43 protein-coding genes and 1 pseudogene (1 of these 44 running past the window's edge) are annotated in these 57,671 nt (G+C 60.6%); 26 read left to right on the plus strand and 18 right to left on the minus strand.

Annotated elements, in window-relative coordinates; translation table 11 throughout:
• Nucleotides 1-326: pseudogene (locus J5286_RS00005) on the plus strand (hypothetical protein); the annotation flags it as partial.
• 174 nt (nt 327-500) lie between these two features.
• Here the strand turns inward: J5286_RS00005 and J5286_RS00010 are convergent.
• Entirely contained in the window at nt 501-1,283 is a 783-nt protein-coding gene (locus J5286_RS00010; protein WP_209188578.1) for a class I SAM-dependent methyltransferase, read from the minus strand.
• Between the two features lie 343 nt (nt 1,284-1,626).
• Here J5286_RS00010 and galE point away from each other — a divergent pair, with 343 nt between their 5' ends.
• Together galE and J5286_RS00020 are read left to right on the plus strand one after the other, a co-directional pair.
• Nucleotides 1,627-2,610, plus strand: coding sequence for a UDP-glucose 4-epimerase GalE (gene galE, locus J5286_RS00015; protein ID WP_018901079.1), 984 nt, complete (start codon nt 1,627-1,629; stop codon nt 2,608-2,610).
• Between the two features lie 12 nt (nt 2,611-2,622).
• On the plus strand, nt 2,623-4,143 hold the full coding sequence (locus J5286_RS00020; RefSeq protein WP_209188579.1) for an alkaline phosphatase family protein: 1,521 nt from the start codon (nt 2,623-2,625) through the stop codon (nt 4,141-4,143).
• Between the two features lie 7 nt (nt 4,144-4,150).
• On the opposite strand, the gene J5286_RS00025 is transcribed toward J5286_RS00020, so the two are convergent.
• On the minus strand, nt 4,151-4,660 hold the full coding sequence (locus J5286_RS00025) for a DUF1993 domain-containing protein (protein ID WP_209188580.1): 510 nt from the start codon (nt 4,658-4,660) through the stop codon (nt 4,151-4,153).
• Between the two features lie 259 nt (nt 4,661-4,919).
• Here J5286_RS00025 and J5286_RS00030 point away from each other — a divergent pair, with 259 nt between their 5' ends.
• The 14 genes from J5286_RS00030 to J5286_RS00090 all read left to right on the plus strand — a co-directional run bounded on the left by J5286_RS00030 (nt 4,920) and on the right by J5286_RS00090 (nt 24,733).
• Complete coding sequence (locus J5286_RS00030; protein WP_209188581.1) at nt 4,920-5,978, plus strand: dipeptidase; 1,059 nt, start codon at nt 4,920-4,922, stop codon at nt 5,976-5,978.
• A 51-nt stretch (nt 5,979-6,029) separates the two neighbouring features.
• Nucleotides 6,030-7,673 (plus strand): ABC transporter substrate-binding protein, encoded by a 1,644-nt coding sequence (locus tag J5286_RS00035; RefSeq protein WP_047509073.1) that lies wholly within the window; start codon nt 6,030-6,032, stop codon nt 7,671-7,673.
• An 18-nt stretch (nt 7,674-7,691) separates the two neighbouring features.
• Nucleotides 7,692-8,759, plus strand: a complete 1,068-nt coding sequence (locus J5286_RS00040; RefSeq protein ID WP_018901084.1) for an ABC transporter permease — start codon at nt 7,692-7,694, stop codon at nt 8,757-8,759.
• Nucleotides 8,756-9,703: an ABC transporter permease gene (locus J5286_RS00045; protein ID WP_209188582.1), complete on the plus strand. Its 948-nt coding sequence runs from the start codon at nt 8,756-8,758 to the stop codon at nt 9,701-9,703. Before J5286_RS00040 ends, J5286_RS00045 begins: the two co-directional genes overlap by 4 nt.
• Entirely contained in the window at nt 9,700-10,533 is an 834-nt protein-coding gene (locus tag J5286_RS00050) for an ABC transporter ATP-binding protein (protein WP_209188583.1), read from the plus strand. Before J5286_RS00045 ends, J5286_RS00050 begins: the two co-directional genes overlap by 4 nt.
• Complete coding sequence (locus J5286_RS00055; RefSeq protein ID WP_209188584.1) at nt 10,530-11,279, plus strand: ABC transporter ATP-binding protein; 750 nt, start codon at nt 10,530-10,532, stop codon at nt 11,277-11,279. The genes J5286_RS00050 and J5286_RS00055 overlap by 4 nt, the downstream gene beginning before the upstream one ends.
• Nucleotides 11,280-11,439: 160 nt before the next feature.
• Complete coding sequence (locus tag J5286_RS00060) at nt 11,440-11,622, plus strand: hypothetical protein (RefSeq protein ID WP_209188585.1); 183 nt, start codon at nt 11,440-11,442, stop codon at nt 11,620-11,622.
• A gap of 138 nt (nt 11,623-11,760) precedes the next feature.
• A complete protein-coding gene (locus J5286_RS00065) occupies nt 11,761-11,925 on the plus strand; it encodes a hypothetical protein (RefSeq protein ID WP_181459267.1) in 165 nt (54 codons plus the stop codon).
• A 90-nt stretch (nt 11,926-12,015) separates the two neighbouring features.
• A complete protein-coding gene (locus J5286_RS00070) occupies nt 12,016-12,180 on the plus strand; it encodes a DUF1328 domain-containing protein (RefSeq protein WP_018901089.1) in 165 nt (54 codons plus the stop codon).
• 331 nt (nt 12,181-12,511) lie between these two features.
• Nucleotides 12,512-21,031 carry a glycoside hydrolase family 94 protein gene (locus J5286_RS00075; RefSeq protein WP_209188586.1) on the plus strand — a complete coding sequence of 2,840 codons (8,520 nt, stop codon included), beginning with the start codon at nt 12,512-12,514 and terminating at the stop codon, nt 21,029-21,031.
• A 98-nt stretch (nt 21,032-21,129) separates the two neighbouring features.
• Complete coding sequence (locus J5286_RS00080) at nt 21,130-22,365, plus strand: OpgC family protein (protein ID WP_348529230.1); 1,236 nt, start codon at nt 21,130-21,132, stop codon at nt 22,363-22,365.
• A gap of 24 nt (nt 22,366-22,389) precedes the next feature.
• Nucleotides 22,390-22,590 carry a hypothetical protein gene (locus J5286_RS31080; protein WP_348529231.1) on the plus strand — a complete coding sequence of 67 codons (201 nt, stop codon included), beginning with the start codon at nt 22,390-22,392 and terminating at the stop codon, nt 22,588-22,590.
• Nucleotides 22,591-22,701: 111 nt separating this feature from the next.
• The gene (locus tag J5286_RS00085; protein WP_026283462.1) at nt 22,702-23,736 is read left to right on the plus strand and encodes an aspartate-semialdehyde dehydrogenase; all 1,035 of its coding nucleotides are present in this window, start codon (nt 22,702-22,704) and stop codon (nt 23,734-23,736) included.
• A gap of 172 nt (nt 23,737-23,908) precedes the next feature.
• Complete coding sequence (locus J5286_RS00090) at nt 23,909-24,733, plus strand: lytic murein transglycosylase (RefSeq protein WP_209188587.1); 825 nt, start codon at nt 23,909-23,911, stop codon at nt 24,731-24,733.
• A gap of 75 nt (nt 24,734-24,808) precedes the next feature.
• On the opposite strand, the gene J5286_RS00095 is transcribed toward J5286_RS00090, so the two are convergent.
• Nucleotides 24,809-25,450: a carbonic anhydrase gene (locus J5286_RS00095; RefSeq protein WP_209188588.1), complete on the minus strand. Its 642-nt coding sequence runs from the start codon at nt 25,448-25,450 to the stop codon at nt 24,809-24,811.
• 68 nt (nt 25,451-25,518) lie between these two features.
• Entirely contained in the window at nt 25,519-26,394 is an 876-nt protein-coding gene (pdxY, locus tag J5286_RS00100) for a pyridoxal kinase PdxY (RefSeq protein WP_111562716.1), read from the minus strand.
• A 245-nt stretch (nt 26,395-26,639) separates the two neighbouring features.
• Here pdxY and J5286_RS00105 point away from each other — a divergent pair, with 245 nt between their 5' ends.
• Together J5286_RS00105 and J5286_RS00110 are read left to right on the plus strand one after the other, a co-directional pair.
• Nucleotides 26,640-31,415 carry an NAD-glutamate dehydrogenase gene (locus J5286_RS00105; RefSeq protein ID WP_209188589.1) on the plus strand — a complete coding sequence of 1,592 codons (4,776 nt, stop codon included), beginning with the start codon at nt 26,640-26,642 and terminating at the stop codon, nt 31,413-31,415.
• Nucleotides 31,416-31,446: 31 nt separating this feature from the next.
• A complete protein-coding gene (locus tag J5286_RS00110; RefSeq protein WP_209188590.1) occupies nt 31,447-32,832 on the plus strand; it encodes an MFS transporter in 1,386 nt (461 codons plus the stop codon).
• 15 nt (nt 32,833-32,847) lie between these two features.
• On the opposite strand, the gene purH is transcribed toward J5286_RS00110, so the two are convergent.
• The 4 genes from purH to htpX form a co-directional block, all read right to left on the minus strand.
• Nucleotides 32,848-34,467, minus strand: a complete 1,620-nt coding sequence (gene purH, locus J5286_RS00115; protein ID WP_209188591.1) for a bifunctional phosphoribosylaminoimidazolecarboxamide formyltransferase/IMP cyclohydrolase — start codon at nt 34,465-34,467, stop codon at nt 32,848-32,850.
• 93 nt (nt 34,468-34,560) lie between these two features.
• Nucleotides 34,561-36,231 (minus strand): heparinase II/III family protein, encoded by a 1,671-nt coding sequence (locus J5286_RS00120; RefSeq protein ID WP_209188592.1) that lies wholly within the window; start codon nt 36,229-36,231, stop codon nt 34,561-34,563.
• 109 nt (nt 36,232-36,340) lie between these two features.
• Nucleotides 36,341-37,735: an RsmB/NOP family class I SAM-dependent RNA methyltransferase gene (locus J5286_RS00125; protein ID WP_209188636.1), complete on the minus strand. Its 1,395-nt coding sequence runs from the start codon at nt 37,733-37,735 to the stop codon at nt 36,341-36,343.
• A complete protein-coding gene (htpX, locus tag J5286_RS00130; RefSeq protein ID WP_209188593.1) occupies nt 37,726-38,688 on the minus strand; it encodes a zinc metalloprotease HtpX in 963 nt (320 codons plus the stop codon). The genes J5286_RS00125 and htpX overlap by 10 nt, the downstream gene beginning before the upstream one ends.
• A gap of 118 nt (nt 38,689-38,806) precedes the next feature.
• Between htpX and J5286_RS00135 the strand changes: the two genes are divergently transcribed.
• Together J5286_RS00135 and J5286_RS00140 are read left to right on the plus strand one after the other, a co-directional pair.
• Nucleotides 38,807-39,031, plus strand: coding sequence for a DUF1674 domain-containing protein (locus tag J5286_RS00135; RefSeq protein WP_209188594.1), 225 nt, complete (start codon nt 38,807-38,809; stop codon nt 39,029-39,031).
• 48 nt (nt 39,032-39,079) lie between these two features.
• The gene (locus J5286_RS00140) at nt 39,080-39,529 is read left to right on the plus strand and encodes a thermonuclease family protein (RefSeq protein WP_209188595.1); all 450 of its coding nucleotides are present in this window, start codon (nt 39,080-39,082) and stop codon (nt 39,527-39,529) included.
• A 47-nt stretch (nt 39,530-39,576) separates the two neighbouring features.
• On the opposite strand, the gene acs is transcribed toward J5286_RS00140, so the two are convergent.
• Nucleotides 39,577-41,532, minus strand: coding sequence for an acetate--CoA ligase (acs, locus tag J5286_RS00145; protein WP_112980303.1), 1,956 nt, complete (start codon nt 41,530-41,532; stop codon nt 39,577-39,579).
• A 222-nt stretch (nt 41,533-41,754) separates the two neighbouring features.
• On the opposite strand from acs, the gene J5286_RS00150 reads away from it, so the two are divergent.
• Nucleotides 41,755-42,456 (plus strand): DUF1013 domain-containing protein, encoded by a 702-nt coding sequence (locus J5286_RS00150; protein ID WP_026283466.1) that lies wholly within the window; start codon nt 41,755-41,757, stop codon nt 42,454-42,456.
• Nucleotides 42,457-42,589: 133 nt separating this feature from the next.
• Here the strand turns inward: J5286_RS00150 and J5286_RS00155 are convergent, their stop codons facing one another.
• Nucleotides 42,590-43,249 carry a YggS family pyridoxal phosphate-dependent enzyme gene (locus J5286_RS00155; protein ID WP_209188596.1) on the minus strand — a complete coding sequence of 220 codons (660 nt, stop codon included), beginning with the start codon at nt 43,247-43,249 and terminating at the stop codon, nt 42,590-42,592.
• 198 nt (nt 43,250-43,447) lie between these two features.
• On the opposite strand from J5286_RS00155, the gene leuS reads away from it, so the two are divergent.
• Genes leuS through holA form a run of 3 tightly spaced genes read left to right on the plus strand, consistent with a single transcriptional unit; the run spans nt 43,448 to nt 47,635 of the window.
• The gene (gene leuS / locus J5286_RS00160) at nt 43,448-46,078 is read left to right on the plus strand and encodes a leucine--tRNA ligase (RefSeq protein ID WP_209188597.1); all 2,631 of its coding nucleotides are present in this window, start codon (nt 43,448-43,450) and stop codon (nt 46,076-46,078) included.
• Nucleotides 46,068-46,589: an LPS assembly lipoprotein LptE gene (gene lptE, locus J5286_RS00165; RefSeq protein ID WP_209188598.1), complete on the plus strand. Its 522-nt coding sequence runs from the start codon at nt 46,068-46,070 to the stop codon at nt 46,587-46,589. Before leuS ends, lptE begins: the two co-directional genes overlap by 11 nt.
• Before the next feature lie 11 nt (nt 46,590-46,600).
• Nucleotides 46,601-47,635, plus strand: a complete 1,035-nt coding sequence (gene holA / locus J5286_RS00170) for a DNA polymerase III subunit delta (RefSeq protein WP_209188599.1) — start codon at nt 46,601-46,603, stop codon at nt 47,633-47,635.
• Between the two features lie 7 nt (nt 47,636-47,642).
• On the opposite strand, the gene J5286_RS00175 is transcribed toward holA, so the two are convergent.
• The 8 genes from J5286_RS00175 to hemE all read right to left on the minus strand — a co-directional run bounded on the left by J5286_RS00175 (nt 47,643) and on the right by hemE (nt 56,483).
• Nucleotides 47,643-48,527: a ParB/RepB/Spo0J family partition protein gene (locus tag J5286_RS00175; protein WP_209188600.1), complete on the minus strand. Its 885-nt coding sequence runs from the start codon at nt 48,525-48,527 to the stop codon at nt 47,643-47,645.
• A 31-nt stretch (nt 48,528-48,558) separates the two neighbouring features.
• Nucleotides 48,559-49,353 carry a ParA family protein gene (locus J5286_RS00180; RefSeq protein ID WP_209188601.1) on the minus strand — a complete coding sequence of 265 codons (795 nt, stop codon included), beginning with the start codon at nt 49,351-49,353 and terminating at the stop codon, nt 48,559-48,561.
• 19 nt (nt 49,354-49,372) lie between these two features.
• The gene (rsmG, locus tag J5286_RS00185; protein ID WP_209188602.1) at nt 49,373-49,990 is read right to left on the minus strand and encodes a 16S rRNA (guanine(527)-N(7))-methyltransferase RsmG; all 618 of its coding nucleotides are present in this window, start codon (nt 49,988-49,990) and stop codon (nt 49,373-49,375) included.
• A gap of 31 nt (nt 49,991-50,021) precedes the next feature.
• Nucleotides 50,022-51,884 carry a tRNA uridine-5-carboxymethylaminomethyl(34) synthesis enzyme MnmG gene (gene mnmG, locus J5286_RS00190; protein ID WP_209188603.1) on the minus strand — a complete coding sequence of 621 codons (1,863 nt, stop codon included), beginning with the start codon at nt 51,882-51,884 and terminating at the stop codon, nt 50,022-50,024.
• Between the two features lie 105 nt (nt 51,885-51,989).
• Nucleotides 51,990-53,303, minus strand: coding sequence for a tRNA uridine-5-carboxymethylaminomethyl(34) synthesis GTPase MnmE (gene mnmE, locus J5286_RS00195; protein ID WP_209188604.1), 1,314 nt, complete (start codon nt 53,301-53,303; stop codon nt 51,990-51,992).
• Between the two features lie 146 nt (nt 53,304-53,449).
• Nucleotides 53,450-54,715 (minus strand): transcription termination factor Rho, encoded by a 1,266-nt coding sequence (gene rho, locus J5286_RS00200; protein WP_018901115.1) that lies wholly within the window; start codon nt 54,713-54,715, stop codon nt 53,450-53,452.
• A 194-nt stretch (nt 54,716-54,909) separates the two neighbouring features.
• Nucleotides 54,910-55,446 carry a protoporphyrinogen oxidase HemJ gene (gene hemJ, locus J5286_RS00205; protein WP_018901116.1) on the minus strand — a complete coding sequence of 179 codons (537 nt, stop codon included), beginning with the start codon at nt 55,444-55,446 and terminating at the stop codon, nt 54,910-54,912.
• Between the two features lie 2 nt (nt 55,447-55,448).
• On the minus strand, nt 55,449-56,483 hold the full coding sequence (gene hemE / locus J5286_RS00210; protein ID WP_209188605.1) for a uroporphyrinogen decarboxylase: 1,035 nt from the start codon (nt 56,481-56,483) through the stop codon (nt 55,449-55,451).
• Nucleotides 56,484-56,885: 402 nt separating this feature from the next.
• On the opposite strand from hemE, the gene J5286_RS00215 reads away from it, so the two are divergent.
• A protein-coding gene (locus J5286_RS00215; RefSeq protein ID WP_047509125.1) for a pyruvate, water dikinase regulatory protein crosses the window boundary here: on the plus strand, nt 56,886-57,671 show its 5' portion. The gene runs 36 nt beyond the window's last position; only the first 786 of its 822 coding nucleotides appear in the window; its start codon is at nt 56,886-56,888; its stop codon lies beyond the right edge, outside the window.

Below are 57,671 nucleotides of genomic sequence, written 5' to 3' on the forward strand. Positions count from 1 at the left end.
TTGCCATGCGGTGCTGTTTGGCCATGGGGCCGGAGAAATCGCTCGGCTGGGCGGCGGCGGCTTTTGCGGTGCTCACCGCCTATGTCCGCGAACTCGGCCGCGCCACCGGCCAGCCGAGCGATTTCTCCGGCCCCATGGCCAAACAGCACCGCATGGCAACGATAACAGGCGCCGCAATCCTCTCGGTGTTTCAGCCGCTCTGGGGCGGCACGAACGAAGTGCTGATTGCCGCGCTATGGCTGATCGCGGTCGGCGCCGCATTCACCGCTCTGCGTCGCGGCCGCCGGCTTGTCGCAAGCTTAAAAAGTGGCGGTAGCCAGTCCTGACATTCATTCCGCGCCATTTCGCCGCGCGTACCAAAATCCGCCAAACTGCGCTTGTGGAAAGCTAGGGCAACAATAAAACGGCTCCGTCGCTTCTGTTTTCCCCGAAGCGGCCTTGAACTAGCCTCGCTTCGGCGAGGCATTTTTCTTTCTATCGCCCGCTCACAGCAAAGCCGGCTATCGATAAGCTCGCTCCGAAAACACGCTCATGCCGCTGCGCACCAGAAGCTGGTGCACGAGCCGCCTACGCATCGGGTTTTCGAGCCGCGCCGCCTTGGAGCCGAGAAACTCGGTTTCGACATGTTCGAAAGCGGCAAGATCGGGAGAGGCGGCAATCGCTCTCGAATATTCGGCGTGAAATGCCCGGCGGCAGACATAGGTCTTGTATTTGGTAATACAGAAAACGGCGAACTCGCCCTGCTGCTCACGCAGGAAATCGGCGACGCCAACCGTCACCTCCGGCCATGTCGGGTTGAACGTATCATCGAAGGCGATGATGCCATGATCGGTCAGCGTATCCGCCGCCAGATGCGTGTCAGACATCACGTGATGCAGCATGTGCCCGCCATCGATGCTGAAGAAGCGGACCGGCCCCACCTTCGCGAAGATATCGGCCGGCTTCAGAAGCGTGCTGTCGCCCTTGATCACCAGGTCCTCCATCACAGGAAGCCCGAGACGGCGGCCGTTTTCGACAAATTGCAGATATTGCGCGCTGCCCTTCTTCGCACTGTCGAGATCGAAAAGATCGATGGCAACGATTCGCTCCTGATCCCCGCAAATGCGCCGAAAGAGGAAATACGATCGCCCGTAATAGACGCCGATCTCGGCGATCGCCCCTTCAAAACCGGCCAGAGCCTGATGTTGGAGGATCGCCAGGAACACCAGCGCATCCGGGGGATCGATGTAACCCTCGATCGTTTGAAGATCGTGAAAGATAAACTTGCGAATAGCTGCATCCATGCGCGATGTTTTCCAGATATCTTTGAAGTCTATTGCAAAAGAAATGACATGACTCAAAGCATAGACCATGCATGAAAGCTAAAATAAGGCAGTATCACAGGTAGAAAGATTTCCGGCTACCACCGATGGCGCCAACGATATTGTCAGTCGGGAAAATCTTGATCACACATCGCAGGCAAATGATCCTTATTCGACCGGTCTTCGATCTCGGCTAACGAAATTCGCTAATCGCGTTGGCCATAAGATGCGGCGAAAGCGACACACAGCGCACTTCGTTCTTTTTATCGCCATGTCGTTGGCCTAACTCTGGTGCTGTCCGATTCCAAATCACAGAAGGTGGTGCATGGCAGGTGAAACAGTTCTGGTCGTTGGTGGTGCAGGCTATATCGGCTCCCACACATGTCTCGATCTCGCCAACAAGGGCTTCAAGCCCGTCGTTTACGACAACTTCTCGAACGGGCACCGTGAGTTCGTCAAATGGGGCCCGGCCGAAGAAGGCGATATCAGGGATCGCGCGCGCCTCGACGAGGTTCTGGCCAAGCACAAGCCCGCAGCCATCCTGCATTTCGCCGCCCTGATCGAGGTCGGTGAATCCGTCAAGGACCCGGTCGCCTTCTACGAAAACAACGTCATCGGCACGCTGACCTTGCTGGCAGCGGCCCAGGCAGCCGGCATCAAGGCTTTCGTCTTCTCCTCCACCTGCGCGACCTATGGCCTGCCGCAGAGCGTGCCGCTGGATGAAACCCACCGCCAGGTGCCGATCAACCCCTACGGCCAGACGAAGTACATCGTCGAGCAGGCGCTTGCCGACTACGACAAGTACACCGGCTTCCGCTCGGTCGTGCTACGCTATTTCAATGCCGCCGGCGCCGATTTCGAAGGTCGTATCGGCGAGTGGCATCAACCGGAAACCCACGCGATCCCGCTCGCGATCGATGCCGCACTCGGAAGGCGCGACGGTTTCAAGGTGTTCGGCAGCGATTACGAGACCCGCGACGGAACCTGCGTGCGCGACTATATCCACGTGCTCGATCTTGCCGATGCGCATGTCCGTGCCGTCGAACATCTGCTGCGTGGCGGTGAATCGGTCGCTCTCAATCTCGGCACCGGCACCGGCACGACGGTCAAGGAACTGCTCGGCGCGATCGAAGACGTCTCCGCCAAACCATTCCCCGTCGAATATGTCGGCCGCCGCGAAGGCGATTCGCATACGCTGGTCGCCAACAACGACAAGGCGCGCGAAGTGCTCGGCTGGGTGCCGCAGCATGATCTCTCCCAGATCATTCGCTCGGCCTGGAACTGGCATTCGAAATCCAACCATCACTGATTGGCCAGATCGATGACGGGCAAACCGAGCATTCTGCTGATCACCGCGGACCAGTGGCGCGGTGATTGCCTCTCGGCACGCAATCACGCCTGCGTCAGGACACCGAATGTCGATGCGCTGGCGGCCGAAGGCACGCTGTTTGCCCGTCATTTCGCTGGTGCCGCGCCGTGTTCGCCGGCGCGCGCCACGCTCTATACCGGCCTCTACCAGATGAACCACCGGGTTTGCCGCAATGGCTCGCCCCTCGATGGCAGGTTCGACAATCTGGCGCTGGCAGCACGCCGCGCCGGCTACGAGCCGACCCTGTTCGGATACACGGATACGGCACCCGACCCGCGCGGCGTCGATGCCAACGACCCGCATCTGACGACGTATGAAGGCCTGCTACCCGGCTTTACCGCGCGGCAACTGCTGCCGGAACATGAGAGACAATGGCTGTCCTGGCTTCGCTCGCACGGCCATGAGAATGCGACGAGCCGCGATATTCACATCCCCTTGGGCGCCCGTCCCGGCGAAATCTCCAACGCGCCCACCGCCTATTCGAAAGACGAGACGCAGACGGCGTTTCTGGCCGGCGAGTTCATTCGCTGGCTGGGCGAACAGGATAATCCGTGGTTCGCGCACATATCCTTCCTTCGCCCGCATCCGCCCTTTTCCGCGCCGGCGCCCTACAACGACATGTTTTCGCCCGAGGACGGGCCTGCCTTTTCACGCGCGGCCGATCGAAAGAGCGAGCAGTCGTCCCATCCCTATCTCGCCTACGCGATGCCGCGAAACGACAAAGGCAGCTTCATCCACGGCGCGACCGGCCCGGTCGATGACTGGACCGCCGGGGACATCGCAGCCATCCGCGCCATCTACTATGGCATGATCGCCGAAGTGGACGCGCAACTCGGCCGTATCTGGGCCGCGCTCAAGGATGCCGGCGTCTGGGAAAACACGGTCATCGTCTTCACCTCGGATCATGCGGAGATGGCCGGCGATCACTGGACCTTCGGCAAGGGCGGCTTCTTCGATGGAAGCTATCACATCCCCTTGGTCATTCGCGATCCGCGATCGGGCACCCGCGGCGGAACGGTCGAGCACTTCACCAGCGCCGCCGATATCTTTCCGACGCTTTGCGAGCGCCTGAACGTCGAGCCTGAAAACGGCTTGGACGGGCAGTCCCTGCTATCATTCACCGAAGGGAAGGGTGTCACAAGCTGGCGGGATGCGGCCTTCTGGGAGTTCGATTTCCGCGACATCGCCCATCAGCACGCGGAGCGGCACTTCGGCCTGCGATCGAACGAATGCAATCTCGCCGTCGTCAGGGACGAGAGCTTCAAATACGTGCATTTCGCCGGCTTGGCGCCGTTGCTCTTCGATCTCAGGGACGACCCGATGGAGCTGCGAAATATCGCGGCCGACCCCGCTTACGCTTCGACACGGCTCGCCTACGCGGAAAAACTGCTGTCGCTGCGCGCCCGTCATCTCGACCAAACCCTGGCCTATACCGAACTGACGGAGAAAGGGCCGGTTCGACACCGGCCCTGATTGATCGTCAGGAGAACCGCCCAAGATAATCGAGCTTGCCGACCGGCGCACCCTTGTTGCGCAGGATCGCGTGCGCCATCGAGATGTGGAAATAGAAATTCGGCAGCGCGAAGCTCAAGACGTAGTCGTCGCCACGAAAGACCGTTCTGTTGCCGCCGGGAGAAATGACGACCTCGCGGGTTTCAGCGCCATCGAGCGTATCCGGCGAAACGGTCGCGAGATAGGCTTCCGTTTTGGCGACACGCGCCCTGAGCTCGGCGATCGTCGTTTCGTTATCCTCGAATTTCGGCGCGTCCGTACCCGTTAGCCGTGCAATGGCAAGCTTGGCGCTATCGGTGGCCCGCTGGTACTGGCCGGAAAACGGCAGCATATCTGGCGCCAGCCGCGTCGCAACGAGCTCCACGGGATCGATGCCCTTCTCGCTGGCGAAGGCCTCCGCCTTGTCGAGATAGTTGGCCAACGTTGTCAGGCCGCGCTGAAATACAGGCACTGTCAGGCGATAGATTGAAATAGACATTGCGCTCTCCACCGGGGCCGACGACCGGCCACCGTTTCCGCGATATCATATAGTCGGGCCACATATCATTTTCATCGGCTCGCGCTGCATTCTCGATGTTTTTAAGGTGTCGCGGCCAGGCCGTCGTAGCGCGCCTAACCGTGGGTTGTTGCGCCAAAATAATCCCAAAAAAGAGGTGGCTTATTTTACCAGCTTTTCTATTCTGCGCGCTTCGCATCGCTCGCCCTGGTTCACGGGATGAGGGCTTACAGGAACTGACATGCAATTCGTATTCGACGGCCACAACGACGTTCTTCTCCGCCTCTGGACGCATGAGCGGGAGGGCGGCGATCCCATTGCCGAGTTTGCGAACGGAACGGACACCGGCCACATTGACGCGCCGCGCGCCAAGGCAGGCGGACTGGCCGGCGGTCTTTGCGCCATCTACATTCCCTCGGGCGATCTGGTCTTCGCCGATCCCGACAAGGACGGCCACTACGTCACCCCGCTCGCAGCGCCTCTCGATCCGTTGCCATCGCTGCGGATCGCCAATGAAATGGCCGCTATCGCCCTGCGCCTCGATCGCGCCGGCGCTTGGCGTCTGTGCCGCACCGTCAAGGACATCCGCAAATCCATCGAAGACGGCGTCTTCGCCGCTGTCATGCATATGGAAGGCTGCGAAGCGATCGGTTCGGATCTGGCCGCGCTGGAAGTCTTCTACGCCGCGGGCCTGCGCTCGCTCGGCCCGGTCTGGAGCCGGCACAACATCTTCGGTCACGGCGTTCCGTTTGCCTTCCCGATGTCGCCGGATACCGGCCTTGGTCTGACCGATGCCGGATTCGAATTGGTTCGCGAGTGCAACCGCATGGGCATCATGATCGATCTCGCCCACATCACCGAAAAGGGCTTCTGGGATGTCGCCAAGACGACGGATCAGCCGCTCGTCGCCAGCCACTCGAACGTCCATGCTCTGACGCCCGTCGCCCGCAACCTGACCGACAGGCAGCTTGACGCGATCAAGGAAAGCCGCGGCCTCGTCGGCCTCAACTATGCAACCGCCATGCTGCGCGACGACGCCCGCTCCGACGGCGACACGCCGCTCAGCGACATGGTTCGCCATATCGACTACCTCGTCGAGCGCATCGGCATCGATTGCGTGGCGCTCGGATCGGACTTCGACGGCGCAACCATACCGGATGAAATCGGCGATGCATCGGGCAACCAGAAGCTGATTGATGCGCTTCGGCGTGCTGGATATGGTGGCGAGGATTTGAAGAAAATGGCCAGCGAAAACTGGCTTCGGATTCTGTCTTCGGCATGGGGAGAAGAGGCTGCCTGAGACTGCTGACGTGCTTTGATTGAATTCAAGAATGAACAGGGGACGAAAATTATGATGATGACCAGATTGAACCGCAGCTTCCGTGCGCTTTCCGCCGGCGCCGCCCTTTCCATCCTGATGATGGCCGCGCCCGCGGCCTTTGCCGAGACCCCGAAGGATACCCTCGTCGAGGGCTTCGCGATCGACGACATCATCACCATGGATCCGGGCGAAGCTTTCGAGCTTTCGACCGCCGAAATGACCAGCAACACCTACAGCCTGCTCGTACGCCTCGACATGGCCGACACGTCCAAGGTCAAGGGCGACCTCGCCGAGAGCTGGACCGTTTCGGATGACGGCCTGACTTATACGTTCAAGCTGAAGCCCGGCATGAAGTTCGCCTCCGGCAACCCGATCACCGCCGAGGACGTTGCCTGGTCCTTCGAGCGCGCAGTCAAGCTCGACAAGAGCCCAGCCTTCATCATCACCCAGTTCGGCATCACGGGTGACAACGTCACCGAAAAAGCCAAGGCGACCGACGAGAACACCTTCACCTTCACCGTCGACAAGCCCTACGCACCAAGCTTCGTCCTGAACTGCCTCACGGCAACGGTTGCTTCCGTCGTCGACAAGAAGCTCGTTCTCGACCACGTCAAGCCGGTCACCCCGTCGGCCGACTACAAGTACGACAACGACTTCGGCAATGAGTGGCTGAAGACCGGCTATGCCGGCTCCGGCGCCTTCAAGCTGCGCGAATGGCGCGCCAACGAAGTGGTCGTGCTCGAGCGCAACGACAACTACTACGGCGAAAAGGCCAAGCTCGCCCGCGTCATCTATCGCTTCATGAAGGAAAGCTCGGCGCAGCGCCTGGCGCTTGAGGCCGGTGACATCGACATCGCGCGCAACCTGGAGCCCGGCGACCTCGATGCCGTTGCAAAGAACGCCGATCTCGCCAGCGAAAGCGCGCCGAAGGGCACCGTCTACTTCATCAGCCTCAACTCCAAGAACGAGAACCTGAAGAAGCCGGAAGTCCAGGAAGCCTTCAAGTACCTGGTCGATTACGATGCGATTGGCGCCACCCTGATCAAGGGCATCGGCGAAATCCACCAGACCTTCCTGCCGAAGGGCCAGCTCGGCGCGCTCGACGAGAACCCATACAAGTTCGACGTCGCCAAGGCCAAGGAACTTCTCGCCAAGGCAGGCCTGAAGGACGGCTTCTCGGTCACCATCGACGTGCGCAACACGCAGCCGGTAACCGGTATCGCCGAATCCATCCAGCAGTCGGTCGCCCAGGCCGGTATCAAGATGGAAATCATCCCAGGTGACGGCAAGCAGACGCTGACCAAGTTCCGCGCCCGCACGCACGACATCTACATCGGCCAGTGGGGCTCGGACTACTTCGACCCGAACTCCAACGCCGACACCTTCACCAGCAACCCGGATAACTCCGACGCCGGTACCGTGAAGACGCTCGCCTGGCGCAACACGTTTGAAGCACCTGAGCTGGACAAGGAAGCCAAGGCTGCCCTGCTCGAACGCGACAACGACAAGCGCGCGGCGATGTATCAGGACATTCAGAAGAAGTATCTGGCCAACAGCCCGTTCGTTTTCATCTTCCAGCAGACCGAAGTCGCGGGCTACCGCAAGGGTGTGACGAACTTCAAGCTCGGCCCGAGCTTCGACACCAACTATGTCGGCATGATCGGCAAGGAATGATCCGGCAGGATTGATAGATTGAGCATCGTCGAAACAAAGACGGAAGCACGGCCGAAACCCGGCCGTGCTCTTCCTTTTGCGAAGGCTGTGGGCCGTTTTCTGGTCGCCGCCGTCACCACCTATCTCGGCCTTCTGGCCGTGACCTTCTTCATCGGCCGCGTCGTGCCCATCGATCCGGTGCTCGCCATTCTCGGCGACCGCGCACCCGCCCACGTGGTTGAGCGCGTGCGGCGCGAAATGGGCTTCGACCTGCCGCTCTACCAGCAGTTCTATATCTACCTCAAAGGAATCCTGGCCGGCGATTTCGGCACCTCGGTGCTGACGACCAATCCGGTCATGGTCGACATCAAGCGCGTCTTCCCGGCAACGATCGAACTCGCCACGCTCGGCACCATCATCGGCTCGGTGATCGGCGTGCCGCTCGGCGTACTTGCCGCCGTCAAGCGCGGCAGCTTCGCCGACCAGATCGTTCGCGTCATCGGCCTCATCGGCTATTCCGTGCCGATCTTCTGGCTGTCGCTGATCTCGCTGGTGATCTTCTACGCCAAGCTGCGCTGGGTCGCCTTCCCCGGCCGCATCGATATCGTTTTCGAATACAGCTTCACGCCGGTCACCGGCTTCTATTTGCTCGACAGCGCCATGCAGGGGCAGTGGGATGTATTCTATGACGTCTTCCGCCACATCATCCTGCCAGCCTCGCTGCTCGGCTATTTCTCGCTCGCCTATATCAGCCGCATGACCCGCAGCTTCATGCTGAACGAGCTTAGCCAGGAATATGTGGTTGCCGCGCGCGCCAAGGGCCTGTCGGAAACCCGGGTGATCTGGGGCCACGCGCTGCGCAACGCCGCGGTGCCGCTCGTCACCGTCATCGCGCTCTCCTATGCCGGACTGCTCGAAGGTTCGGTCTTGACCGAAACAGTCTTCTCCTGGCCCGGTATCGGCCTCTATATCACCAATTCGCTGCAGAATGCCGATATGAACGCCGTGCTTGGCGGCACGATCGTCATCGGCACCGTCTTCATCGGCATCAACCTCTTGTCTGATCTTCTTTATCGGACCCTCGATCCCAGGACCCGAACCCGATGAGCATGCAAGCAAACGACACTGCAACCAATGTCAGACCGATGACCCGCCGCGAGTGGCTGCTCTCCGACCGTCCGCAGTCGCGCACGCAAGCCCGTCTCGGCCGCGCCTACGTCACGTGGCGGCAGTTTACCGCCAACCGCTTGGCCGTCGTTGGTCTCTTCATCATCATAGCGCTGCTCCTGATGGCGGCCTTTGCCGATGTTCTAGCCACGCACTCGCCGGTCGTCGGCGATCTCCGCAATGCCCGCCTTCTGCCGCCAGGCGCTGAGGGCTATCTTCTCGGCACCGACGACCAGGGCCGTGATATCTATTCGCGCCTGATCTACGGTTCCCGCCTGACGCTGATGGTGGTCGTCCTCGTCGCCATCATCTCCGCGCCGATCGGCCTCCTGGTTGGCACCGTTTCCGGCTATGCCGGCGGCTGGGTCGATGCCATCCTGATGCGCATCACCGACATCTTCCTCGCCTTCCCGAAGCTCGTCCTGGCGCTCGCCTTCGTGGCAGCACTCGGCCCGGGCATCCAGAACGCCATCATCGCCATCGCCATCACCTCATGGCCGCCATACGCCCGTATCGCGCGCGCCGAGACCCTGACGGTGAGGCGCTCCGATTACATCTCGGCCGTCCGCCTGATGGGCGCGTCGCCGCTGCGCATCGTCGTGCGCCATGTCATGCCGCTCTGCATCTCCTCGCTGATCGTGCGCGTCACGCTCGACATGGCGGGCATCATCCTGACGGCAGCCGGCCTCGGCTTCCTCGGCCTCGGCGCCCAGCCGCCGCTGCCGGAATGGGGTGCGATGATCGCCTCGGGCCGCCGCTTCATCCTCGACCAATGGTGGGTTGCCGCCATGCCGGGTATCGCCATCCTCGTTGTCAGCCTCGGCTTCAACCTGCTTGGCGACGGCCTGCGCGACGCGCTGGACCCGAAGGAGAGCGGCCAATGAGCACGCTTCTCACCGTCAAAAACCTCAAGGTCAGCTACCCCACGCGCACCGGCGTCATCGAGGCCGTGCGCGGCGTCTCCTTCACGCTCGGCAAGGAGCGCCTGGGCATCGTCGGCGAATCCGGCTCCGGTAAGTCGCAGACCGGCCGCGCCATCATGGGCCTGACGCCGCCGCATGGTATCGTCACGGCCGACACGCTCGACTTCAACGGCATCGACCTTCTCTCGGCCTCGGCCAAGGAGCGCCGGCAACTGCGCGGCAAGCGCATCGCCATGGTGCTGCAGGATCCGAAATATTCGCTGGATCCGGTCATGACGATAGGCAAACAGATCTGCGAGACGCTGAGAACCCACGAGAAGATCGGCAAGGGCGAAGCACGTGATCGCGCGATCGCCATGCTCGAAGCCGTGCAGATCCGCGAGCCGCAGCGCGTCTTCAATCTCTATCCGCATGAAGTTTCGGGCGGCATGGGACAGCGCGCCATGATCGCCATGATGCTGATCGCCGACCCCGAACTGCTGATCGCCGACGAGCCAACCTCGGCGCTCGACGTGACCGTGCAGCTCGACGTGCTCAGGATCATGGACCGCCTGGTGTCCGAGCGCGGCATGGGCCTGATCTTCGTGTCCCACGACCTGCGCCTGGTCTCCTCCTTCTGCGACCGTGTCATCGTTATGTATGCCGGCAAGGTAGTTGAGGAGCTGAAGGCCTCCGATCTCAAGAACGCCCAGCATCCCTATACGCAAGGACTTTTGAACTGCATGCCCCAGATCGGCGAAAACAGGCATCCGCTGCCGGTGCTGGACCGCAAGCCGGAGTGGGCGGCATGAAAGCAGCCCTTTCCGTCGACAATGTTACCGTCATCTACGACCATTTCCACGCGCTGAAGGATGTCAGCGTCGAGATTGCCGAGGGCCAGTCCTTCGGTCTCGTCGGTGAATCCGGCTCTGGAAAATCCACCCTGCTGCGCGCTGTCGCCGGGCTCGCACCCGTCAAGAACGGAACCATCAAGATCCACGGCGAGCAGCTCTCGGGCTCCAAGCGCAGCAAGGCCTTCTACCGCAAGGTCCAGATGGTGTTCCAAGACCCCTACGGCTCGCTGCATCCACGTCAGACCATCGACAGACTGCTGCTCGAGCCGCTGGCGATCCATGGCATCTCGGACAGCGACACACGCATCGCTCGCGCGCTGGATGAAGTCGGCCTCGGCAACGGCTTCCGGTTCCGCTATCCGCATCAGCTCTCCGGCGGCCAACGGCAGCGCGTCGCCATCGCCCGCGCCCTGATCGTCGAACCGTCGATCCTGCTGCTCGACGAGCCTACTTCGGCGCTTGACGCATCCGTACAGGCTGAAGTGCTGAACCTTCTGGAGCAGGTCAGGCGCGATCGGAAATTGACCTTCGTCATGGTCAGCCACGATCTCGGCGTCATCACCCACATGTGCGAAAACCTCGCCGTGATGCGCGGCGGCACCGTGGTCGAACGTCTGACGGCCGAGCAGCTCGCCAAGGCCGAGGTTCACGAGGACTACACGAAAAGTTTGATGGTCGCGAGCAAGGGCTTCGTGAAAGTCTGAAGTCCAATCTTTTCAAGTAATTGAAATTTTTAGCAATCGGCGGACCGTTAAGAATAACGGTCCGTTAAAACACGACCAATCGACTAGACTATTGACAGCTGCCTTGCTTCTGTCATGATTACGTTAACGGCTGTTAGCTTTCGTGATCATGGAGATAAAGATGTTCTTTCTCGGCGGCATGACCATGGGTTACTTCGCACCTCCAGCCAAGGCTGCCAAGCGGGCAGCTCCGCTGTTCAAGACGGCAAAGCGGGATCGAAAGATCGTTGCGAAGAAGAAGAGCTCCTACAAGGACAACGCGGTCGAGCGCTCCCTGATCTGGGCCTGGCACACCATCTGTTAGACCGTCCCTGTTAGGCGTCCAAGCCAAGACGGATTTTCTCAGCAAGCGGCATCTGGTGGAATTTTATCTCTACCATTCAGATAGACTATATAAGAAACTGAGCTCTCAATAAGAGCTGAAAACAGGCGGAGGCAACACATGGCAAACTTGGGTATGTCGCATACTCACGCGGACCACTATCGTTCCGCACGCTCCAAGAAGCCGGCAACGACGCGTGGTCGTTTGCATCTGGCAGCCAATGCGGCGCTGGTCGTGGCAGCATTCACCTTTCTCGCAGCGGTGGTCTGCGGCGTTATCGGTTAGAGCACCGAAAACAAACCCTTTTTCACCGAGCACGGAACCAAAAAGGCACACCATCGTTATCTGGTCAGCAACGACTAAATGGAGATGGCAATGCTTTACTACGCACTCGTATTTCTTGTTGTGGCCCTGATCGCCGGCGTTCTGGGGTTCGGCGGCATCGCAGGCGCGTCAGCATCGATTGCCCAGGTACTGTTTTTCATATTCCTGGTGCTGTTTGTTGTATCGCTTGTCGCGCGGCTCATGCGCCGCGTCTAAATCCAGCATAATCAACGAAATCCGGCGTCCGAAAGGCGCCGGATTTTTCGTGCGTTTGCCACTTGCCGAAACCTCTTGACTTGAATTGTCGCAATAGTGTCCAACTTTCCCGATTGGCTTGGCGGGGAGGCGTCGTTCAATCTCACCCACCTCTTTGCCCGGCTGGTCGCAAGATCAAATCTAAATCGATTCGCATTGCCGTTCGATTGCCACTGCCAATGTTTTCAGTGTGGCCGCAAAAGACCGGTATCGTTCATGCGGCAGTCATATTTGGCAGTGCACAAGGCAAACCCTACCGACCATAACTTTGTTTGGATCCAGAACCGAACCCATGTCTATTTCCCCCACGTCTCCGAGCCCGTCCCGCGAGTCCGAAACCAAGCAGATCGATCACAACGACTCGATCCGCGCGACCTATATGTCGATCGAAGACATCAGGGCGATGGGTGCATCCGCAGCCACCTCAGGTGTCAATTCGCTGGTCGCTTTCGCACCCTTCGACTTCTTCGCCCGGCATAAGGAGAACGAGAAGGAAATCCTGCGTGTCTACCGCACCACGGCAGCGGATGTGGAGGCCGGTGAGACGATTACCCCGGCCGCCGAGTGGCTTCTGGACAACCACTACATCGTCGAGGAAGCAATCCAGGAAGTCCGTCGCGACTTCCCCAAGCGCTTCTATCGCGAACTGCCGACGATCGATGTGAACGGCACCAAGATCCCGCGCACACTGGCGCTGGCCTGGCTCTATGTCGCACACACGCACAGCACCATCTCGCAGGAAAGCCTTACCGCACTGGTCGATGGCTTCCAGGAACATGAAACCTTGCGGATCGGCGAGCTCTGGGCGCTGCCTTCGCTGGTGCGCTACGTTCTGGTCGAAAACCTGCGCCGCATCTCGATCCGCGTCGAGCGCAGCCGCCGCATGCGCCGCCGCGCCAACGAGGCAGCCGACGAACTGGTGCGCCTGACCGATCCGGCAAAGGCAGCCGAGTATCTGAAGACGCTTGAGCCGCTTGCCGAGGACAATACCTTCTCGACGCAGTTCCTCTACCGCATGCGCGATGGCTCGCAGACCTCGAGCCTCGCCATCACATGGCTGGATGAGCGCCTCGAGGCGCTTGGCCGTGACACCGAAGCGACGACGATGGCCGAGCACAGCCGTCTCTCCTCCGGCAACGTCACCATGGGCAACATCATTCGCAGCCTGCGCGAGATCGACGACACCGAATGGTCCGTCTGGGTCGAGCAGGTCAGCCACGTCGACAAGCTGCTCTGGGACAACTCCGACTACGGTCTTCTCGATTCCGGCTCGCGCAACAAGTACCGCAAGCAGATCGAAAAGCTCGCCAAGCGCTCCACCATGACCGAGATGGAGATCGCGCAGCTCGCGCTCGACATGACGGATGAAGCCAAGGCATCTGCCGACGAGCACCCCCATGAGCCGAACGTCGGCGCATTTCTGGCCGGCGCGCAGCGCCCGAGGCTGGAAGCGAGAGCAACCTACAGCCCGACGCTGGTGCAGCATTTCGTTCGCGCTGTCCGCCGCTTCAACTGGCTGTCGATCGCGGTACCGGTACTGCTCCTGACCATTCTCGCGATGGTTATCGTCGGCCACTTCATGGCAAGCGCCGGCATGGCGCCGATCGCCATCATCCTGCTCCTGATCATGTTCTCGCTGCCGGCATCGGAAGGCGCGACGGGCCTCTTCAACACCGTGCTCTCTTTCTTCGTCACGCCGGCGCGCCTCGTCGGCTACGAGTTCAAGGAAGGCATTCCTGAGGACGCCCGCACGCTTCTGGCCGTCCCCTGCCTGATCTCGAACCGCGACAGCGTTGACGAACTCGTCCGCAACATCGAGGTTCACTATCTCGCCAACCCGCGCGGCGAGATCTACTTCGCGCTTCTCAGCGACTGGCCGGACAGCCAGGTCGAAGAGACCGCCGCCGATCTCGAGGTTCTCGACTATGCGCGCCGCGAAGTCGCAAACCTCTCGGCGCGTTATGCCTATGACGGCAAAACCCGCTTCTATCTCCTGCACCGCCGCCGCCTCTACAATCCGTCGGAAGGCGCATGGATGGGCTGGGAGCGCAAGCGCGGCAAGCTGCACGAGCTGAACCTGCTCCTGCGCGGCGACCGCGACACGACCTATCTGCCGGGCGCCAATGTCGTCCCTGAAAACGTGCAGTACGTGATGACACTCGACGCCGATACGCGTCTCATGCGCGACGCCGTCACCAAGCTCGTCGGCAAACTCTATCACCCGACCAACCGCCCCGTGATCAACCCGGAAACCGGCCGCGTCGAAAGCGGCTACGGCGTCCTGCAGCCGCGCGTGACGCCGTCTCTGACAACGGGCAAGGACGCATCGGTCTTCCAGCGCGTCTTCTCGATCAACCGCGGTCTGGACCCCTATGTCTTCACCGTCTCCGACGTCTATCAGGACCTCGCGGGCGAGGGCACTTTCACCGGCAAGGGCCTCTACCACGTCGACGCCTTCGAAGCGGCCCTGAAGGGACGCATCGAGGAAAATTCGGTTCTCAGCCACGACCTTCTCGAAGGATCCATGGCGCGTTGCGCGCTTGTGACCGACCTCGAACTCGTCGAGGACTTCCCGACCCGCTACGAAGTCGAAACCTCGCGCCAGCATCGCTGGGCGCGTGGCGACTGGCAGCTGCTGCCTTACATGTTCAGCACCAAGCACGGCGTCACCGCGCTCGGCCGCTGGAAGATGTTCGACAACCTGCGCCGCTCGCTGACCCCGATCGCCTGGTTCTTCGCTTCCGTGCTCGGTTGGTACTTCATGGACCCGCTCGGCGCCCTGATCTGGCAGATCGTCCTGATCTTCTGCCTGTTCGTCGCTCCGACGCTGTCGCTGATCAACGGCATCATTCCGCGCACCAGCGATATCGTCGCGCGCGCCCACCTCTATACAGTCTGGTCCGATATCCGCGCGGCGAACGCGCAGGTGGCGCTCCGCATCGTCTTCATTGCCGACGGCGCCTGCATGATGGCGGATGCCATCGGCCGCTCGCTCTACCGCCTCTTCGTCAGCCACAAGCTGATGCTGCAGTGGAAAACCGCGGCCAGCGTCCAGGCCGGCAAGCAGGGCACCATCTGGTCCTACTACAAGGCCATGTGGCATGCACCGGTGCTGGCCTTGCTCGGCCTCGCCTTCGCCGTCGTCTCCGGCGACAAGGCCTACTTGGTCGGCATCCCCTTCGTTGCGCTCTGGATTCTCTCCCCGCTGGTCGCCTATTACGTCAGCCAGTCGGCCGAGACCGAGGATCGCCTTGAGGTCGCAGAATCTGTCTCCAACGATCTGCGCAAGATTGCGCGCCGCACCTGGCGCTATTTCGACACCTTCACCACGGCAGAACAGAACTACCTGCCGCCTGACAACGTCCAGGAAACGCCGCACGTCATCGTCGCGACACGCACGTCTCCGACCAACATCGGCGTTTATCTCCTCTCCGTGGTCTCGGGCCGCCAGTTCGGCTGGTTCTCCTTCGAGGAGACGATCGAGCGCCTCGAACAGACGATCGCCACCATCGACAAGATGGAGAAATTCCGTGGCCACCTGTTCAACTGGTATCACACCGATACGCTGGAAACGCTTGGACCGCGTTATGTCTCGGCCGTCGATAGCGGCAACCTCGCCGGTCACCTGATCGCAATCTCGTCCGCCTGCCGCAACTGGGCCGAAGCCCCGTCCGCGCACATGCAGGGCAGCCTCGATGGCGTCGGCGACACGGCGGGCATCCTGGCCGAAGTGCTGGCCGACCTGCCGGACGATCGCAAGACCGTGCGTCCGCTGCGCCGCCGCCTGGAAGAACGCATCATCGGCTTCCAGAACGCGCTCGCTGCCGTCAAGCGCGAGCACGAATTCGCGTCGATCCGCATCATCAACCTCTCGGTTCTCGCACGCGACATCCAGAAGCTCGCCGCCAACCTCGATCACGAGGTGAAGTCGGCGCTCAGCGCCGAGGTGACCCAGTGGGCCGAGGCGCTGGTCAAGGTCTGCGAAGCCCATATCTCCGACAGCACCTTCGATCTCGCCAATATCGATGCGCTGCGTCCGCGCTTGATCGCACTGCGCGACAAGGCCCGCGACCTGGCTTTCTCGATGGACTTCGGCTTCCTGTTCCGTCCGGAGCGTCGTCTTCTGTCGATCGGCTACCGCGTCGAAAGCGGCGAACTCGATCAGGCCTGCTACGACCTTCTGGCATCGGAATGCCGCCTCACCAGTCTCTTCGGTATCGCCAAGGGCGATCTGCCGACCGAGCATTGGTACCGCCTCGGCCGCCAGGTCGTGCCGGTCGGCTCGCGCGGCGCGCTGGTCTCCTGGTCCGGCTCGATGTTCGAATATCTGATGCCGCCTCTCGTCATGCAGGAGCGTGGCGGCGGTATCCTCAACCAGACCAACAACCTGGTCGTGGTCGAGCAGATGAACTACGCCCGCAAGCTGGGCATTCCGTGGGGCATCTCGGAAGCGGCCTTCAACGCCCGCGATCATAACCTCAACTACCAGTACACGAACTTCGGTGTACCGACGCTGGGCCTCAAGCGTGGTCTCGGCCACAACGCCGTCATCGCTCCTTACGCCTCGATCCTCGCCAGCCAGTACAATCCGCCGGCGGCCATCGAGAACCTCGAACGCCTGCGCAAGCTCGGCGCGCTCGGCAAATACGGCTTCCACGACGCCGTGGACTTCACGCCGACCCGCGTGCCCGAGGGCAAGACCTGCGCGGTCGTCTACAACTACTATGCCCACCACCATGGCATGTCGATTGCGGCCGTCGCCAACGTCGCCTTCAACGGTCACCTGCGCGAACTCTTCCACTCCGATCCCGTCATCGAAGCGGCAGAGCTGATGCTGCAGGAAAAGGCGCCGCGCGACATTCCCGTCATGAGCGGCAAGCACGAGTCCGACACCCCGGCCAGCATTCAGGACGACCTGTTACGCCCGGAGATCCGCAAGATCTACGATCCGGCCGCGCGCGACCGCGAACTCGTCTTCCTCTCCAACGGTCACTACTCGATGATGCTGACCGCCACCGGCGCCGGCTACTCGCGCTGGAACGGCCAGTCGGTATCCCGCTGGAAGCCAGATCCGACCGAGGATCGCTGGGGCACCTTCATCTTCCTGCGCGACACCGCCACCAACGAATGGTGGTCGGCGACGGCGGAACCGAAGAGCATCGAGGGCGAACAGGTCAAGGTTCTCTTCGCCGATGAAAAGGCGGAGTTCACCAAAACCGTCGGCGAGCTCACCAGCGAAGTCGAGGTAATCGTCGCCACCGAGCACGATGCCGAAGGCCGCCGTTTGACGCTGCTCAACACCGGCACGGAAGACCGCTTCATCGAAGTGACCTCCTATCTCGAACCGGTCTTGACCAACGACGACACCGACAACGCCCATCCGGCCTTCGCCCGCATGTTCGTGAAGACGGAGATCGGCAAGCGCGGCGACGTCATCCGTGTCGAGCGCAACAAGCGCGACGGCAACGAGCCGAATATCGCGGTCGCGCATCTGATCGTCGACAATGCCGGCGCAACGCGCCACACCGAGTTCGAAACCGACCGCCGCAAGTTCCTCGGCCGCGGCCGCAGCCTTGCAAACGCTGCCGCCTTCGACCAGGGCGCGACGCTCTCCGGCACTGACGGCTTCACGCTCGATCCGGTGCTGTCGCTGCGCCGCACCGTCCGCGTTCCTGCCGGCAAGAAGGTCAGCGTCATCTTCTGGACCATCGCGGCACCATCACGCAACGAGGTGGACCAGGCAGTCGATCGCTATCGCCACGCCGACGCCTTCAACCACGAGCTCGTTCAGGCCTGGACGCGCACGCAGGTGCAGATGCGCCATGTCGGCGTGACCTCGCAGCAGGCATCCGCCTTCCAACACCTCGGCCGCCACCTCGTCTACCCCGACATGTATCTGCGTGCGGATACGGCAGCGGTTCAGGCGGGCATGCAGTCGCAGTCCTCGCTATGGCCGCTGGCGATTTCGGGCGATTTCCCGATCTTCACCCTGCGCATCAACGACGACATGGATCTGGATATCGCAAGGGAAGCGCTGCTGGCACAGGAATACCTGCGCTCGCGCGGCGTCACCGCAGATCTGGTGATCATGAACGAGCGTGCCTCCTCCTACGCACAGGACATGCAGCACGCCGTCGACCAGATGGCCGAAAACGTCCGCCGTCTCGGCCAGGCAGACGGTCTGCGCCAGCACATCTTCACGGTCCGCAAGGATCTGATGGAGGAATCGACCTACCACGCACTGATCTCGGCATCCCGCGTCACCTTCCATGCCAAGAACGGCAAGATCATCGATCAGATCAATCGTGCCGTGGCGCTGTTTGCGCCGACCAAGGAAGAACAGCAGGAACTCGAGAAGGTCAACGCCACTAAGTCGCGCGCCAAGCGCACGGCACCAGTCGCCAAGGCGCAGGTCCCGGCACTGGTTGTCGAAGAGCATGGCGATCTGAATTTCTGGAACGGTATCGGCGGCTTCTCCGGCGACGGACGCGAATATGTCGTCCGTATCCCGGGCGGCCATGCCACCCCGCAGCCGTGGATCAACGTGATCTCGAACGAGAAGTTCGGTTTCCACGTCGCGGCCGAAGGCGCCGGTTTCACGTGGAGCACCAACTCGCGTGACTACCAGCTGACCCCTTGGACCAACGACGCTGTCATCAACCGTCCGGGCGAAGCGATCTATGTGATGGATCGCGACAACGGAACCGTGATGACACCCTTCGCTGCCCTGTCTGACCGCCAGGACATCCAGTTCGAAGCCCGCCACGGCCTCGGCTACTCGGTCTTCTCCAGCGTCCAAAACGACGTTTCTCTGGAGCTGACGCAGACGGTCGATCGCGAACGGCCGGTGAAGCTGCAGCGGTTGCGCCTGCGTAACAACGGCAGCAGCCAGCGCAAGCTGCGGCTCTACGGCTATGTCGAGTGGGTGCTCGGCAACAATCCGCAGAAGACGGCGCCGTTCATTCTCTCCGAGCATGACGCCGAGACCGGTGCCCTGTTTGCGAGCAACAACTACAGCATCGACTACTCCTCGCGCGTGGCCTTCTTCGCCGCCAGCGAGACACTGTCGGGCTACACGGCAAGCCGGCGCGAGTTCATCGGCAAGGCGGGCACCATCAAGGTTCCAGCAGCATTGAATCCGGCTACCGTTCTGTCGAGCAACATCGATCTGGACGGCGATCCGGCAGCGGCTCTCGCAATCGACATCGATCTCGCCGCCGGCGAAGAGCGTGACGTCATCCTTTATCTCGGCGATACCGCGACGAAGGAAGAGGCCCGCGCGCTGATCGCTGATATCCGCACGGCGTCCTTCGACGGCGCGGTTCAGGCAAACCGGGACTTCTGGCACGCCTTCACCGGCAAGCTGCAGATCTCGACCCCCGATCAAGGTATGAACACCCTGATCAACACCTGGCTCCCCTACCAGAGCCTCGGCTGCCGCATCATGGCACGCACGGCCTTCTATCAGGCGAGCGGCGCCTTCGGCTTCCGCGACCAGCTACAGGATACGTTGGCCTTCGTGCTGCACGAACCGTCGATCGCCCGCAAGCAGATCGTCAACGCGGCCTCGCGCCAGTTCCGCGAGGGTGATGTCCAGCATTGGTGGTTGCCCGGAACGGGCGCCGGCGTTCGCACGCTGATCTCCGACGACGTGGTCTGGCTGGCCTATGCCATCCATCACTATTGCACGGTGACTGGCGACAAGAGCGTTCTCGACGATGAGCTCGCCTTCATCGAGGGCCCGGCGCTTCTGCAGGGACAGCACGATTCGTTCTACCGCCCGGAGAAATCCGAGGACAAGGTGAGCGTCTACGAGCATGCCGCCATCGCGCTCGATCTCGCCATTGCCCGCAAGGGAGCCAACGGCCTGCCGCTCTTCCTCGGCGGCGACTGGAACGACGGCATGAACCGCGTTGGTATCGGCGGCAAGGGCACGAGCGTCTGGCTCGGCTGGTTCCTCGCCGGCGCGCTGCGCTCCTTCAGCGCCTTCGCCGCCGAACGTGGCGACACCGCCCGCGTCGAGCGCTGGAGCAAGCACCTGACCGAACTCAAGGCGGCACTCGAAACCGCTGCCTGGGACGGCGCCCACTACCGCCGCGGCACTTTCGACGACGGCAGCCTGCTCGGCTCGAAGGAAAGCCTGGAATGCCAGATCGATTCGATCGCGCAGTCCTGGAGCGTGCTGTCAGGGGAGGGCGATCCGGCCCATGCCGCAAAGGCCATGGATTCGGTCCTCGCCAAGCTCGTAGACATGGACGCGCGGATCATCCGCCTGTTCACGCCGCCCTTCGCCAACTCGGCCAAGGACCCTGGCTACATCAAGGCCTATCCGCCCGGCGTTCGCGAAAACGGCGGCCAGTACACCCATGCGGCCACGTGGGTCGTCATGGCGCTGGCCGAGCTCAATCGCGGCGACGACGCGTTGCGTTGCTTCGACCTCCTGAACCCAATCAGCCACGCCAAGGATCCGGCATCGGCCGAGCACTACCGCGTGGAACCCTACGTCATCGCCGCCGACGTCTATGGCGACGGCGCATTGACGGGTCGTGGTGGCTGGACCTGGTACACCGGTTCCGCCGGTTGGCTCTACCGCGCCGCCGTCGAGGGCATCCTTGGAATCCGGCTCAAGAACGGCCGCATCCATGTGAAGCCGTCGCTGCCGACAACGTGGGAAGGCTTCTCTGCGGAAATCGAACACGCAGGAGCTAAATACCTCATTTCGGTCTCAAAATCGTCCCATCCGAGGGGCTACGATTTGACCATCAACGGACGTCAAGTCACCGATCCCGACGAGGGATATCCGGTCGGATAACAGCACTTTTCATGCAAACCATCCGGCGATTCGTTGAGGCCAAGAGGGAAACCTTTTGGCCTCAACTGCGTTTGCAAAATGGAAGCATGGAGAGGTCAATGGTAACGACGCCCGAAAACACGTTCGGTGCAGGATGCAGGATCGCGACTGCGGCGCCATCGAAACGAGACACGCGATTGGACGTTTTGCGCGGTCTCGCGCTCATCACGATCTTTATCAATCACGTGCCCGGCCAGATCTTCGAGCATCTGACCACAAAGAATTACGGCTTCTCTGATGCCGCCGAAGCCTTCGTGCTGATCTCGGGCATCGCCGTGGGCATTGCCTACGGCTCGCGCTTCAAGGTCGCCGCCTGGTTCGAAACAGCCAAGAAATCGACGAAGCGTGCCTTCACGCTGTATCTCGCCCACATGATCACGACATTCATGACGCTCGCGCTGTTCATTGCGGGCGCATGGCTGTTCCATCGCGCAGGCCTTCTTTGCGAAGTCAACATTCTCGCGGTTCTCACCAACCCGCAAGCCGGGATTCCGGCGCTCATGCTGCTCGGCCACCAGATCGGCTACAACAACATTCTGCCGATGTACGGCGCGCTGATGTTGATGGTCCCCATCATTCTGCTGCTTGAAGCCAAAAGCCCGCTGCTGGCCTTGGCCGTCTCGGGTTCAGTCTGGCTGCTGTCGGGCATATACGAGATCGCCCCTCACAACACCCTGATCGAGGGCTACTGGTTCCTCAACCCGCTCTCCTGGCAGTTCCTCTTCACGATCGGCATCGTCGGCATGATGCATGTGCGCCGCGGCGGTAAGCTGCCCCGGCACCCGCTGCTGATGGCCCTGGCCGCCGGTTATGTCGCCTTGTCCTTCGTATGGGTCGTCGGCCAGCTCTGGGGTATCGGTAATGCGCTCGCCTCGCTCGGCCTGCCGCCAGTCATCACCGGCTTCGACAAGACCTTCCTATCCCTGCCGCGCCTGCTGCATGTACTGGCGCTCACCTATCTGGTGCTCAACATCGGCGCGCTCTCCGACCTGCTGCGTCGTCCCGAGGACAACCCGCTGGTGATCTTCGGCCGCCATTCGCTGAACATCTTCGTCGCCGGCACGATCCTGGCGATGGTCGGTCAGGTGCTGCTCTACATCAACAATGGCGACAAGATCGTCGGCCCGATCTTCGTGGTTCTCGGTATCGTGATCCAGTTCGTCTACGCCTACCATCTGGAGCGCAAGAGAAAGCTGGGTCGCGCCGCTTCCGCCAAGCTGAAGGCGCACCAGGGCCGGGCACTCCAGACAGTCTCCGTGCGCGCCGATAACGGCCGTGGCATCAATCGGAAGTGACATCGCAAGAGCCGCGCCAGTGCTATCAGGACAGGCGCGGCCGTTCGCAAAAACCTTGACTCCTGTGGAAAACCTTTTAAGAGCAGCGGTGGAAAAGGAATATCCATGGTTCGCCAAGAACACGCCATTGCTGCACGCAGTGACCGGGCACGAGTTGCCGGGATGGTTATGATTTTTCCGGTTTCTTCCAAAACCAAGGCCAAAACGACGACGAAAACCGTCTGACGTCTCTGGCCTGCCGCTCTCTCCCCGGCTCGGCTGGGGACAGAAAGCCGCAATCGTTGCGCGCTTTCCCCCTCACCGAACAAGAGGAGAGATGAGAAAGAGAGCTTGAAAATGGGTTTTAAAGTTGCAGTTGCGGGAGCCACCGGAAATGTCGGCCGGGAGATGCTCAACATCCTTTCCGAACGCGGTTTTCCCGCTGACGAAGTCGTAGCGCTGGCATCCGCGCGCTCGCAGGGTCTTGAAGTGTCCTACGGCGACAAGACGCTGAAGGTCATGAACCTCGAAAACTACGACTTCTCCGACACCGATATCTGCCTGATGTCTGCCGGCGGCGACGTCTCGAAGAAGTGGTCGCCGAAGATCGGCGCACAGGGCTGCGTCGTGATCGACAACTCCTCCGCATGGCGCTACGACCAGGACGTTCCACTGATCGTGCCGGAAGTGAACCCTGACGCCATCGAGCAGTTCACCAAGCGCAACATCATCGCCAACCCGAATTGCTCGACCGCCCAGCTCGTCGTGGCCCTGAAGCCGCTTCACGAAGCCGCCACCATCAAGCGCGTCGTCGTCTCCACCTACCAGTCTGTTTCCGGCGCCGGCAAGGACGGCATGGACGAACTCTTCAATCAGACGCGCGCGGTTTTCGTCGCCGATCCGATCGAGAACAAGAAGTTCACCAAGCGCATCGCCTTCAACGTCATTCCGCATATCGATAGCTTCATGGAAGACGGCTACACGAAGGAAGAGTGGAAGGTTCTGGCCGAAACCAAGAAGATGCTCGATCCGAAGATCAAGGTGACCTGCACGGCCGTACGCGTTCCGGTCTTCATCGGCCACTCTGAATCGGTCAACATCGAGTTCGAGAAGGAAATCACCGCCGATCAGGCCCGCGATATCCTGCGCGATGCCCCTGGTTGCCAGGTGATAGACAAGCACGAGAACGGCGGCTACATCACCCCTTACGAATCCGCCGGTGAAGACGCGACCTTCATCTCGCGCATCCGCGAGGACGCAACCGTCGAGAACGGCCTCAACATGTGGGTGGTTTCCGACAACCTGCGCAAGGGCGCGGCACTGAACGCGATCCAGATCGCCGAACTGCTCGTCAATCGCGGACTTGTGAAGCCACGCAAGCAGGCCGCTTGAATATTTTCTTAACCATGTCTTGTTAAGCCCGTTACTTAAGTTAAGGCTTATTCTCAAAGGCGCGGGGTGCCGAAAGGCTTCCCGCGCTTAATCAAAGGATGGTCGGGACAATATCGCCGATAGCGGGCTGCAGCCCGGCTGAAGGCTAGGCTGATCGGGATCGGGGTATTCGATGCGCAAGACAAGACTTTTGCTGGCAGCGGCGGCAGTGTTCGCCATGTTCCAGGCACTTCCGGCAACGGCTGAAGCGGCACCACAGTGCAGCAACACCAGCGCGGGCTTTGACCAGTGGGTGGTTGCCTTCAAGCAGGAAGCAGCGACCAACGGCGTCAGCCGTTCCGTTCTCGACAAGGCCTTTGCCAACGTCGTCTACAACAGACCCACCATCTCCGCCGACCGTGGCCAGAAGAGCTTCAAGCTCTCTTTCGACGCCTTCATGCAGAAGCGCGGCGGCCAGGCCATCATCTCGCGCGGCAAGGGCATGAAGCGCTCCAACGCAGCGCTATTCGCCAACATCGAACGCAAGTACGGCGTTCCGGCCGGCCCGCTGATCGCGATCTGGGGCATGGAAACCGGCTTTGGCAGCTATATGGGCACCCAGCACACCATGTCGGCAGTCTCCACGCTCGCCTTCGATTGCCGCCGTACCGCCTATTTCACTGACCAGCTCTACGCAGCGCTTCAGCTCGTCGGCGAAGGCTTCCTCAGCCCGCAGGCGCGCGGCGCCGCCCATGGCGAAATCGGCCAGACACAGTTTCTCCCGCGCAACGTCGTGCTCTACGGTGCGGATGGCGATGGTGACGGCCGGGTCGACATGGTCGGCTCACGCGCCGATGCGCTGGCCTCGACGGCAAACTTCCTGAAGGGCCACGGCTGGCGTCCTGGCGCCGGTTACCAGCCGGGCGAGCCGAACTTCGCAGCCATCTCCGGCTGGAACGCGGCAACAGTTTACCAGCAGGCAATCGCCTATATCGGCCAGCAGATCGACGCGAACTGATCCACACCTGATGATGAAATGAAAAAGGCGCCGCGGGAGACCGCAGCGCCTTTTTTCTTGTCTCGGATTATGGCGTCAGACGTCAGGGCGAATGAAGTCGCGCGTCTCTGCGTCCATGACCCACAATTCGCCGGTTGAAATATCGAACCAGGCGCCATGAAGCTGGATGTCACCAGCATCTTCGCGCGCCTTGATCTCCGGAAAGGTCCTGAGATTGTCGATCGAGTTGCGGATCGACACCCGCTCCAGCGCCGTCTGGCGTTCGCCAGGGGTCATCACGTCATTGCTCTGGATCTGCTCGGCCGCCGGCCGCACCAGCGACATCCAGCGCCCGATGAAATCGCCAGGCGACAACGGTTCGGCATCGGGATCGAGCGCCGCGCGGATACCGCCGCAGCGACCATGCCCCATGACGACGATATCCGTGACCTTCAGGGCCAGAACCGCGAACTCGAGCGCAGCCGAGGTCGCATGGAAATTGCTGTCAGGCTCGTAGGGCGGCACCATGTTGGCGACGTTGCGGACGACGAAGAGCTCGCCAGGCCCGGAATCGAAGATGAGCTCCGGCGCCGCGCGCGAGTCCGAACAGGCAATGACCAGCGTACTCGGGCTCTGCCCGTGCTCCGCCAACGTCCTGTATCGGTCACGAGCGTCGGCATAACGCCCGCTCATGAAGTTGCGATAGCCGTCGAGAAGTGTATCTGGAAAACGCTGCATGATCTTCGATTACAGCGTGAGCGATGCAAGATCAATATCGCAGCGCCAAATGCGTTAACGGCGGGCCGCTAGCTCTTTCGCCGCTGCGCCGGATGCATCAGATGCCGCATCTGAACCATAGCCATCGGCGTCGACAGGCTGGAGGCATCATTCGCCAGCGTCAGTTCGTCGCTGCCGCGCTTCACCGCCCGGGCCAGCACCTCGTAGACGCTGGCCGTCGCCAGCTGCAGCGCCTTCTCGTCTTCCATGCCGGACTGCAACCGCGATAGGAAAAGAGCGGCAAGAAGATCGCCCAACCCGTTTGGCGGATTGTCGATAAGCCGGTGCTCGGCAAGCAGCGCGTGGCGCCCGGAGAGATAGAGGTTGCCCGTTCCACCAGCCATCATCGGCACCGCCGAGGTCACCAGCATACGCGCCGGACCGAGCGCGAGTGCTGCCTCCATGATCTCGGTATTGCTCTCCAGCGGCGCGCCGGAAAGCCAGGCGAGTTCGTAGCGATTGGGGGTCGCCAGCGACGCCAGCGGGATCAGATGGTCCCGGATCGCCTCGGCCGTTGCCTCGGGAACATAGAGCCCGCCGAGATCGCCCATCACGGGATCGCAAACGTAAAACAGATCGGGATTTTGCTCCCTGAGCGCGGTGATCAACCGGCCAACGGAGCGGGCCTGCGCGGCATTGCCGAAATAGCCCGAAAGCACCGCCTTGACCTCGCCGATCCAGGGCGCGCGGATGAGGTCGTCGATCGCCGCATCGAAATCGGCCTCCGCGAAGGTCAGCCGCGTCGAACGACCGTGGCCCGGATGCCAGGGCAGAACGATGGTCGGGAGTGCCCATACCTGGTGGCCGAGCGTCTCGAGCGCGAACACCGCCGCCCGATTGCCGACCGATCCACGAACGACGTGGCTCGATATGACGATGACCGTGCCTGCTGCATTCTGCGACATGTTTATCCGATCCGGGTTCCGATCCTCAGTTGATCGTCTTTTTGCTGCGCGACTGTCAACAACTCTTCATTCGAGCGTGATCAAAGTTCTGGCGACAAAAATCATATTCGGATCACTTTTTACAGAATTGACGACATGCCGGCTAAATTCGCACGAAAACTGCGATCGACGTCCCTATTTTAGCAATTTTTCTGTCAAACCTTCTGCTAACCTGCGCGCAATCGAGAAAATGGGGGACACAGTCAATGGCTGCTCGAAACAATCCGAAACGGGAAAAGCAGATCGAGAGCGCGAACAAGATCGCGACGGCGATGGGCGAGCACTATCTCGCGCCGGATATCCTCTTCGGGCGCGCCAGCGGCGACGACCTCGAATCCTACACGCCTGAAATGCTGGCGATTTCCGCCGTTCACTGCGCGGCCGAGCTCGCCGCCTGGACCGGCACCGCGCCGCGCGTCACCGTCACCTCACTCGACAATGTCGAGCCGGATGGAGTGGCGGTATCGGTCCTGTCTGTGACCGATCACAACATGCCGTTCCTCTACGAATCGGTCATGGGCGAGGTAACGAGTAGCTACCGCGATCTCTTCATGGCGGTTCATCCCATTCTCGTCATGCAGCCAGGTCATCAGCCGGAACTCTATTCGCCGGATATGCCCGGCGAGCCGGCAAACCGCGTCAGCCACATCCAGCTACACCTCGCCCCGCTCACCCCGGCGCAGTCCGCCGATCTGATCGAGCGGATCGAAATCGTCCTCGAACAGGTGCGCCTGTCGGTTTCCGACTGGAAGCCGATGCTGGACAAGCTCGGCACCGCCATCGACGAACTGTCGTCACGCAATGTCGGCCGCCGCAAGGCGGATCGCGACGAAGCGGTCGCTTTCCTGACATGGCTGCGCGATGCCAATTTCACCCTTCTCGGCATGCGCGAATATGTCTATTCTGGCAAGGGCGCGGAAGCGAAGGTCGAGCGCGACAAGGGCACGGGGCTCGGTATCCTTTCTAACCCGGATGTCCTGGTGCTCCGGACCGGCCGCGATGCAGTCACCACGACGCCGGAAATCCTGGCCTTCCTCGACGGCCCCGACTTCCTGATCGTTACGAAGGCCAACGTCAAATCCGTCGTCCACCGCCGCGCCTACATGGACTATGTCGGCGTGAAACGCTTCGACGAGAATGGCAATGTCACCGGCGAACTGCGCATCGTCGGCCTCTTCACCTCGACCGCCTACACGTCGCTCGCGACAGACATCCCGCTGCTGCGCTCGAAGGTGGAGAAAGTGAAGGAGCATTTCGGCTTCGATCCGATGAGCCATTCCGGCCGCATGCTCGACAACACGCTTGAATCCTACCCGCGCGATGATCTCTTCCAGATCGACACCGCCCTGCTCGCCACCTTCGCCGAACAGATCAACGATCTGACGGACAGGCCGCGCGTACGGGTGCTGCCGCGCATCGATCACTTCGATCGTTTCGTCTCCGTTATCGTCTACGTGCCGCGCGAGGAATATGATTCGATCGTCCGCGAGAAGATCGGCACCTACCTCAAGACCATCTATGACGGCCGCGTCTCGGCCTATTACCCCGCTTTCCCAGAAGGCGGCGTCGCCCGCGTCCATTTCATCATCGGCCGCTCCGGCGGAAAGACCCCGCGCATTCCTCAGGCAAAGCTCGAAGAAGCAATCCGCAGCATAACGGCCCGCTGGGATGACCGATTCGAAATGCTTGCCGGACCGAAGGCGCCGAAGATCAAGGTGAGCAACGCCTACCAGGATCTCTTCCCGCCGGAGGAAACCTTTGCCGACTTCGCCGATATCGTCGCCTGCGCGACGGGCGAGCAGATCCGCATTGAATTCTACACGCGCATCAAGGATGGCGTGTCGCTGCTGTGCCTGAAGATCTTCCATTTCAATGGCCAGCTCGCGCTTTCCCGCCGCGTGCCGCTTCTCGAGAATCTCGGCTTCAGCGTCATCAGCGAAGGCACCTTCGACATCAACGTGACGCTGGCTGACGGCAGCGAGAAGCTGGTGGTGCTGCATGACATGGAACTCGAAGCCCAAAGCGGCGCCGAGATAGATCTGCAGCAGCATGGAGCCGCACTGGAAGAGGCCTTCCTTTTCGCCTTTGCCGGCGTGATCGACAACGACAACTTCAATCGCCTGATCATCTCGGCAGGTCTGTCGGCCCGCGAGACAAGCGTCTTGCGCGCATACTCGCGCTATCTGCGCCAGGCCGGCATCGCCTATTCGCAGGACTACATCGCAACGACGCTGGATAAATACCCGGCTATCTCCTCTCTGATCTTCCGCCTGTTCCACGATGGCCTCGACCCGAAGCTGACCGAGAAGAACAGGATTAAGAAGGCGACCGATCTTCACGCCAAGATCGAGACCGCGCTATCGGACGTTCCAAGCCTTGATGACGACCGTATCCTGCGCCGTTACGTCAACGTGGTCGACTCGACGCTGCGCACCAACTACTTCCAGCGCAATCCTGATGGTTCCGCAAAGGCGATGCTTGCCTTCAAGCTCGATCCGCATTTGATCGACGGTCTGCCGGCGCCGAAGCCGTTCCGCGAAATGTTCGTCTACGGAGTCGAGGTCGAGGGCGTTCACCTACGCTTCGGCCGGGTGGCGCGCGGCGGGCTTCGCTGGTCGGATCGCGCCGAGGACTATCGCACAGAAGTGCTGGGTCTCGTAAAGGCGCAGCAGGTCAAGAACGCCGTGATCGTGCCTGTCGGCGCCAAGGGCGGCTTCTATCCGAAGAAGCTCCCTGTCGGCGGCAATCGCGACGAGATCTTCAATGCCGGGCGTGAAGCCTACAAGACCTACATCCGCACGCTGCTGTCGATCACCGACAACATTTCCGGCACCGAAATCATCCCACCTGAAAACACCGTGCGGCTTGATGGTGACGACCCCTATTTCGTCGTCGCCGCCGACAAGGGCACGGCTACCTTCTCCGACACCGCAAATGCGCTGGCGCAGGAAGCCGGCTTCTGGCTCGACGATGCCTTCGCATCGGGCGGTTCCGCCGGTTACGATCACAAGAAAATGGGTATCACCGCGCGCGGCGCCTGGGAGACCGTGAAGCGCCATTTCCGCGAAATGGACATCGACATCCAGACGACGCCGTTCACGGTGGCCGGCGTTGGCGACATGTCGGGCGACGTCTTCGGCAACGGCATGCTCTTGTCGCCGAAGATCCGGCTTCTGGCCGCCTTCGACCATCGCGACATCTTCATCGATCCCGATCCTGACATGGCCAAGACCTTGGCGGAGCGTCAGCGGCTGTTCAATCTTCCGCGCTCGAGCTGGCAGGATTTCGACAAGAACCTGCTCTCGAAGGGCGGCATGATCATCTCGCGCTCGGCGAAATCGGTAACGCTGACCGCGCAGGCCGCCGCCGCGATCGGCATGGACAAGACGGTCGCGACGCCGTTTGAAGTCATGACCGCGATCCTGAAAAGCCCTGTCGACCTGCTCTGGTTCGGCGGCATCGGCACCTATGTGAAGGCGACAGCCGAAACCGACACCGACGTCGGCGACCGCGCCAACGATCCCATCCGCATCAGCGCCGACGAGGTGCGTGCCAAGGTGATCGGCGAGGGCGCGAACCTGGGCGTCACCCAGCGCGGCCGCATCGCCTACGGGCTGAAGGGCGGTCGCTGCAATTCCGATGCGATCGATAACTCGGCCGGTGTGAACACCTCGGACGTCGAAGTGAACATCAAGATCGCGCTCGCCGCCGCCATGCACGACGACCGGCTGACGCGGCAGAAGCGCGACCAGCTGCTGTCCTCGATGACCGATGAAGTCAGCAAGCTGGTGCTGCGCAACAACTACCTGCAGTCGCTCGCCATCTCGCTGACCGAGCGCAAGGGCACTGCGAACGGCCTCGAGCTTACCCGCTTCATGGGCGTGCTGGAGACCGCCAAGCAGCTCAACCGCAAGGTCGAGACGCTTCCCGACGACACCACGATGGCCGAGCGCTACGCCGCCAACAGACCGCTCACACGGCCGGAGATCGGGGTTCTGCTGTCCTACGCCAAGATCGTTCTCTTCGACGCGCTGGCGGCGAGTGGTCTGCCGGATGATCCCTATTTCGAGGCGACGCTCTCGCAATACTTCCCCGCCAGGATGCGAAAGTCCAACGCGTCGGATATCGCCAGTCACCGCCTGAAACGCGAGATCGTGGCGACCGTGTTGGCCAACGAGGCCATCAACCGCGGCGGCCCAAGCTTTGCCGTCAGCATGATGGACGCGACAGCCGCATCGGCGCCCGAGGTGGTGCGCGCAGCGATCATCGCCCGCGACGGCTTCGATCTGAGCCGGCTTTGGAGCGAGACGGATGCACTCGACGGCCGGATTTCCGGCCAGATGCAGAACCGCATCTATGAGGAGATCAGCCATATCTTCACCGTGCTGACGCGTCTCCTATTGAAGATGCAGATGGCGAAAGGCGATATCGCTGAGACCATCGAAAGGCTTCGCGCGGCCTTCAAGAAGCTGCAGCCGGTCTTCGCCAACCAGGTCGTTCCCGAACTCGAGGCGCGCCAGACCGAGTATCAGGCCGCCGGCGTGCCGGACAAGCTTTCGGCCGAGATCGCGCATCTGATCGGCTTCGCGCTCGTGCCTGAGATCATGCAGATCGCGGAACGCACGGGCGAGCCGCTGATCCGTGCCGCCGAGAGCTATTTCGCGGTGAGCCAGACCTTCCGTATCGGCCGGCTGTTGGCAGCCGGTAGCCGCATCACCACCTCGGATCACTACGAAAACCTGGCGCTGGCGCGAAGCCTCGACCAGATCGCGACGGCGCGCCGCGATATCGTGAGCTCCGCGCTATCAAACAACGGCAAGGAAAAGCTGCCGGTGCAGGCATGGCATGCGAGCGACCGGATCAGGATAAACCGCATCGCCGAGGAACTGGCGGGTCTCAGCGAGGGTGGCGATCCGAATCTCGCCCGCATCACCGTCGCCGCCGGCCTGCTGACCGATCTTGCCAGAGACGGAACGAGGTGAGACAGTCCGCTCCCAAATCAGGAGCAGGCCGGTGAATCGCATTGACTGGACGGGAACACAGCCCCAGCGCGCCACGCGCAGGGGCATCTGGGGCTGGATGTTCTTCGACTGGGCGGCGCAACCCTTCTTCACCGTCGTCACCACCTTCATTTTCGGCCCCTACTTCGTGGCCAGGCTGACGGCCGATCCGGTCTCCGCGCAAACGCTCTGGAGCAACATGGCAACGATCTCCTCGGTGATCATCGCCATTCTCTCGCCCATTCTCGGCTCGATCGCCGATCAGTCCGGCGGGCGAAAGCCATGGATCGGCTTCTTCGCCGTCATCAAGATCGCCAGCCTCTGCTGCCTCTGGTTCGCGGCACCCGGTTCACCGGTCATCTATCCGGTGATCTTCATGATCCTGGCGTCGATCGCCGCGGAGTTCTCGATCGTCTTCAACGATTCCATGATGCCGCGCCTTGTCGGAAGGGACGAAGTCGGACGGCTGTCCAATACCGCCTGGGGTCTCGGCTATCTTGGCGGTATGATCGTGTTGATCGCGGTGGTCGCACTGCTCGCCGGAAGTCCCGAGACAGGCAAGACGATTCTCGGCCTCGACCCGCTCTTCGGCCTTGATCCACACACGGGCGAAGATGCGCGCATCACCGGCCCGATCTCAGCCGTCTGGTATCTGATTTTTGTCCTGCCAATGTTTCTGTTCACACCCGATGTAAAAGGCGGCCTTCGCTTCGGCGATGCCGTCCGCTCCGGCCTGCGTGAAGTCAGGCACACCCTGGCGGAACTTAAGGAGCGCCGCCCGCTTATGCGCTTTCTCGTCGCCCGCATGATCTACCAGGACGGCGTCAACGGCCTGCTGATCCTCGGCGGCGCCTTCGCGGCCGGCATGTTCGGCTGGGCAACCATCGAGATCGGCATCTACGGCATCATTCTCAACGTGGTGGCGATTTTCGGCTGCATCATCGCCGGGCGGATCGATGCGCGCATCGGCTCGAAGGCGACGATTGTCATCAGCCTGACCATGCTGCTTCTCGCGACCTTCGGCATCGTGTCGACCGAACCCGGCTATACGCTTTTCGGGCTTGTACCGCTTCCGACGGAGGATTCGGGCGGTCTGTTCGGCACCGCGGCGGAGAAAGCCTATATTGGCTACGGCCTGCTGATCGGCCTGGCATTCGGCCCGGTACAGGCCTCGTCGCGCTCCTATCTGGCGCGCAGCGTCAGCCTTGATGAGGCAGGCCGCTATTTCGGTATCTACGCGCTGTCAGGCCGGGCAACCAGCTTCATGGCAACGCTTCTGTTTTCGATCGTGACCTACGCGACAGGCTCGTCGCATCTCGGCATGGCCACGCTCGTCCTGTTTCTGGCCGGCGGGCTCATCCTGTTGATCCGGACGCCCTATCCGGCGGATAGGGCGTAGCCGTTTCATCGATGTTTAGTGGCGGAAGTGGCGCATGCCGGTGAAGACCATCGCCACATTGTGCTCGTTTGCCGCGTCGATCACTTCCTGGTCGCGCATCGAGCCGCCCGGCTGGACGACAGCCGTGGCACCGGCGGCAATCGCGGACAGCAGCCCGTCGGCAAACGGGAAGAAGGCTTCCGAAGCAACGGCAGAGCCCTTGGTCATCGGCTCGGCCCAGCCCATCGCCTTGGCGGCATCCTCGGCCTTCAGAGCAGCAATCCGGGCGGAATCGATGCGGCTCATCTGGCCGGCACCGATGCCGGCCGTCTGGCCGTCCTTGGCATAGACGATGGCATTCGACTTGACGTGCTTGGCAACCGTGTAGGCGAACTTCAGGTCCACCAGTTCCTGCGTCGTCGGCTTGCGATTGGTGACGACCTTGAGCTCGATATCATCAATCATGCCGTTGTCACGGCTCTGCACCAGCAGACCACCGGCCACAGTCTTCGCCGTGAGGCCGCGCGAGCGCGGGTCGGGCAGGCCACCGGTCACGAGCAGGCGCAGGTTCTTCTTGGCCGCAATCACCGCCTTGGCTTCTTCCGTCACCTCAGGCGCGATGATGACTTCGGTAAACAGCTTGACGATCTCTTCCGCCGTCTCGGCATCGAGCAGCTGGTTGAGCGCAATGATGCCGCCGAATGCGGACGTGCTGTCGCAGGCGAGCGCCCGGAGATAGGCGTCCTTCAGCGTCGGGCCGGTGGCGACGCCGCACGGATTGGCATGCTTGATGATCGCGCAGGCCGGGCCGGTCTTCTCGGGCGAAAACTCGCCGATCAGCTCGAAGGCGCCGTCCGTGTCATTGATGTTGTTGTAGGAGAGCTGCTTGCCCTGCAGAAGCGTTGCCGTCGCAACGCCCGGGCGGTTTTCGCCGGTCACGTAGAAGCCCGCCGTCTGGTGCGGGTTTTCGCCGTAGCGCATCTCTTCCTTCAGCACGCCGCCGATGACCCGGTGACGCGGCGTGTCGATTGACAGCGCCTCTGCGAACCAGTTGGAGATCATCGCGTCGTAGGCGGCCGTGCGCGCATAGGCCTTGGCGGCGAGCCGCTGGCGGAAGGCATAGCTGGTCTGGCCGGCATCGGACGAAAGCTGCTCGAGAAGCTCCGGGTAGTCGGCCGGATCGGTCAGGATCGCGACGTATGCGTGGTTCTTGGCCGAAGCACGGATCATCGCCGGGCCGCCGATATCGATATTCTCGACGGTGGTCGGATAATCGCCACCCGCCGCACGCACATCCTCGAACGGATAGAGATTGATGACCGCGAGATCGATACCATCGATGCCGTGCGCCTTCATTGCTTCCTGGTGCTCGGCATCGTCGCGGATCGCCAGCAGACCGCCGTGAACCTTGGGATGCAGCGTCTTCACGCGGCCGTCCATGATCTCCGGAAAGCCCGTGACGTCGGAAACGTCAGTGACATCGAGGCCGGCGGCTGCAATCGCCTTGTGGGTGCCGCCGGTCGACAGCAGCCGAACGCCCCTTTCGGCAAGCGCGCGCGCTAGGTCTACGATGCCGGTCTTGTCGGACACGGAGAGCAAGGCGGACTTGACGGCAACCTTGTCGGGGGCGGGGATTTTCTTGGAAACAACGGCCATGTGGCTTCTCCGTTCGATCTTCGGGAGACATCCGGCGAGGTGCGCGGAATATGGCGCCGCGTTAGCACAGCTTTGCGCCGGCGAAAACAGCCGCTAGCTTCTGCGGGACAAAAACCACCGTATTTCCGGCTTTTCCGGATAGGCGAAGCTGATTTCCATCTGATCGGAGGCGCAGATGCCGGAGGCATCGGCAAAGAACACGTCCTCTGCGATCTCGACCGTATTGCCCGGCGAGGAAAACAGCCAACTCTCGCCATCCGGCGCCGTCATCAGGATGGACTCCCGGTCCATCTGCTTCAGATTGATCGACGGGTGGGCGTGAAAACGCGCGACGGCCTGCAGTTCTCCTTCGCCTCTGCGCTCTTCGGAAACGGCAAGGCGATCGAGTCCGGTCATGATCGAACCGGTGGCGTTCAAGGTGAGCTCACGCTCGTGCAGGACACCGAACTCCTTCAGATAGCCGTCGTGGCTCGCCTTGACGACATCCCGGCCGTCATCGGCAACCACGCGATCGACCTGCACGGTCTTAACCGGATCGGTGATCAGGTGCGCTAGGAAATCGGAAGAGGCGAAACGGCTCGACGACGTGTCGTTGAGCGTCACGGTCGTATGCGCCGCAGTGGTGCGCGCGACCTGCACATAACGGTTGCCGGCGAATTTCGGCGATCCCGAATTCACGATAAAGCGGTGTCGGCCAGATGACATCTCGAAGGACAGGCATCCGGCATGAACAGTACGCGAAAGGTTACCAGCAGGCGGAAGGCCGGTATCGGCGATAACGACGGTCCGCCCGGCCGCCAGACGTTGATACCGCGAATGCGGCATCGCCTTAAACGGCTCGCCCGCCGTCTCATCGTAGCGCAGCAGCGAAACGATTTCATTCGCCGAGGTCGAGGTCGCGCCGTTGAACAGAGCGAGATCGCCATCCTGGTGGCGGAAGAAGCGCAGCGCCGGATACATGCGATCGATGCCGGATATCAGCTTCTGCGGCAGATCGTGGCCGAGATTGATATAGGTCTGCCGCAACGGCAGCAGATCGAGCAGGAGTTCGAGCGCGACGCGCGGATTGCGCGACACGTGCCCGCCGTCGGGCAGAATCTGGCTATCGAACTCGACATCGAGCGCTTCGGAGGATTTGCGGATCACGCTGGCGCGCACCGGCATCGAGATCGAGGCCATGGCAAGCGCAAGGCGCACCCGAAAACGCACCTCGCCGGGTGGCGCATAGCGCGCCATGCGGCGCAGGAAGCGGACCTGAAAGGCGAGCGAGCGCACGAAGCGCCGATAGAAGCCGCGATCGGCATTCTGCAGCACAACAGGGGAATGCGAGAGCCACGCAATGACGCGCGTGGCCGTAACATCGATTTCCCAGGCAATGCCCTCCATCCGACCGCCATGAATGGACAGCCAGCTATTGACGATCGCGCGGGCGACGTTGGAATGCAGATCGTTCTTCTTGGAACGCATGTGGCGCAGCCAGCCGAAGCCGTGCAGCCTGATGGCGAAGGAGCGCGAGGGGAGGCTCAGCGTAAACGGCGACTTTCCACCGGTCTCCAGCATGCGGCCGGCAAGCGGGAAACGACCGTTGATGATTTCCTCGGCGACATGCGAATCGACGGGCCTGAGATCCGTCGGCGCCACGATCAGCCGCTCGGGCACATAAACTGTGTGGCGAAACAACTTGAGGCGCAGAAGTGCAGCACGGCAAAGTACCCGCCGCCAAGCCTCCCGCAGGTAAAGACCTGAAAACCGTCCGGACCGCATTTCGATTGTCTATTGACCCATATCGTTAGGATTGGATGGACAAGTCCGGAAACGGCACTGACCGTCGATGATTCTGCAACAATGCTTAACTATGCCAGTTGCTCTTCGATCAGGCAACACGGCGCAACACGGCCGCATAAAAACCGTCAAGACCCGGCGCGAAACCTGATGGTAGCTTCAGCATGTCGGGTGTGGTGCGGAACTCGCCAAGCGGACTGATCGCCTCTTCTAGCCCCGGCCAACGGCTCGGCTCGATCGCCACGCGCTCGAATCCTTTGGTGTCCCTAAGCACCGGAGCAACGACCTCTTCACCCTCGCTCGGATCAAGCGAGCAGTTGGAAAACACGATCGTACCGCCGGGCTTCAGCAATCGCAGCGCATGGCGCAGCAGACGCTCCTGCAGCGCGGCGAGCTTCGCGATATCTTCCGGCCCCTTGGTCCAGAGCACGTCGGGATGTCGCCGCGTGGTACCAGTAGAGGAGCAGGGCGCATCGAGCAGGATAGCGTCGAAGAGCTCATCAGGGGTGAACTTGGTCAGATCCTGCGCCATCGTTTCCGCTGAAAGCTGGAGACGATCAAGGTTCGAACGCAGGCGCTTGATGCGGTTTTCGGATTGCTCGACGGCAGTCACCTTGCCGCCGGCAAGGATGAGCTGCGCCGTCTTGCCACCAGGTGCTGCGCAAAGATCGGCAACACGCTTGCCGGAGAGATCGCCGAAGAGCTGCGCCGGAATGCTCGCCGCCGCATCCTGTACCCACCACAGCCCCTCGTCGAAACCTTCGAGAGACGGAATGGAGCCGTCGAAGGCGGCAAGCCGGACTCCGCCGGTCGGCAGCACTACGCCATTGAGCTTTTCCGCCCAAGCCTGTGGATCCGATTTTACCGTCAGGTCGATGGCAGCGGGCTGCAGCTGGGAATCCGAAATCGCCCGCGCCGCTTCACGGCCATAGGCTTTCTGCAACCGCTCGATAAACCAACCGGGCATCGACGGAATGTCGTCGATCTCTCGAAGAATCTCTTCCTTCTCGCGGCCAAGCCGACGCAGCACGGCGTTGACCAGCTTGGCGAAGCGTCGGTTTCTCGGGTCGAGATTGGCTTGCTCGACGGCAATGTCGACCGCGGCATGATCGGGAACGTCGAGATAGAGGATCTGCGCCGCCGCGATCGAAAGCACGTGCTGCAGCGAGCGCGCACCCTCCGGCAAGGGCGATTCCAGCAACGATGACACGGCCGCCTCGATACGGGGCAGGTGACGGAGCGTGGTGTTCAGGATAGCGCGGACGAGACCACGGTCGTCGTCAGCCAGCGCCTTGTAAGCCGGATTGCCATGTTCGTGGTCGAGCGCGCCATCAAGCGAGAGCTTGCGGTCGATAACGGCAGCCAAAATTTTGGAGGCCGCAGCACGCGCCTGAAGACCCGGCTTGGCGGAAGCAGACGATTCCGCCGGCGCCGACGACTTTTGTTTATGAAATGGCTTTTTCTTACCGTCTGAACTCAAGACCAGGGACCCTTTGGCGGTTGCGAGCCACCGCGGCCAAGGCCGGCATCCGGAACTGAGCGCGATTTGCGCACGGGATTAGCAGCACCAGCCGACGGCGTCGAGTTATTCATGCCGCCTCTTGCCATTTCCTGCAGCGCGGCGATGCGGTTTTCCGTATTCGGGTGGGTGGAAAACAGGTTGTCCATGCCAGCACCCGTCAACGGATTGATGATGAACATGTGCGCCGTCGCCGGATTGCGCTCCGCGTCGTAGTTCGGAATGTTCGAGGCGCCACGGGCGATCTTGCCAAGTGCGGAGGCCAGCCACAGCGGGTTACCGCAGATCTCGGCGCCGCGCCGGTCGGCGGAATACTCGCGCGTACGGCTGATCGCCATCTGCACCAGCATGGCGGCCATAGGTGCGACGATCATCGCCAGCAGAACACCGACGAACCCAAGCGGATTGTTGTTGTTCTCGCGGTTGCCGCCGAAGAAGAAGGCGAAATTGCCGAGCATCGAGATGGCGCCGGCAAGCGTCGCCGTGATCGTCATCGTCAGCGTGTCGCGGTTTTGCACGTGCGCGAGTTCGTGCGCCATGACACCTGCAACCTCTTCCGGCGACAGCGCGCTCAACAGGCCAGTCGACGCCGCGACCGCGGCATTCTCCGGATTGCGGCCCGTCGCGAAAGCGTTCGGCTGCGGGCTGTCATAGAGATAGACCTTCGGCATCGGCAAGCCCGCATTGTGCGAGAGATCGCGGATGATGTTGAAGAACTCCGGCGCGTTGCGCTCATCGATCTCCTGCGCACGGTAGGCCGAAAGCACCATGCGGTCGGAATTCCAGTAGGAGAAGAAGTTCATGCCGGCCGCTACCAGGAACGCGATCATCATGCCGCTACGGCCACCGATCATGAACCCGACGACCATGAACAGTGCCGTCATGAAGGCAAGCAACATGGCAGTACGGACAAGGTTCATCATCATCTCCATTTCAGGCGAGCGTCGTTTGCGCTCAAAGGGTTTCAATCGCCGCGTCGGCGTCCTATAATCTGGTTATTCATCGGCCATTTTCAATATTTTCAAGCGGGCGTGCGTGATGCAGGAAGCGGACAACGACAATATCGAGGCTCTGGCCGAGGAAGGCACCGAGCGTCCGCGCAAGATGCTCTCACCCGCCGCCAAGCGTGCGCTTGCCGAAGCCGAGGAGCGTCGCCGCAACGAACAGCCGACCGATATGCCGGCCGAGATCGGCGGGCGAGGGGGCGCCGATCCGGCCCGCTTTGGCGATTGGGAAATCAACGGTCGCGCGATCGACTTCTAAGTAAATATTCCTATTGACTTCACGTGAATATCGGAATTTATTCCTGATATGTTCACACGCGCGCTCATATCGCTAGCGATCCTTGCGGCACTTTCGGTGCCTGCTTTCGCGCGAGATGAGATCGCCGGACCCGTCTCGGCTGAAATTCTGCGTGTGATCGATGGAGACACCTTGCTGGTCGCGGCCCGTCCGTGGCCGCAGCAGACCGTGGAAGTCTATGTCCGCATCCGCGGCATCGATACACCCGAGATGCACTCGAAATGCGGCACGGTCAGACGCGCGGCAATAGATGCCCGCCAAGTGTTGCAAAACTTGACCGACAATTCGCCACAAGTGCAGCTGACCCGAATTTCCGGCGACAAGTATTTCGGCCGCATCCTGGCCGACGTCACGCTCTCCGATGGACGGAGTCCGGCTCAGTATATGCTGGGCGAGGGGATCGCTGTTGCCTATGACGGCGGTCGGAAGCCGAAGACGCCATGCTCCGATCAAGATTAAGGCCGCTCCGGTTTCCCGAAGCGGCCCACATTAGCAGACAGCCTATATTAAGCAGCCGCCTTGTTCTGCCGGTTGGCGATCAGATCATCCACAACCGCCGGATCGGCAAGCGTCGACGTATCGCCCAGTGAACCAAAATCATCCTCGGCGATCTTGCGCAGAATGCGTCGCATGATCTTGCCCGACCGGGTTTTCGGCAGCCCGGGCGAGAACTGGATCTTGTCCGGTGCCGCGATCGGGCCGATCTCGTTGCGGACATGCTTGATCAGCTGCTGGCGCAGCTCGTCCGAACCCTCGTTGCCGGCCATCAGCGTAACATAGCAATAAATGCCCTGCCCCTTGATCGCATGCGGATAGCCGACGACCGCGGCCTCGGAGACGAGGCTATGCGACACCAGCGCCGATTCGACCTCGGCCGTGCCGAGGCGATGGCCGGACACATTGAGCACGTCGTCGACGCGACCGGTAATCCAGTAATAGCCGTCCTCATCCCGCCGGCAGCCATCACCGGTGAAATACTTGCCCTTGTAGGTCGAGAAGTAGGTCTGGATGAAGCGCTCGTGGTCGCCATAGACCGTGCGCATCTGCCCCGGCCAGCTGTCGGTAATGCAGAGATTACCATCAGCCGCGCCCTCAAGCACGTTGCCTTCATTGTCCACCAGCTGCGGCTTGACGCCGAAGAACGGCTTGGTCGCCGATCCCGGCTTCAGGTCGGTCGCACCAGGCAGCGGCGTGATCATGTGGCCACCCGTCTCCGTCTGCCACCAGGTGTCGATGACAGGGCAACGCTTGTCGCCGACAACGTTATAGTACCATTCCCAGGCTTCGGGATTGATGGGCTCGCCCACGGTGCCGAGCAGACGCAGGCTGGACCGCGACGAGCGCGTCACGAAGTGATCGCCGGCGCCCATCAGCGAACGGATAGCCGTCGGCGCCGTGTAGAAGATGTTGACCTTGTGCTTGTCGATCACCTCCCAGAAGCGCCCCTGATCCGGAAAGTTTGGAACGCCCTCGAACATCAGCGTGGTCGCGCAGTTCGCAAGCGGGCCATAGACGATATAGGAGTGACCGGTGACCCAGCCGACATCGGCCGTGCACCAGTAGATATCGCCGGGATGATAGTCGAACACATATTCATGCGTCATCGCCGCGTAGACGAGATAGCCGCCAGTCGTATGCAAGACCCCCTTCGGCTTGCCCGTCGAACCCGACGTGTAAAGAATGAAAAGCGGATCTTCCGCCTTCATCTTGGCGGGCGGGCACTCCGGCTTCACCGTCGCCATTTCCTGGTGATACCAGAGGTCGCGGCCCGGCGCCCAACCCGTCTTGCCGCCGGTGCGGCGAACCACCAGAACCTTCTCGACGATCACATGCTGGCGTGCTGCGATATGGATCGCCGTGTCGGTGTTCTCTTTCAGCGGCACCGGCTTGCCGCCGCGCACGCCCTCGTCGCAGGTGATGACGAAGGTTGATTCGCAGTCGACAATCCGCCCCGCCAGTGCTTCCGGCGAAAAGCCGCCGAAGACGATCGAGTGCACGGCTCCGATGCGGGCGCAAGCGAGCATCGCATAGGCCGCCTCGGGGATCATCGGCATGTAGATGGTGACACGGTCGCCCTTCTTGACGCCATGCTTCTTCAGAACGTTCGCCATACGGCAAACATGCTCATAGAGCTCGTTATAGGTGATCTTCTTGTCGATGTAGGGGTTGTCGCCCTCGAAGATGATCGCGACCTGATTGCCGTTGGTCTTCAGGTGCCTGTCGATACAGTTGTAGGAGACGTTCGTCTGGCCGTCTTCGAACCACTTGATCTTCACGTTGCCGGTGAAAGAAGTGTTCTTCACCTTCGTATAAGGCTTGAACCAGTCGATCCGCTTGCCATGCTTGCCCCAGAACTTATCCGGGTTCTCGACGCTCTCCTCGTACCATTTCTCGTACTTGGCCTTGTCGATCAGCGCATGGTTCTGAACCGGCTTCTGCACCGGGTAGATCTTCTCCGACATCGATTTCCTCCTCACTCGGACGCCGGCGGCAGGAGTACGCCACAGGCGGTTTTGTGCATTCATAACAGGTCAGATCGACCCGGCAATTAGACAAAGGTCATTTCATTCGTGATCAATTGCAATTATGCGTCACTCCGGTTATATAGCGGCATAATTTCCCGGACATAGTGGTGACAACCCACGGACCGCGACACCGGCGCGGACGACAGAAGGACTATATCCATGGCTCAACAACTGCTTATGCCGAAGGCGACCGCTATTTGGCTCGTCGACAACACAGCTCTGTCTTTCGACCAGATCGCTCAGTTCTGCAAATTGCACCCTCTGGAAGTGAAGGCGATCGCTGACGGCGAAGCTGCGCAGGGCATCAAGGGCCTGGATCCGATCTCCACCGGTCAGCTGTCGCGCGACGAAATCGAACGCGCCGAAAAGAACCCGGCCCACAAGCTGAAGCTTTCCGAGCCGAAGGTGCGCGTTCCGGAATCCAAGCGTCGTGGCCCGCGCTACACGCCGGTCTCCAAGCGCCAGGACCGCCCGAACGCCATCCTGTGGCTGGTTCGCAATCACCCGGAACTGAAGGACGCCCAGATTTCGCGTCTCGTCGGTACGACCAAGTCGACGATCGAACAGATCCGCGAGCGCACCCACTGGAACGCCGCCAACCTGACGCCGATGGATCCGGTCACGCTCGGCCTCTGCAGCCAGATCGACCTCGACATGGAAGTCGAAAAGGCCGCCAAGGGCCGTCCGCTGCCGACCGCTGCCGAACTCGGCGAAACGCTGCAGTCCGCGCACGAAACCGAACGCCTGGCTCCGAGCTACGAGCGTGAGGAAGAGAAGGAAATCGACGCCGACGCCGTCTTCGCGAAGCTGAAGTCGCTGAAGTCCTCGACGCCGGATGAAGACGAAGACGATCGCTACTAAGCGGTTGGACGGACTGAGATTAAAACCCCGCTTAGGCGGGGTTTTTTATTGCCGGTTTGCAATTGCGCGGTAACGCGGATCGCAAATGTTTCCCGTGAAACATTCACGCCGACTACGGGAGCAGATACGATGATCAGCGGGTGCCGAAAATGGCGGACCCAACCCGGACGCTGGTGGCACCGAAAGCGACGGCCGTCTCGTAATCACCAGACATGCCCATCGAGAGCTTCTCGACGCCGCAGGCCTTCGCCAGTTTCGCCAGCAGGGCGAAATGCGGGCCCGGATTTTCATCCGCCGGCGGAATGCACATCAATCCTTCGATGGAGAGGCCAAGCTCATCGCGGCAGAGCGCCACGAATGCCGCCGTATCGTCAGGCGCAATGCCTGCTTTCTGCGGCTCGAGGCCCGTGTTGACCTGAACATAGAGGCGAGGGGCCTTGCCCTGGCGCTTCATTTCATCGGCGAGCGCGCGTGCGATCTTCTCGCGATCGACCGTCTCGATGACATCGAAGAGCGCAACCGCTTCACCGGCCTTGTTCGACTGCAGCGGTCCTATCAGATGCAGCTCGATGCCAGCCGTCTCGCTCTTCAGCTCCGGCCACTTACCCTGACTCTCCTGCACGCGGTTTTCACCGAACACGCGCTGACCAGCCTCGATGGCTGGGCGAATCTGATCCGCATCGAATGTCTTGGACACGGCCACGAGCTGCACCGAGCCTTCCGCTCTTCCCGTTTCGCGGGCCGCCGCCGCGATCCGGCCGCGAACCTCTTCCAGTCGCTCTTGAAGTTCCATGTTGCGCCTCGGTCCATCATCGAAAACAATGAAAATGCACTAAACACCCGATCTTGCCTTGCCAAGGTCCGAAGCCTCGAAATTATCGCAGCTAGGCGCCGATTGGCCCCAAACCACGTCGGCAAAACTTGACGCTACGGTGGTTTCATGGTGAAGGTCACCACCAACTTCCCTTGATTTTCCGGAAATACGAATACCATGGCTACCGAACGTTATAATCCGCGCGATGCCGAGCCTCGCTGGCAGAAAAAATGGAACGAAGCGAAGGTCTTCGAGACCGACAACGCTGATCCGCGCGAGAAATACTACGTGCTGGAGATGTTCCCGTATCCGTCCGGCCGCATCCACATGGGCCACGTCCGCAACTATGCGATGGGCGACGTCGTCGCGCGCTACAAGCGTGCCCGCGGCTTCAACGTGCTGCATCCCATGGGTTGGGACGCGTTCGGCATGCCGGCTGAAAACGCCGCCATGGAGCGCAACGTTCATCCGGCCGCCTGGACCTACCAGAACATCGCATCGATGAAGTCGCAGCTGAAGGCGATGGGCCTGTCGCTCGACTGGAGCCGCGAATTCGCGACCTGCGATGTCGAATACTACCAGCATCAGCAGCATATGTTCGTGGACTTCCTGGAAAAGGGTCTCGTCTACCGCAAGCAGTCCAAGGTCAATTGGGACCCGGTCGACAACACCGTTCTCGCCAACGAGCAGGTTATCGACGGTCGCGGCTGGCGCTCCGGCGCGCTTGTCGAACAGCGCGAGCTGACCCAGTGGTTCTTCAAGATCACCGACTTCAGTCAGGATCTGCTGGACGCTTTGGATGGCCTCGATCAGTGGCCCGAGAAGGTCCGCCTGATGCAGAAGAACTGGATCGGCCGGTCCGAAGGCATGACGATCCGCTGGGAAATCGTCGGCGAAACCGCGCCCGCTGGTGAGACTGAGGTAACGGTCTACACCACGCGCCCGGACACCCTGTTTGGCGCCTCCTTCCTCGCCATTTCCGCCGATCACCCGCTGGCCAAGGACGCCGCAGCCAAGAACGCCGGGATCGATGCCTTCTGCGAAGACGTCCGCCGTGCCGGCACATCGCTGGCAGCGCTCGAGACCGCCGAAAAGCGGGGCATAGACACGGGCATCCGTGTTCGCCATCCGCTGGACCCCTCCTGGGAGCTGCCCGTCTACATCGCCAATTTCGTGCTGATGGACTACGGCACGGGCGCCATCTTCGGATGCCCGGCAGGCGATCAGCGCGACCTCGATTTCGCCCGCAAGTATGGCCTTCCGGTCATACCCGTTGTCATGCCGCGTGACGGCGACGTCGCGACCTTTGCTGTCGGTGATACCGCCTATGATGGCGACGGCATCATGATCAACTCGCGCTTCCTGGATGGCAAGTCGACGGACGAAGCCTTCAATATCGTGGCCGACCGTTTGTCGTCCGCGTCTCTGGGCAACGCGCCACAGGGCGAACGCAAGGTCAACTTCCGCCTGCGCGACTGGGGTATTTCCCGCCAGCGCTACTGGGGCTGCCCCATCCCGGTCATTCACTGCCAGGATTGCGGTGTCGTGCCGGTGCCGAAGAAGGATCTCCCGGTCAAGCTGCCCGAGGATGTCACCTTCGATCAGCCGGGCAATCCGCTCGACCGGCATCCCACATGGCGCCACGTCGCTTGCCCGCATTGCGGCAAGGATGCCCGTCGCGAAACCGACACGATGGACACCTTCGTCGATTCCAGCTGGTACTTCACGCGCTTTACGGCGCCTTGGGAGAGCAAGCCGACGGATTTCGCGGCTGCCAACCGCTGGCTGCCAGTCGATCAGTATATCGGCGGTATCGAGCATGCGATCCTGCATCTGCTCTATTCGCGCTTCTTTACCCGCGCGATGCGCGAAACCGGCCATGTCGACGTGAAGGAGCCGTTCAAGGGCCTGTTCACGCAGGGCATGGTGGTCCACGAGACCTATAGCCGTGGCTCTGGCATGAGCCGCGAATGGGTCGCACCGGCCGACATCAAGATCGAGGAGATGGATGGCAAACGCCGTGCGTTTCTCCTCTCGAACAACGAAGAGATCGCCATCGGCTCGATCGAGAAGATGTCGAAATCGAAGAAGAACGTCGTCGATCCTGATGACATCATTGCTTCTTACGGCGCCGACACGGCACGCTTCTTCGTTCTGTCGGATTCGCCGCCCGAGCGCGATGTGATCTGGTCGGAAGCGGGCGTCGAAGGCGCACACCGCTTCACCCAGCGCCTGTGGCGTCTCATCTCGGAAGCTGCCGAAGCTCTCAGCGACGTCGCTGCGACTCCGGCTAAGGATGGCGACGCGCTTGCCATCTCCCAGCTGGCACACAAGACGCTCAAGGCCGTTCAGAACGACTATGACAAGCTGTGGTTCAACAAGGCCGTCGCGCGCATCTATGAGCTCGTGAACGCCATTGCTGGCCCACTGACAACCGTTGCAGCAGGCAAGGCCGATGCCGCCTATCGTGCCGCCGTGCGCGATGCGGCCGAAATCCTCGTCCAGCTCGTAGCCCCGATGACACCGCATCTAGCCGAAGAGTGCTGGTCGGTTCTCGGTCACGACACGCTGCTCTCGCAGACGGCGTGGCCGAAGTACGACGACGCTCTTGTCGTTGAAAACGACGTCGTCCTGCCGGTGCAGATCAACGGCAAGAAGCGCGCTGAATTGACAATCTCTCGCGACGCAGATCAAACTACGGTCAGCGACGCCGCCCTTGCGTTGGAGGATGTCAAGCGCGTGCTCAACGGCCAAGCGCCGAAGAAAATTATCGTGGTTCCACAAAGGATTGTGAACATTGTCGTTTAATATCGCTTCCAGGCTGGCTAGCCGCGCAGGGATTGCCGCGGTGCTGGCAACCACGGTTCTTCTCGCCTCGTGCCAGGTTCGGCCGCTCTATTCCGAAACGTCAGGCGTTGCCGGCAAGCTGTCATCCATCGCCTTCTCTGAGGCCACGTCGCGCGTCGAGCAGGAAGTTCGCAACCGACTGATCTTCCTCGCGTCCCGTGGTGCCGGCGAGCCGGACAAGGCCGATTACAAGGTCGAGATGAATGCACGATCGAGCGTCATCGACACGCTGCTGGTTGCATCCTCGGATGAGTCACGCGCGGGCCGTACCACGGTCAGCGTCGACTATACGCTGAAGTCAAACAAGGATGGCCACGTCATCCGAGCTGGCCATCAGTCGGCAACTGCCCTCATCGACTTCCCGGCCCAGGAGTTCGCCAAGCAGCGCGCTATCCGCGACTCCGAGGACCGCGCAGCACGTCAGGTCGCCGAGTTCGTGGCCGCCGACATCGCCGCGGCGCTTGGCCGCTGAGGAGCGGCTGAGTGGCGGAGATAAAATCGCATGAGTTCGAGGGATTTCTGGAGAAATCCGCTCGCCACTACCAGCTCTTCGTCATCTATGGCCCGGATCGCGGGCTGGTGTCTGAACGCGCCAGCCTGCTCGCCGGCAAGACCGGCGTAGACCTGACCGACCCATTTTCCCTCATCAAACTCGACATTGGCGACCTACAGAAAGACCAGGGACGTCTGCTCGACGAAGCAGGCGCGATCGGCTTATTCGGCGGCCAGAAGCTGATCTGGATCCGGGGTGCAGCCAACGAAAAGTACCTCGTTGACGCTCTTCAGATCCTAGCGCAGAAGCCTCCCGAGGCGACATTCATCATCATCGAGGCCGGTGATCTCAAGAAGGGATCGCTCCTGCGCAAGACGAGCGAAGCCGCCCGAAGTGTCGCGACCATCCCTTGCTATGCAGATGACGCCCGGGCGCTGAACGGCCTGATAGACTCCGAACTCGCAGGCGCCAATCTTCGCATCACCACCGGAGCGCGCCAAGCGCTGCTCGAGCTTATAGGGGGCGACCGCATAGCGTCGCGCAACGAGGTCAGGAAGCTTGCGCTCTACTGCCTCAATCTTGAAGTCATCGAGGAACATCACGTCACGGAGATCATCGGCGACGCCAGCGCCATATCCGTCGACGACGCCGTTGATGCCATCCTGACTGGAAATTCCGGAAACTTCCTGCACGCCATGCAGAAGATCACGGCATCGAAGACATCTGTTTTCCTGGTCATACAGGCATGCCTGCGGCAATTCCAATTGATGGATGCCATGCGTGCGGAAATCGACGAGAAGCGCACGCCGGCGTCGCAGGTGATGCAGACGCTCGGGCGCCATCTTCATTTCAAGCGCAAGCCGATCATCGAGCAGGCCTTGCGAACATGGTCGGCCGATGCGCTCGCCCGTGAAACGAGCCGTCTGCAGGCGGCCATCCTGCAGACCAGGCGTCGCGCCTCTCTGGAGGACACGATCGCCATGCAGACACTTCTATCGACCACGCTTCAGTCCGGCAGAAAATAAAGCCGGATCAGCGCCGCTCCAGAAGCCGGCAGATTTCTTCCAATTGATCCAATGACTTATAAGAAATTCGGATCTGCCCACCGTTCGCCTTGTGATTGATGACGACGTCCAATCCGAGTGTATCGGAGAGGGTACGCTCAAGCGCGATTGTATCGGAATCCTTCTGGTCACGCGGATTGACCGCTGGCTTCGGCTCCGACTGCGCCTTGATATCGTTCTGCGCAAGCCGCTCGGCATCGCGCACAGACATACCCTTTGAAACGATCGTGCGCGCCAGGACGGTTGGGTCAGACGTGGATACGAGCGCGCGCGCATGGCCCGCAGACAGGCTGCCGGCGGCGAGCAAGTCACGAACAGGCTCCGGCAATTTCAGAAGTCGCAAAGAGTTGGCGACATGGCTGCGGCTTTTGCCGATGATTTCGCCGAGATCGTTCTGCGTGTAGCCGTAATCCGCGATCAACTGCTCGTAGCCGAGCGCTTCTTCCAGCGCATTGAGATCAGATCGCTGAACGTTTTCGACGATCGCGATCTCAAGCGCGGTCTTGTCGTCAACATCGCGCACGATAACAGGAATCTCAACCAGGCCCGCCAACTGTGCTGCACGCCAACGTCTTTCGCCGGCTATGATTTCATATTGGCCCGCCGACAGCGTGCGCACGACAACCGGCTGAACGATACCATGCTGACGGATCGAGCTCGCAAGATCATGAAGCTCGCCATCATCAAAGAAGCGGCGCGGGTTACGCGGGTTGCGCGTGATGAACTCGATCGGCACCAGACGATCGGCGCTGACAGCAGGCTGACTTGCGTCGACAGGCGCCGGTTGATCCATTTCGCCAATCAGCGCTGCAAGGCCGCGTCCCAGTCTTCTCTTCGAGACATCATCGTTCATGTCGATACTCACCACTTATTCAAGAGCTTCTTCAGGCGGCCAGACGCTGGCGTTCACGCTGAATGACTTCAGAAGCCAACTGCAGATAGGCCTGGCTTCCAGCACATTTGAGGTCGTAGAGAATGGCAGGCTTGCCGTAGGATGGCGCCTCGGACACCCGCACGTTGCGCGGGATTAACGTATGGTAAACCTTTTCGCCGAGATGGGTACGTACATCGTTCACGACCTGCTGCGCAAGATTGTTTCTCGAATCGAACATCGTCAGCACGATACCCTGGATATCGAGCTGCGGGTTCACGCTCCTGCGAACCTGGTCAACGGTCTCCAGCAACTGGCTCAACCCCTCAAGCGCGAAGAATTCGCACTGCAGGGGAACTAGCACCGAATGCGCAGCCGCCATCGCATTCATTGTCAAGAGATTGAAGGACGGCGGGCAATCGACAAGGATATAGGAAAACTGAAACGCGTCGCGCTCGGCAAGTGCCTTCTTCAGCTTGAAGACGCGATCGCTCTGCTGCGCGATCTCCATCTCGATCCCAAGGAGGTCCATGGTGGAGGGGACGATGAAGAGATTCGGCACAGCCGTCTCTTGTACCACCTCAAGAATACCATAGTCGCCGATCAGAAGATCGTAGGAGGACCGGCTACGGCTCTTGCGATCGATACCCAAACCGGTGCTTGCGTTACCTTGGGGATCAAGATCTACGATAAGAACGCGCTCGCCGATCGCCGCTAGCGCGGTTGCCAGATTGATAGCCGTCGTCGTTTTACCAACGCCACCCTTCTGATTTGCGATCGTGATAATCCGATTCCGTCCAGCAACCATTGTCGCAACGCCCGATTTGTTAGACCAAATGCCTTAAATTGGAAATTTCGAGAACGACTGAGTCCATCTCGACGGCACTCTTGTGTTCTACCAGATCAAATGTCCAGCGACCATGCGCATTTGCCACCTCAGATCGGTAATCCCGGCCTTTATGAAAATACGCGCGGATTTTTTCGTTACGGATCGCGAATGGATCGACGAACTCCAGAAGTTTACCCAAGTCCGCAAGCGCCCTGGCCGACACGAAATCGCAGTTTGGCAGGTCCGCGACCGCATCCTCGATCCGCACCGGATGCACGGAACCGCGGGCGCCCGTTTCCCTCAGCGCCGTGCGTAAGAAGGCAGCCTTTTTGTTGTTGCTCTCAACCAGATGCACCCAGCCGTCATTGAGCTCCGCGAGGAAGATCGCTGTTACCACGCCTGGAAAGCCGCCCCCGCTACCGAGATCCACCCAGTTGCCCGCGCGCGGCTGAAGCTGGAAGATCTGAGCGCTGTCAGCAATATGCCTTTCCCAGGCGTCCTTTAGAGTGGAGGGCGCGGAGAGGTTGATAGCCTTGCTCCATTTCTGAAATAGACCCACAAAATACTCAAGTCGTTCCTGTGTTTCACGTGAAACACGCCGGCCGTTCAATTCCATACGAAGACTCTCAAATAGTGTAGGTTGCACTCTATGCGGCGACGTCGCCACGTCGCAAATGCACGAGCAAGAGCGAAATTGCCGCCGGTGTCATCCCATCAATTCGCGAAGCCTGCGCGACGTCATAGGGGCGAGCCTTCGCCAACTTCTGCTTAAGCTCGTTGGAAAGGCCGGACAAGCGATCAAAATCAAAATAAGCAGGGATAAGCCGCTCTTCATCCCGCTTGATATGGGCCACGTCAGCTTGTTGTCGGTCCATATAGACCGCATAGTTGGCCTCGATCTCCAGCGCGGCACCCGCCTTGGAATCGATGGCATCCAACTCCGGCCACACCGGCCGAAGTGTCTCAAGATCAAAATCAGGGAACGCCAGCAACTCATAGGCCGTGCGACGCTGGCCATCGAGGTTGAGCTTAAGCCCAGATCGACGCGCCTCGGTTGGCGTGACCGAAAGGGACGTCAAAAGTGCCCGGCCTGTTTCGATCGCCGACGCATACTGCGCAAACCGATCAGAGCGCGCGCGAGACGCAATACCCAGCGAGATCGCAAGCGGAGTGAGGCGAACATCGGCATTGTCTGCGCGGAGTGAAAGACGGTACTCGGCTCTCGACGTAAACATACGGTACGGCTCGGCCACACCGCGTGAGGTGAGATCATCGATCATCACGCCAATGTAGGAATCGGTGCGGCTGAAACGCACCGCGTCTTGCTGACCAGCCAGACGCGCTGCATTGAGTCCGGCAACCAACCCTTGCGCGGCGGCCTCCTCGTATCCGGTCGTGCCATTGATCTGCCCCGCCAGGAACAATCCAGGCTGCTTCTTCACTTCGAGTGAAGGTTTGAGCTCTCGCGGATCGACGTGGTCGTATTCAATCGCATAGCCTGGTTGCAAAATGTTGACTTGCTCCAGGCCTGGTATTGTACGAATAAAGGCGTCTTGAATCTCGGCTGGAAGTGATGTCGATATCCCGTTGGGATAGACTGTGTCGTCATCAAGACCTTCAGGCTCCAGAAACACCTGGTGGCCATCTCTCTCACCGAACTTGACCAGCTTATCCTCGATCGAGGGGCAATAGCGCGGACCGACGCCTTCAATCTGGCCGGAATACATTGCCGAGCGCTTCAGATTATCGACGATGATGCGATGTGTCGCTTCCGTCGTGCGCGTAACGCCGCAGTCGATCTGTGGGTTCACGATGCGATCGGTCATGAAAGAGAAGGGGACGGCATCTTCATCCGCTCCCTGCCGGCCAACGCCGGCCCAATCGATGGTCTTTCCGTCCAGTCGAGCGGGGGTGCCGGTCTTCAAGCGACCGAGCTGTAAACCGATGCCCAACAAGGTCTTCGACAGGCCCATCGACGGCTCTTCGCCGACACGACCCGCCGGAATCTTTTTATCGCCAATATGGATGAGACCACGGAGGAACGTCCCGGTCGTCAGGACCACCGCACCGGCATCCAGAATCCGGCTATCTTTCATAATGACGCCGGAGACGCGGCCATCCTTGATCGACAGATCGAAGGCATCGCCCTCGACAATCGTGAGATTGGGGATCGAAGAAATCTCGGCATGCATCGCCTGGCGATAGAGCTTGCGATCTGCCTGTGTGCGGGGGCCGCGCACGGCCGGACCCTTCTTTCGATTGAGCATACGAAACTGGATGCCGCCGGCATCAGCCACGCGACCCATCAGCCCGTCCAACGCATCGATTTCGCGAACCAGATGGCCCTTCCCAAGGCCACCGATTGCAGGATTGCAGGACATGACGCCGATCGTCTCGCGCTTATGCGTCACGAGCGCGGTCTTGGCGCCAGTACGCGCGGCCGCAGAAGCAGCTTCGCATCCAGCGTGCCCGCCACCAATGACGATGACATCGAACCGTGAGGTATTCATAACAATGCTCCTGAGATCGCTCGGTGATGCGGCAAGCCGCCCCGGGAGTCAAGACGTTTCACGTGAAACCACGTATTTCAGCGCCGCCTTAGTGTTTCACGTGAATCATTTGCCAATACAGAATTCGCCGAAGATGACGTCGAGCAGATTCTCGACATCGACCCGGCCAGTGATGCGGCCAAGCGCGGCGCCGGCCATGCGGAGCTCTTCCGCTCTAATATCCAGGTCAACATGATCGTTAGCGATGGCTCGCTCGATAGCTGAAATACATTCCGCTAGCGAATCGTTGTGGCGTGTGCGGGTAGGGATAGCCAGCGAATGCGGTGGTACCATCTCGCGTAAACGATCTCCAATCGCCTGACGCAGTTGGTCCAAGCCGGCGCCGGTTTCGACTGAAATCCTGACATCGTATGGATTCGACGAGACGATGGGCAAATCTGCCTTCGTTCCGACCCGCAACGCGGATGCAGGAGCGGTGCTGCCCTCTGACTGAACGGACATGTCCTCGATGTAGATGACGAGATCTGCGGATTCCATTACTGTGCGCGCCCGGCGAATACCTTCGCGTTCAACGACCTCTTCTGTCTCACGCAGTCCCGCGGTATCGTAAAGCTTGACGAGAAATCCATCGATATCGAGATCGGTGGATAGCACATCGCGCGTCGTTCCGGCGATATCCGTGACGATCGCAATATCGCGCCTCACAAGTGCGTTCATCAAGGTCGATTTTCCCGCATTGGGCAAACCGGCAATAACAACCTTGAAGCCATCTCTGATGATTTCGCCTGTCTTCGCCATACCAAGATGCTGGCGAATCTCGTTGGCAAGCTTAGTCATGTCTGACCAGACCTGTTCAGACACTGAGCCTGGAACATCGTCCTCGTCGGGGAAATCAAGTTCAGCCTCGATCAGCGCACGGCCGCGCGTCAATCGCTGTGCCCAAGCTTCATAGACGGCTGAGAGGCCGCCCGAGCTCTGTTCAAGAGCGAGGCGACGCTGCATCTCGGTCTCTGCCGAGATCAAATCCGCAAGACCTTCGATCTCCAGCAGGTCAAGCTTCCCGCTTTCGAACGCGCGTCGGGAGAACTCGCCGGCCAAGGCCTGTCGCAACCCATCGAACGAGCTCAGCTCTCTATAGACAGCACTTACGACAGCGCGGCCGCCATGTAGGTGAAATTCGACGACGTCTTCACCGGTGAAGGAGTTTGGCCCCGGGAAGAACAGCACAAGGCCATTGTCGAGCACCTCACCGTTACGGGTTCGAATCGTTCGCAACGCGGTGGTGCGGGCAGGGACGGTACCCGAGACCATGCTGTCCATCACATCCACAACCCTTGGCCCGCTTATGCGGATAACGGCCAGGCCGGCGGGAACGGCGCCGCTGGAAAGCGCATAGATCGTCTCTGTGAATTCCGCCACGGACACACTCCAATTGATACGATACCGAATCGATCGGTTATCCGCCTGAATGAGTGTCGTCGGTCTACTTCAATCAGACGTTAGAAACAGAAAAGCCGGCCAATATAGCGGCCGGCTTTGGTTGATTGAATCCGGCTAAGGATAAATCAGGTGTTCATCGATTCGAAGAAGTCGGAGTTGCTCTTCGTTTGCTTCAGCTTGTCGATGAGGAACTCGATCGCATCGGTCGTGCCCATCGGCGCCAGGATACGGCGGAGAACGAAGATCTTCTGCAGATCCTGGCGTGGAACAAGCAGGTCTTCCTTACGCGTACCGGACTTGAGAATGTCCATCGACGGGAAGATGCGCTTGTCGGCGACCTTGCGGTCGAGAACGATTTCCGAGTTACCGGTACCCTTGAACTCTTCGAAGATGACTTCGTCCATACGGCTACCCGTATCGATCAGCGCGGTCGCGATAATCGTCAGCGAACCACCTTCTTCAATGTTACGTGCCGCACCAAAGAAGCGCTTCGGGCGCTGCAGCGCGTTGGCGTCGACACCACCGGTCAGAACCTTACCGGAAGAAGGAACAACCGTGTTGTAGGCGCGGCCGAGGCGGGTGATCGAGTCGAGAAGGATCACAACGTCACGACCATGTTCGACAAGACGCTTTGCCTTCTCGATGACCATCTCGGCGACCTGCACGTGGCGGGTTGCCGGTTCGTCGAAGGTCGAGGAAACAACTTCACCCTTAACCGAGCGCTGCATGTCCGTCACTTCTTCGGGACGCTCGTCGATCAGAAGAACGATGAGATAGCATTCCGGGTGATTGGCGGTGATCGAGTGCGCGATGTTTTGCAGGAGAACCGTCTTACCCGTGCGCGGCGGCGCGACGATCAGACCACGCTGGCCTTTACCAAGCGGCGCGACCAGATCGATGACGCGCGACGAAAGATCCTTGTTCGTCGGGATCTCGAGTTCCATCTTGAAGCGCTCGTTCGGATAGAGCGGCGTCAGGTTGTCGAAGTGAACCTTGTGACGAATCTTTTCCGGATCGTCGAAGTTTATCGTGTTGACCTTCAGCAGCGCGAAATAGCGCTCGCCTTCCTTTGGTCCGCGGATGGGGCCTTCTACCGTATCGCCAGTCTTCAGCGAGAAGCGGCGAATCTGGGAGGGCGAGATGTAGATGTCGTCGGGACCGGGAAGATAGTTAGCATTGGCGGAACGCAGGAAGCCGAAGCCGTCCTGCAGAACTTCGACCACGCCTTCGCCGATAATCTCGACGTCCTGGCTGGCAAGAACCTTGAGTATTGCGAACATCAGCTCCTGCTTGCGCATCGTGCTGGCATTCTCGACCTCGAGCGATTCGGCGAATGCCAGAAGATCGGTCGGGGATTTACTCTTAAGTTCCTGAAGCTTCATTTCAGACATGAAGTGTCCATTACTCTATAATTTTGAGGGGAAAGGCGATGTCGAGACAGTAACCGGTCCTGCGAGGAGCCCGCAGACGATCGAACTTTACATACATGCCACAAGGATGAGGTGGACGGAAAATAGCGAGTCAGTTCCGCCGCCGCAAGGGGGCTGCTTAAAATGAAGCAAATTTAACCCGTCAGCCGGCTGCGTCAAAATGGCTTGACGACGACAAGGATGACGATGGCGATCATCAAAACGGTCGGCGCCTCGTTCATGAAGCGCCAGTAGCGCGCCGAACGCCGGTTCTCGTCACGCTCGAATGCCTTCGCCGCGCGGCTGAAAAACACATGCACGCCGGTCAAGAGCACGACGAGCCCGATCTTCGCGTGCAGCCATCCACCCTGGAAGCCATACACCGACCACGAGAGATACAGCCCAAAGATCCAGGTCAGCATCATCGCCGGGTTCATGATCACCTTCAGCAGGCGCCGTTCCATGACCTTGAAGGTTTCCGACTGCACCGAGCCCGGTTCAGCGTCTGTGTGGTAGATGAACAATCGCGGCATATAGAACAGCCCGGCCATCCATGAGATCACGGCGATGATGTGAAGCGCCTTGATCCAGAGATAGAGCGTATCGGGGTTCCAGACGAAGAGACCGACCGCCAGCGCCACGAAGAAGGCGATGGCGATGAAGGCACGCCGGCGCGCGTAGGAACCCGGTCTCTCGTCGATCTGGCGTTCCATGGTCAAACCCTCGTGCCGCGAACACGCTCGACGAGCAGCCGAACGTTTTCAGGATCGGCCTGCGGGGTGATTCCATGTCCAAGGTTGAAGATCAGCGGACCGTTCCCCAGCCGCTGCAGGATATCGTCGATACCCTCGTCAAGTGCCACCCCGCCGGCAACCATTCGCATCGGATCGAGATTGCCCTGCACCGGGCCATCCTTCTGCAGCTCGGCCGCGAAGTCGAGCGGGACGGACCAATCAAGGCCGATCGCATCAGCCTTCGTCTTCTGGCGATAGGTCTTCAGCAGATAGCCGGCGCCCTTCGCAAAGGCGATGATCTTGGCATTTGGGCGGCGCGCCTTGATCGACGCGATCATTCGCGCAACTGGTTTCACGGCAAATGCTTCGAACTCGCGTTCGCCGAGCACGCCGGCCCAGGAATCGAAGATCTGCACGGCATCGGCGCCGGCATCGATCTGCGCGACGAGATAATCAGCCGAAACATCCGCCAGCAACATCAGCAGCTTTTCGAAAGCCTTCGGATGCCGATAGGCAAACAGACGGGCAGGGGCCTGATCGGGTGTGCCATGGCCGGCGATCATATAGGTCGCAACGGTCCAGGGAGCGCCACAGAAGCCGAGCAGGGTGGTTTCCGTTGGCAGATCACGCCGAAGACGTCGAACGGTCTCCAGCACCGGTTCCAGATGCTGCATTACGCTGCTGCCATCCAGACCATCGATACCATCAACGTCGATCGGATCCATCTCCGGCCCATGTCCTTCGGTGAAACGAACATTGCGCTTCATCGCATCGGGAATGACGAGGATGTCGGAGAAGAGAATGGCAGCGTCAAAGCCATAGCGCCGGATCGGCTGCAGCGTGACCTCGACTGCGTGATCCGGGGTGTAACAGAGATCGAGGAAGCTTCCAGCCTTGGCTCGTACCTCTCGATACTCCGGCAGGTATCGCCCTGCTTGCCTCATCAGCCAGATGGGGGGAGGGCTCAATGTTTCCCCGTCCAGAACCCGCATGATCTTCCGGCGCATTTCACTCAAGCGCTTCTTCCCTATAAAAAATCAAAGATATTTATAAGGTTTCTATTTCTTAGAGTCGGTGACTATCAAGGATTAAAATCCATCCACGTCCGATACCAATTGTCACTGTTTCGTCGGCCGCTCGGGAAGAAAATCGCGCAATTCGATGTCAGAAACAGGACTGGCGGGAAATTCGATACAGTTTCAATAAGATACAGGTTCCAAGGAAATTCGCCAAGCTGTGGACAAGCTGTGGCTATCTGACGAACAGCCGCAAACTTTCCACAAAACCAACAGGCCATCTTGTCCGGCCTCCAAAGAATCCGAAATGTGGAAAACCAGGCATGTTTTCCCTTGCCTAACCCCCGGCGCGTCTCGTAGCTCTCCGTCATCCAGTGTTTTCAACAGGCAGCGGAAAATAGCGTGGAGAACCGTACGAACTTCTTCCATCTGCATCTCATTTCTGACTCGACGGGCGAAACGCTGATTTCGGCCGGCCGCGCGGCATCGGCGCAATTCAAGTCGGCGCAGCCGATCGAGCATGTCTATCCGCTGATCCGCAATCGAAAGCAGCTGCTGACCGTCTTGCAGGCGATCGATGGTGAACCGGGCATCGTGCTCTACACGATTGTGGATCGCGAGCTCGCCACGCTGATCGACGAGCGTTGCCTCGAAATGGGCGTGGCCTCGGTCAATGTTCTGGAGCCCGTTCTCAACGCATTCCAGATCTACCTCGGCGCACCGTCACGCCGGAGGGTCGGCGCCCAGCATGTCATGAACGCCGGATACTTCGCGCGCATCGAGGCGCTGAACTTCACGATGGATCACGACGACGGCCAGATGCCGGATGATTACAATGACGCCGACGTCGTCATCATCGGTATCAGCCGAACATCCAAGACACCGACCAGCATCTATCTCGCCAACCGCGGCATCAAGACCGCCAACATCCCGATCGTCTATGGCGTGCCCCTGCCGGAAAGCCTCTTCGAAGCGACCAAGCCGCTGATTGTCTGCCTGATAGCCACCACCGATCGCATCTCCCAGGTCCGCGAAAATCGCGACCTCGGCGCGACGCCCGGCTTCGATCGCGGCGACTACACGGATCGCGCCGCGATATCCGAAGAGCTGAAATATGCCCGCTCGCTTTGCGCCCGCCACAACTGGCCGCTCATCGATGTCACCCGCCGTTCCATCGAGGAGACGGCG

The sequence above is a fragment of the Rhizobium sp. 16-488-2b genome (genome assembly GCF_017741815.1).
GTDB lineage: Bacteria > Pseudomonadota > Alphaproteobacteria > Rhizobiales > Rhizobiaceae > Rhizobium.

Excerpts from the sequence above, each read along its gene's own strand:
- J5286_RS00080 (WP_348529230.1), top strand. The coding sequence starts at position 21,130 with ATGGTAACGACGCCCGAAAACACGTTCGGTGCAGGATGCAGGATCGCG.
- acs (WP_112980303.1), bottom strand. The coding sequence starts at position 41,532 with ATGTCGGAGAAGATCTACCCGGTGCAGAAGCCGGTTCAGAACCATGCG.
- htpX (WP_209188593.1), bottom strand. The coding sequence starts at position 38,688 with ATGAACCTTGTCCGTACTGCCATGTTGCTTGCCTTCATGACGGCACTG.
- J5286_RS00010 (WP_209188578.1), bottom strand. The coding sequence starts at position 1,283 with ATGGATGCAGCTATTCGCAAGTTTATCTTTCACGATCTTCAAACGATC.
- J5286_RS00020 (WP_209188579.1), top strand. The coding sequence starts at position 2,623 with ATGACGGGCAAACCGAGCATTCTGCTGATCACCGCGGACCAGTGGCGC.
- J5286_RS00150 (WP_026283466.1), top strand. The coding sequence starts at position 41,755 with ATGGCTCAACAACTGCTTATGCCGAAGGCGACCGCTATTTGGCTCGTC.
- rho (WP_018901115.1), bottom strand. The coding sequence starts at position 54,715 with ATGTCTGAAATGAAGCTTCAGGAACTTAAGAGTAAATCCCCGACCGAT.
- J5286_RS00180 (WP_209188601.1), bottom strand. The coding sequence starts at position 49,353 with ATGGTTGCTGGACGGAATCGGATTATCACGATCGCAAATCAGAAGGGT.
- J5286_RS00095 (WP_209188588.1), bottom strand. The coding sequence starts at position 25,450 with ATGCAGCGTTTTCCAGATACACTTCTCGACGGCTATCGCAACTTCATG.
- J5286_RS00175 (WP_209188600.1), bottom strand. The coding sequence starts at position 48,527 with ATGAACGATGATGTCTCGAAGAGAAGACTGGGACGCGGCCTTGCAGCG.
- J5286_RS00055 (WP_209188584.1), top strand. The coding sequence starts at position 10,530 with ATGAAAGCAGCCCTTTCCGTCGACAATGTTACCGTCATCTACGACCAT.
- J5286_RS00025 (WP_209188580.1), bottom strand. The coding sequence starts at position 4,660 with ATGTCTATTTCAATCTATCGCCTGACAGTGCCTGTATTTCAGCGCGGC.
- hemJ (WP_018901116.1), bottom strand. The coding sequence starts at position 55,446 with ATGGAACGCCAGATCGACGAGAGACCGGGTTCCTACGCGCGCCGGCGT.
- J5286_RS00135 (WP_209188594.1), top strand. The coding sequence starts at position 38,807 with ATGCAGGAAGCGGACAACGACAATATCGAGGCTCTGGCCGAGGAAGGC.
- purH (WP_209188591.1), bottom strand. The coding sequence starts at position 34,467 with ATGGCCGTTGTTTCCAAGAAAATCCCCGCCCCCGACAAGGTTGCCGTC.
- rsmG (WP_209188602.1), bottom strand. The coding sequence starts at position 49,990 with ATGGAATTGAACGGCCGGCGTGTTTCACGTGAAACACAGGAACGACTT.
- J5286_RS00105 (WP_209188589.1), top strand. The coding sequence starts at position 26,640 with ATGGCTGCTCGAAACAATCCGAAACGGGAAAAGCAGATCGAGAGCGCG.
- J5286_RS00120 (WP_209188592.1), bottom strand. The coding sequence starts at position 36,231 with ATGCGGTCCGGACGGTTTTCAGGTCTTTACCTGCGGGAGGCTTGGCGG.
- J5286_RS00155 (WP_209188596.1), bottom strand. The coding sequence starts at position 43,249 with ATGGAACTTCAAGAGCGACTGGAAGAGGTTCGCGGCCGGATCGCGGCG.
- J5286_RS00070 (WP_018901089.1), top strand. The coding sequence starts at position 12,016 with ATGCTTTACTACGCACTCGTATTTCTTGTTGTGGCCCTGATCGCCGGC.
- J5286_RS00060 (WP_209188585.1), top strand. The coding sequence starts at position 11,440 with ATGTTCTTTCTCGGCGGCATGACCATGGGTTACTTCGCACCTCCAGCC.
- J5286_RS00075 (WP_209188586.1), top strand. The coding sequence starts at position 12,512 with ATGTCTATTTCCCCCACGTCTCCGAGCCCGTCCCGCGAGTCCGAAACC.
- pdxY (WP_111562716.1), bottom strand. The coding sequence starts at position 26,394 with ATGTCGCAGAATGCAGCAGGCACGGTCATCGTCATATCGAGCCACGTC.
- J5286_RS00090 (WP_209188587.1), top strand. The coding sequence starts at position 23,909 with ATGCGCAAGACAAGACTTTTGCTGGCAGCGGCGGCAGTGTTCGCCATG.
- J5286_RS00085 (WP_026283462.1), top strand. The coding sequence starts at position 22,702 with ATGGGTTTTAAAGTTGCAGTTGCGGGAGCCACCGGAAATGTCGGCCGG.
- J5286_RS00050 (WP_209188583.1), top strand. The coding sequence starts at position 9,700 with ATGAGCACGCTTCTCACCGTCAAAAACCTCAAGGTCAGCTACCCCACG.
- leuS (WP_209188597.1), top strand. The coding sequence starts at position 43,448 with ATGGCTACCGAACGTTATAATCCGCGCGATGCCGAGCCTCGCTGGCAG.
- J5286_RS00045 (WP_209188582.1), top strand. The coding sequence starts at position 8,756 with ATGAGCATGCAAGCAAACGACACTGCAACCAATGTCAGACCGATGACC.
- J5286_RS00035 (WP_047509073.1), top strand. The coding sequence starts at position 6,030 with ATGATGATGACCAGATTGAACCGCAGCTTCCGTGCGCTTTCCGCCGGC.
- J5286_RS00065 (WP_181459267.1), top strand. The coding sequence starts at position 11,761 with ATGGCAAACTTGGGTATGTCGCATACTCACGCGGACCACTATCGTTCC.
- J5286_RS00140 (WP_209188595.1), top strand. The coding sequence starts at position 39,080 with ATGTTCACACGCGCGCTCATATCGCTAGCGATCCTTGCGGCACTTTCG.
- J5286_RS00030 (WP_209188581.1), top strand. The coding sequence starts at position 4,920 with ATGCAATTCGTATTCGACGGCCACAACGACGTTCTTCTCCGCCTCTGG.
- mnmG (WP_209188603.1), bottom strand. The coding sequence starts at position 51,884 with ATGAATACCTCACGGTTCGATGTCATCGTCATTGGTGGCGGGCACGCT.
- galE (WP_018901079.1), top strand. The coding sequence starts at position 1,627 with ATGGCAGGTGAAACAGTTCTGGTCGTTGGTGGTGCAGGCTATATCGGC.